Source organism: Nocardioides sp. NPDC054178, assembly GCF_055585005.1.
Genome location: NZ_JBVJKY010000004.1, coordinates 54697 through 109155, shown reverse-complemented (window position 1 = coordinate 109155; position 54459 = coordinate 54697). Strand labels below are relative to the sequence as shown.

The window sequence follows — 54459 nt, the reverse complement described above, 5'->3', positions numbered from 1 at the left end:
CCCAGGGATCTGATCGCCGAGCTTCGGCGGCCACGCCGCCGGATCGATCGACGCCGCTTCACCGGGACCGTCCGACGAACCCGACGAGTCAGACTGTTCATCAGTGGTTGCGCTCATCCCGTTCTCGGTGCAGGTCTTGAGCACCTGATCGAGGTAGGGGCGTCGCTCCGCTCCGACAGGGGCTTTCGACCGGAGCTCCTCTGCGGTCGCCTGGAGGTCGGCGTTCTCCGCGTAGTCGCTCATCATCAAGAACAGGACGTTCCACAGTCCGTCCTTGTCGTCCTCGAGGTCGGGCAGCTCCGTCGCCTTGGCACAGAAGGCCTGGTCGCGTTTGGAGAGCGTCAGTTCTGCCGGAGCCTTGGTCCCATCCTCGCTCTCGGTGGCCTCGCCGGCGTTGCCGCTCGCGGTTGAGCTCTGCCCGCAGCCGGCCAAGGCGATCGCGGCGGTGACCATGAAGGCCAGTGCTGTCTTACGCATCGTGGTATCTCCTCGGTCAGCTGAACTTGAAGGTGGGCATGACGTTGGTCAGGTAGTCCTGTACCTCGGCACCGGAGGCGTGGGAACTGAAGGTGAAGTTGATCCAGATGTGTCGGCCGTTGTGCCACGTGCCGAATGAGTGCTCCCGAGAACCAACCTCGCCGCCGTCGGGGTTGTACTCCACGAAGTGGTAGAGCTGCTTACCGCCCGCTTGGACGTTCGGCAGCCGGAACCCGCTGTCGGGATGAGTGAAGTGAACCCCGACTTCCTGGTCGAGGTACTCCCCGAACCGGGCGGGATCCTTGGGCGGCTTGCCGTCGTCGCCGCCGCCGAAAGACAGCGGTACTTGGGACTCCAACGTGAGGAATCCGGTCCACTGCACTGTGGAGGGTCCCCACGGCGGTGCCGAGACGACGACCTTGTCATCTCCACCGTCGCCCGGGACCTGGAGGTCGGGAGCCGAGGCCAACTCCTCGTCCTCTTTCCATTTCGGTGGCACCTTGAAGCTCACCTTCGCCTTGGAGTTGTTGAAGGTCTGCCAGTTGCCCGGCGCCGGCTTCGGCTTGAAGGTCTCCACCTTCCCCGGCTCGTACGCCGAGGGCACCTGGGTGCCGGCCGCAGCCGATGCGGACGGTGGTGGCGATGGGGCCGTCGTCGATGAGCGCAGGTGGTTGAAGTCTTCGGCGCCGGCGGGCAGTGGTGCAGTCACCGCTAGCACTGCGGCGAACGCGACACCGAGCCGAAATGGACGATGAGAACGCAACTGAATCCCCCGAGATCCCCCGCTTGGTGCGGGTTTGAGACGTCTTCGCTGGCATGAAGGCGTTTAGGTAAAGACAACCGTATTCGAACTCGCCTGCGGTTGAGGCGTCAACCGCAAATGGCGGGGATGGGGTGAGTGCCAGGCCCGCTGATGCGTTGGCGGGTCTCGTGCTGTTGGGGATGAGCATTTCGGCCAGCTCGCGGCAAGGCTGGTTGCGTCGGCCTCAACGGACGCGCAGCAGGTCGCGGTTGCCGTTGGGGGCGGTGAGGGCGATTCTGCCGTTGGGCATGCTTGAGGCCTCGGCGTACTTGACCGACCAGATGCGGGTCCGCGGGATCGTCAGGTCTATCTGTTTCGAGGTCCCGAGAGTGTGATCGCTCCTGCCCGCTCTTGGCCCGGATGGTCAGTTCTGGCCATCGTAGTCGACCTCCCTGCACGGTTCATGATCACGCGAATGGGTTTGGACCTCAACGCACCGACGCGACATAGCATCCTCGTAGCACTTTTTGATAGACGAAACCCCGCCTGATCGGTGAAGTACCAGATCAGACGGGGTTTCTCGGATGGTGCGTGATACTGGGTTCGAACCAGTGACCCCTTCGGTGTGAACGAAGTGCGCTACCACTGCGCCAATCACGCGTTGCGGGTGAAACATTAGCGCATGCGCTCGCCGGACCCACATTCGGGGATACGTGGGACGTAGGCTCCCAGGCATCGGCACGACACCCAGAGGCAACCGAAGGAGCGACGATGCTCGCGTACGAACGGACCGGCAGCGGGGAGCCGCTGCTCCTGCTCCATGGCATCGGGCACCGCCGACAGGCGTGGGCGGCGGTGGTGGAGCGGCTGGCCGAGGAGTTCGAGGTGATCACGGTCGATCTGCCGGGGCACGGTGAGTCGCCGGCGTTCGAGCTGGCGGGGCGTACGGTGCGGGAGGCGGTGACCGAGGAGCTGCATACGCTTCGCAGCGAGCTCGGGATCGAGCGGCCACATGTCGCCGGCAACAGCCTCGGCGGCCTGCTCGCGCTGGAGATGGGCGATGCCGGCCACGCGCGCTCGGTGACGGCACTCTCCCCCGCCGGGTTCTGGATGAACGGCATCGACTACCTCTACGTCCGCGGCGTGTTCACCGGGATCCAGGCGGTCGCGCGGCCGCTGGCACCGGTGTCGGGCACGCTGCTGCAGTCGCGGGTGGCACGTACGGTCACGATGGGCTGCTTCTTCGCTCACCCGGACCGGATCGACCCGGCCATGGCGGCCGCCGACACGGCCAACATGGTCGCCTCGCGCGCGGGGATCAAGACCTTCTTCAGCGGCGCCTACCGCTACCCCGGAGCGACGCGGACCGACGTCCCGACGACGATCGCCTGGGCCTCGCGCGACCTCACCCTCCTGCCCTACCAGGCGAAGGTGGCCGCTCGGCGGCTTCCGCACGCGACCCACCGGTGGCTGGCGGGCTGCGGCCACGTACCGATGAACGATGACCCCGACCTGGTGGCCGAGGTCATCCGCGAGACCGCCCGGACGCAACCGCGCGACCAGCAGGTCGCCTAGCAGATCATCTAGCCTCGCGCGGCGAGGATCCCGCGCGGGTCGAAGGCGACCCGGATCTCCGTGATCAGCCCGTCCTCGACGCGCATCCAGTTGGCGGTGGGGGCAGGCTCGGCGACAGTGGTGTGCAGGTCGAACCAGGTGATCACGCTCGGCCCGTCGGCGAGCCGCTCGTGCACCTCGATCTTGTCGAGCACCTGCGCCATCCCCGCCAGGCCGGCGACGCACTCCTCGGCGCCCTCGATCGTGGCCAGCGGGCCGGCGAAGCTCACGTCGTCGGCCAGCAGCGTGCGCAGGCGGGTGAAGTCGCGCTCCTGCCAGGCGGTGAAGTACGCCTCGGCGAGCTCGGCAGCGGATGCGGTCATCGGATCTCCTCAGGTCGGTTCGGCTTTCACCACCCAGCCTGACCCGGATCGGACCAACACTCAAACAGATAGTTCTGCTGATTGCTAGCATCAACGCTTATGGAGATCGGACAGCTTCGCTACTTCGTCGCCGTCGTCGACCACGGCTCGTTCACGGCCGCGGCGCAGCGCCTCCACGTGAGCCAGTCGGGCATCAGCGCCCAGCTGGCCAAGCTCGAGCGCGAGCTCGGCCACGAGCTGCTCGTGCGCGGCCCTCGCAACGTACGTCTCACGCATGCTGGCGAGACGCTCCTCCCCCGGGCCCGCGACGCGATCCGGGCGATCGAGGGCGTGCGGCAGAGCGCCGACGAGCTGAGCGACCTGATCCGTGGACAGGTACGCCTCGGGATGATCGCCGGCTGCACGATCCCCGGCTTCCTCGACGCCGTCGCCACCTTCCACCGGGAGCATCCCGGCGTCAGCGTCGAGCTCGTCGAGGACACCTCCGACCGTCTCCAGCGACGTACGCTCGCCGGCGAGCTCGACCTGGCGCTGATCTCCCACGCGGGTCCGGTCGTCGACGGCCTGGCCACGGAGTCGGTCAGCGACGAGCGGCTCGCGGTGATCACCCCTGCCGGCCATCGCCTTGCCGGCGCGCGGCCTCGGCTCGCCGACCTCCACGAGGAGACGGTGCTCTGCATCCCGCCGGGGACGGGCATACGGACGGCCCTGGAGCAGTCGTGCGCGCGGGCGGGCGTGGAGCCAAGGGTCGACCTGTCGGGGTCCAACCCGGAGACGCTGCTCGGTCTGACCGCCCGCGGGCTGGGCATCTGTGTGCTGGCCGAGTCGATGGCGGCCGGTACCGACCTGGTCGCGACGCCGCTCGAAGACGCGGAGGTCCGCGCAGGGCTCGCGCTCGTGATCCGAGAGGGCGACCAGCAGCGCGCCACCCGCCGCCTCTACGACCTGCTTCAGGCCGGGCTGACCTGAGGGTGGCGCAGCCCGGGGTGCTCCTCGGGCAGCGAGCGCCGCAGCACGAACCAACTCACCAGCAGGCACAGCGCGACCAGCGGCCAGCTGAGCGCGACCCGGGCGATCGCCAGGGCGACCACGTCGCCGGACCACCACAGCGGGCCGAAGACGGCGACCCGGATGACGTACTGACACACCCAGACCCAGCTCGCCAGCGAGTAGCCGCGCAGCAGAGCCGGGTCGCGCCGCCAGGCGCCGCGCTGACGCAGGATCAGGCCCACGACCACCCCCAGCAGCGGCCAGCGGAACGCGATGCTGACCACCCAGACCAGGGCGCTGGCCGCGTTGGCGGCGAGCTGGACCACGAAGAAGTCCTCCGCCCGGCCCGTACGCAGCGCGATCATCGCCGCGACCGCGACGCCTGCCACACCCAGCAGCACCGCGCGCGGCTTGCGGCCCTTGCGCCACTGCCAGACCGCCACGACCGCGGCCAGCCCGAGCGCCACCACGGTCGCGATCCACAGCTCCCCGCTGACCAGCCAGCCGGCCACGAACGCGACAGGCGGGACGGTGGCGTCGATCGCGCCCCGAGCGCCTCCGAGAAGGTCGGCGAGCGTCTCGGCGTCTTCGTTGCGGCGGTCGGTGGTCGTCACGCGAGTAAGGTTAGCCTTACTTGCAAAGATGGTGACGCCTCGGTCCGCGTACGTGACCAGTCGGCCGACCGGGGTGACGCCTCGGCAAAATTTCACCGAGTGGGCAACCGGGCGACGTACCCCGGCCATCGGGCGCCGATTGGCTGTGAGCCCCGCTGCTCGGGCACGCGGAGACCCCTTATCCCACGCGGAGGTTTCGACGTGTCACACGAGCACCACCCCCACTCGCACGGGCCCGACGGGCACCAGCACACCCACGCGCACGGCCACGCGCACAGCCACACTCACTCCCACGAGGTCGACGAGATCACCCTCGCCGCCTCCTCGGACGCGTCCGACGGCGACCTGCGTCCCGCCGAGGTCTCCCGGCGCAACCTGCTGCGCGCCGCCGGCATCGCCGGCGCCGTGACCGCCGGGATGGCCGGGATGACCGGCGTGACCCCGGCGATGGCCGAGACCGCCACCACCGCCACCGCGAAGAGCAGGCCCCGGGACACGATCCGGCACTGGCTCGCCGGCGACCACCACATCCACACCCAGCACAGCTCCGATGCGATGTACCGGGTCATCGACCAGGCACAGCACGGCGCCGCGTACGGCCTGGACTGGCTGGTCATCACCGACCACGGCGGCGCGACCCACGCGAAGCTCGGCGTCGACCTGGTCAACCCCGACATCGTGGCCGCGCGCAAGGTCCTCAAGGACACCCTGATCTTCCAGGGCCTGGAGTGGAACATCCCGGCCGCCGAGCACGGCACCGTCTTCGTCGCCCCCGGCGCCCACGAGGTCGCGGTGCTCAAACAGTTCGAGAACGACTACGACGGCTCGGTCAAGGGCGCGAGCGGCAACTCCCCGGAGAACGAGGCCCTCGCCGTCGCCGGCATCCAGTGGCTCGGCAAGCAGGTCGACAAGCGCCGCGTCGCGGACGCGCTCTTCCTGGCCAACCACCCCGCCCGCAACGGCATCGACAGCCCCCACGAGGTGCGTGCCTGGCGCGACGCCGACCCGCGGATCGCGATCGGCTGGGAGGGTGCGCCCGGCCACCAGGCCGCGGGACTGCCCGCCGGCTACGGCCCCGGCAGCGCCCGCGGCTACTACGGCAACTCAGCCGGCCCGAACTCCTTCCCCGGCTACCCCGCCGAGTCCTACCGCTCCTGGGGCGGGTTCGACTGGTTCACCTCGACCGTCGGCGGCCTGTGGGACTCGCTGCTGGCCGAGGGCAAGCCGTGGTCGATCAGCGCCAACTCCGACTCCCACGTCAACTGGGGCACCACCTCGCGCCGCCCCGACGGATCGGACTCCGCCTCCTTCAACGCCAACGGCCGCTACGGCGACCCGGTCTACGCCGGCTCCCTCAACACCACCGCCGGTGACTTCTGGCCGGGCTACTACAGCCGCACCCACGTCGGCGCCGCCGAGCGCAGCTACGGCGCGGTCATGAAGGGCCTTCGCAACGGCCGCGTCTGGGTCGACCACGGCGCCCTGGTGAAGTCCGTCGACGTCCGGGTCGTCTCCTCCGACGGCGGCTCGGAGAGCCTCGGCGGCACCCTGAAGGCGAAGCGGGGCAGCCGGATCTCGCTGGTCGTCACCATCGCCGCCCAGGACGTCCCGAACTGGTCGCAGTTCGTTCCGAGCCTCAACCGGGTCGACGTGATCCGCGGCGCGGTCGACCCGACGTACGTCTCCGACCGCGACACCTGGAAGGCGCCCGACACCAAGGTGATCGAGCAGACCGACACCTCGGGCCGCGCCGGCACCTTCCAGCTGCGCTACGACCTCGGCCGGGTCGAGGAGGCGTTCTACGTGCGCGTCCGCGGCACCGACGCCAACCGGTCCCAGCCCGGCTACCTCGGCGCGAGCGTCGACCCGGCCGGTCCCGCCATCGATGTCGTCGGCGACGCCGACCCGTGGGTCGACCTGTGGTTCTACACCAACCCGGTCTGGGTCGTCCCCACCCGATGAGCACAGCTCGATGACCACCCTGGCCGTCGACGCCGATGCCCGGGACCTCGCCGCCGCCGAGCACCTCGTCCACCGCCTGGACGAGGTGCTCGGCCCGGGCCGGCCCGAGGATGCGTACGTCATCAGCACCCACGTCGTGCGCGAGCCGACCGCCCGCTTCGTCGCCGTCCTGGACTGTCCCGGCGGGCCGGCCGTCGAGGAGCTGACCGCGCTCCTGTCCGACCGACTCCAGGCGTACGTCACCCCCGACTCCCCCGCGATCCACGAGGCCCTCGCGCGCAGCGCCGGGCGGCTGGCCCGCTACCCGGGACGCACCAGGATCGAGACCGTGACCACGGTGGCCGCGGTCGAGGCGGACAGTGTCGTCGACGTCGTCGAGGGGCTGGCGGGGATCACGCTCGACCCGGCCGACACCCTCGATCTCACCGGGTTCGCGCGGCCGGTGTGGCGCGAGGGGCGCTGCGTACTCCTGGTCCAGCGCTCGGCCGCCGGTCTGGTGCCGTTCGAGGTCCGCCACCAGATCCCCTGCTGCTCGGACCACTGACCCCGGCGTTCGGCAGCGACCTCAGACCGACGCGGAGCCGCGTGGGAGCGGGGCCTCCCAGTGGCGCCACATCGCCATCAGCCGCCAGCCGGCGCAGACGAGGAAGGCGGCGGTCATCACCAGCGACTGCGGCAGTGTGAGGAACAGGCCGAAGGCCACGATCGCCGCACCGGCGAAGGCGGGGATGGCGTAGAAGACGCTGCGGCGCAGGATGATCGGCACCTGACCGGCGAGCACGTCGCGGATCACCCCGCCGCCCACGCCGGTGGCCAGCCCCATGATCGCGGCCGCGAGCGGGGAGAGCCCGAAGTCGAGGGCCTTGACCGCCCCGGCGATGACGAACAGCCCCAGACCCAGCGCGTCGAAGACGTTGATCAGCGGCCCGAGACGGCCCAGCGCCGGATGGAAGTAGAAGGTCAGCAGACCGGCCGTCATCGGCACCACGAGGTAGCGCCAGTCGGAGAGCGCGGCGACGGGCGTCGCGCCGATGGCCATGTCACGCAGGAAGCCGCCGCCGAGGCCGGTGACGCAGGCGAGCACGATCACGCCGAAGATGTCGAGCTCCTTGCGGACCGCCATCAGACCGCCGGAGAGCGCGAAGACGAAGCACCCGACCAGGTCGAGCACGAGGAGGGTCAGCGTCTGTTCCACCGACAAATGGTCGCCTCGTTCGCCTCAAAAACCCCAAATGCCACGACCACGCCGCATGGCCACCCCATACGATGCAGGTCAGTGGCGTAGGGTCGTCACAACCGTATCTAGAATTGAGAAGAGGATGTCAGCCGAAGGATTGCCCCTGACTCCGGGCCAGCTCGAAGAGCAGGCACCGGATGAGGCTGGACCCGTCCTTCTGCGGCTCATCTCGGTCAGTGACGATGGTTTACGCATGCTTCTCGTCGATGACGAGGACCGTGAATACACCGCCGACATCGACGACCGTCTCCGTGCAGCACTCGAGGCTGTGTCGACCCGCCGATCGGAGCAAACCGTGAACAAGACCCCGAGCAGCAGCCTGCGGCCCCGTGACATTCAGACCCGTATTCGTTCGGGCGAGAGTGCCGAGGAGGTCGCCGCTGTCGCCGGCACCACGGTCGAGAAGATCTTGGCCTTCGCCGGTCCCGTCCTCGCCGAGCGCGAGCACATGGCACAGCGCGCCCAGCAGGCCTCCGTGCGCCGTCGGCCCGGTGAGGCCGCCAGCACCGCCCGCACCCTGGGCGAGGCGGTCAACGCCCACTTCCAGACGATGTACATCGACCCGGAGTCGGTCAACTGGGACTCCTACCGGCGTCCCGACGGGCGCTGGAAGCTCACCGGTGAGTACGAGACGCCCGAGCGCTCCGGCATCGCCGAGCTGACCTACGACGCCCCCGGCAACTTCGTCGAGCTCGACAACGACGACGCCCGCTGGCTGACCGGCGAGAAGCTCGAGGCCCCGTCGCCCGAGCCGGAGCCGATCACCGACGACATGCTCGCCGCCCGCAGGCGCCGCGCCCAGAGCTCGACCCCGGCCGCACAGGCCCCGGCGGCACCCGCTCCGGCCCCGGTGGCCGCCCCGGAACCGACTCCGGTCACTCCTCCCCCGGCCGCCAAGCCGGTCAAGGAGACCAAGCCGGCCAAGACCGCACAGGTCGATGTCGACACCCCGCTCGAGGCGTTCCTGGGCGATGAGGCCCCGACCGACAAGCAGGCGCCGGTCCCGGCCGAACCCGAGCTCGAGCCGGCGGTCGCCGAGCACGCGGCCGCCGAGGCTCCTGCCGATCCCGAGCAGCCCGAAGAGGCTCAGCCGAAGCCGGCCAAGAAGTCGTCCGCGCGGCGCAAGCGCGCCTCGGTCCCGAGCTGGGACGAGATCATGTTCGGCGGCGGCAAGTCGGAGTGAACCGACTGGTGTGAACCCGTTCACGGACCGGCCATCGGCCGGTCCGTGTTGCGTCGGCGACCCGACCCGACAGAGTCGGCAGCGGGTCGGGTGCAGTTCACGCGCCCCCGATGAAGTGAGTGGAGGCAAGCACTTCCACCCTTCTCGGAGGCCCCCCGATGCCCCTGCCCGACTCGCTGAGCCGACGCTCCCTCCTCTCCACGACCGCCACCACCGGCTTCGCCGCATCCGCAGCCATGCTGCTCGGCACCGGCGCGATCCCCGCCGACGCGGTCTCCGTCAAGGGCGCCACGTCGCTCTCCGGCTACCCGTTCACCCTGGGCGTCGCCTCCGGCGACCCGCTCCCCAACTCCGTCGTCCTGTGGACCCGGCTCGCCCCCGAGCCGCTCGCTCCTGACGGCCTCGGCGGCATGCCGCAGGAGCCGGTCAAGGTCCGCTGGCAGATCGCCGAGGACCCCCTCTTCCGCACGGTGGTGAAGTCCGGCACCGTCACGGCCACCCCGGACTTCGGCCACTCCGTCCACCCCGAGGTCTGGGGCCTGCGCCCCGGCCGCGACTACTGGTACCGCTTCCTGGCCGCCGGCGAGGTCAGCCAGACCGGCCACACCCGGACCGCCCCTGCGTACGGCTCCTCGCTCTCGCGGATGAGCTTCGCCTTCGCCTCCTGCGCGCTCTACAGCCACGGCTTCTACACCGCCTACCGGCACCTGGCGGAGGAGGACGTCGACGTCGTCTTCCACCTGGGCGACTATCTGTACGAGTCCGGCGTCACCCCCGAGAACAACTGGCGCGGCACCCAGGTCACCCCCGCCGTGGCCGGCGAGACGCTCGACCTGGCGCGCTACCGCCTGCAGTACGGCCTCTACAAGTCCGACCCGGACCTGATGGCCGCCCACCAGTCCCACGCCTTCGTGGTCGCACCCGACGACCACGAGGTCGAGAACAACTGGGCCGACGAGAACCCCGAGGAGCGCAGCCAGTCCCAGGGCGAGCTGTGGATGCCGCGGCGTACGGCTGCCTTCCAGGCCTACTACGAGCACCTGCCGTTCCGGGCCGGCGCGCTGCCCGACGGTCCGGACATGCAGATCTACCGCAGCCTGCGCTACGGCGACCTGGTCGACTTCAACGTGCTCGACACCCGACAGTTCCGCGACGACCAGGCCTACGGTGACGGCAGCGACCCGGCGAGCCCGGAGCTGACGCCGGACATCTACGACCCGTCGCGCTCGATGATGGGCTTCGAGCAGGAGAGGTGGCTCCAGCGCAGCTGGCGGCAGTCGACCGCCCGCTGGCAGGTGCTCGCCAACCAGGCGCCGATGGCCGAGGCCGACCTGGACGAGACCGAGGCCAAGACCCTCTACATGGACCCGTGGGACGGCTACGTCGCCAACCGCAACCGGCTCCTGGCGGGCGCTCGGACCAGCGGCATCGAGAACCTGGTCGTCATCACCGGCGACCGGCACCACAACTACGCCAGCAACCTGCTGGCCGACTACGACGACCCCGAGTCGGCCGTCGTCGGCAGCGAGTTCGTCGGCACCTCCATCGCCAGCGGCGGCGACGGCGCCGACATGACCACCGGCGGCGAGAGCCTGCTCCGGGCCAACGACCACCTGAAGTTCTTCAACAGCCAGCGCGGCTATGTCCGCGTGACGGTCACGCCCGAGGAGCTCTCCAGCGACTTCCGGGTCGTGCCGTACGTCCAGCGCCCGGGCGCCCCGGTCTCCACCCGCGCGACCTACGTCGTCGAGAACGGCCGCCCCGGCGTCCAGCTCGACACCCAGGGCACCCCCGTCGGGACGAGGTACGCCGACGTGCCCATGCCCACGCTCAACCGCTGACCCCGCTGCTCGAGCCGCAGAGCCGCCGCTGGTCGAGCCGCAAAGCCACCGCTGGTCGAGCCGCGAGGCCGCCTGCGGCCGAGCGTGTCGAGACCAACACGGTCCCGTCCGCGCTCGAGGGACTGTGTTGGTCTCGACACGCTCGCTGGCGCTCGCGGCTCGACCAGCGTGTGACGGCTCGACCAGCGTGGCGGTCAGCCGAACGGCAGCGGCTCGGGCACCAGGGAGACCGACTGGGCCCGGGCCGCGGTCAGGCGGCGCCGGTGGTGCTGGCGGCAGAGGACCTCGTAGGAGACCGCGCTGGGGGCCTCGTCGGTGTCGCCGACAAGGACCTGGTCGCCCTCGGTGACCATGACGCCGTCCTCGACCCGGGCGTTGTGGGTGGCGCGCTTGCCGCACCAGCACAGCGCCTCGACCTGCAGCACCTCCGTACGGTCTGCGAGCTCGACCAGACGGGCGGCGCCGGGGAAGAGCCGGGTGCGGAAGTCGGTGAGGATGCCGAAGCAGAAGACGTCGATCTGCAGCTCGTCGGTGATCTTGGCGAGCGCCTCGATCTGCTCGGGCGTGTAGAACTGCGCCTCGTCACAGATCAGGTAGTCGATCCGGGCGCCGTGGGTCAGCGCGTCGACGGCGTGGCGCCAGAAGTCGAAGTCATCGGTGACCTCGATCGCGTCGTGGGTCAGGCCCAGCCGCGAGGTGACCACCGCCTCGCCCGAGCGGTCGTGAGCGGTGAAGATCAGCCCCACTCTGCCGCGAGCCGCGTGATTGTGGTTGGTCTGCAGCGCGAGGGTCGACTTCCCCGCGTCCATCGTCCCGGTCCAGAAGGTCAGCTCAGCCACTCGCGGAAGCCTAGTGGGCCGAGCCGCGGCTCGTGGCAGGACCCTCGTCGCCGGTCTTGTTCCGTCGATAGTGGCGTGCGACCCGGGCCCGGTTGCCGCAGCCCTCGGAGCACCACTCCCGGCGTGGGTGGTCGCGGACGAAGTAGAGGACGCAGCCGGGGCCACCGCACGCCTTCAGCTCGTGGGGCGCCTCCTGGGCCAGCACCTCGGATGCTTCCAGCGCGACCAGGTTCAGCTCCCGCTGCAGACCGGAGCCGTCGCTGAGCCACTGGCGCGCGTAGCCGCCCTGCGGGTCATGGCGCAGGGCCGGTGCGCAGTGAGACGCGAACTCGTTGAGCACCGAGAGCGCCACGTCGGTGCTGACCCCTTCCGAGACGCTGTGTGCCCGGCCGTCGCCGGTCACCTCGGCGGCCAACCGGCGCAGGGCGTCCCGCAGCGCCCGGGCGCGACCCAGATCGTGCTCGTCCAGGTCCTGGTGGCGTCCGAGACCTGCCTCCTCGGCCCAGGCCTCGAGGTGCGCCATGCTCTCCAGGGAGTCGTGCAGCGCCGTGCGGTCGGCCCAGATCGTGTTCATGAGGCGTACGGCCCGGGGCTGGGTCGGATACAGCACCGGCACCTGCAGCTCCACGGCCGCCTCCTTCGTCATCGATCTGATGGTCACTCTAGGGCTCGGTCGTCACCTGGCCGCGGACGAGGGCAAGCTCGGCCTCGAGCTCGCTGATCCGCTCGGTCAGCTCCGCGACGGTGTTCCGGGCAACCGCCAGGGGCACCAGCTGCGGGATGTGCTGCTTGCAGTTCCAGTCGAAGGCCTCGACGTCGATCAGGATCCCGCGCTCGACCCGCGCCGGATGACCGACTGGAGCGAGCGAGTCGACCAGCTCGGCGTCGTCCTCGGGCTCGACGACCCGCGCGCGACCGAAGATCTTCATCCTGGCCTGCAGCTGGTAGTCGATCAGGAACAGCGAGACCCGGTCGTCGTGGTCGAGGTTCCCGCGGGTGATGTACTGGCGGTTGCCCCGGAAGTCGGCGAACCCCAGCGTGGTCTCGTCGATCACCTTCAAGAACCCGGCCGGCCCGCCGCGGTGCTGGATATAGGGCCACCCCGTCTCGCTGACCGTGGCCAGGAAGAAGCTGTCCCGCGAGGTGATGAACGCGGCCTCTCCCCTGCCGATCCGGTCCGGCACGCTCTCGCCGTCGATCATCCGGGCGTACGCGGCGGCGCTCCCGTGGACCGCCTGGTGCTCGGCCACCAGCGGCGTGAACGCGACCTCTCCGTAGTGGCCGGTCATCGCCGGCCCTCGATGCTGTGCTCACCCATGACAAAACCTTCCCGCCGGACACCACGTGTCACTAATGGATACATGGGTTGTAACCATTAGCGGCGGGGTTCATTCCCCCGGCTAGGAGATCAGCAGCGGAATGAGCATCTCGTCCGGGGTCAGCGACCCGTGCAGCCCGACCAGCGTGGTCTCGTAGTTGAACAGGCTCGTGGAGACCACCGCATGCACGCCGCGAGAGGCGACGATGACGTCGCCGAGCCGCGGCAGCACCGACGGGGTGACCGGACCGAACCAGCCCCGCCGGATCGCGGTCTCCCGGGTCATCACCTCGGCCTTGTCCCCCAGCGTCTCCGACCAGGTCGCGACCACGTCCTCGACCGCGCCGCGCGAGCAGTAGAGATGCCGGAAGCGGGCCTCCCCACCGACCAGGGCCACCCCGTGCCTGAGCTCGGGGAAGTCGTCGATGTCGGTGCGGGAGCCGGCCGGTGAGTCGACCATGCCGTGGTCGGCGAGCACCAGCAGGCGTACGGACGGGTCCAGGGCATCACGCAGCTGCTCGGCCTCGGCGTCGATCATCGAGAGCTGCTGCAGCCACGGCGAGGAGGCGACGCCGTACTTGTGGCCGGTCCAGTCGAGATCGCCGTCGTAGAGGTAGGTCAGCGAGCCCGGCACCCGGGAGAGCGCGACCGCCGAGGCGATCCGCTCACCGACCCGGTCGGCGCCGACGAACTCCGCGCCGCGGTGGGCGGCGATGGTCAGCCCCGAGCCGCCGAAGGCCCGCTTGTTGATCACGGTGACCGGCACCCCGGCCTCGCCCAGCCGCTGGAAGACGGTCTGGTTGGGCTGCCACTCGACCGGGTCGACGTCCTTGCGCCACTGCAGCGCGTTGAGCAGGTGCTCGGTGCCGGGGATCCGGGAGGTGTAGCCGACCAGGCCGTGCCCACCCGGCGTCAGCCCGGTCCCGAACGAGGTCAGGCTGGTCGCCGTCGTCGACGGCACCCCGGCCGTGCCGGGCGTCTGGTCCTCGCTCAGCGAGGCCAGGAACGGCGCCGCGTGCGCATAGCGGCGCAGCAGGTTGGTGCCCATCCCGTCGACCAGGAAGACGACGTACGCCGCCGCCGAGGGCAGCTCGAGACCCGCTCGCCCGTCGGGCGTGCCCAGCGGGACGTCCATGGCGGCGGCGACCGCCGGCAGGACATCACCCAGTGAGCGCTCCCCGTAGGCGGGGGCGAGAAACCCGGTCACCGATTCCTACCGGTTGTGGGTGCGAGCCGAGAGCGATTCCGCGAAGGAGAGCAGGCGGGCGACCGAGTCGTGACCGTCGGCGGCGGCCGAGACGCGCAGCGAGAAGTCGTCAGGGGTGAGCACGCCGGTGTAGCCGTGGTCGGCGTCGCAGTTGGGGTCGGAGCAGCCCGCAGGCTCCAGGTCGACCCGGTTGACGCCGCCCCAGCCGATGGTCATGACGACCTCGGCGGGCTTGCTCGACCCCTTGGTCGGGTTGGTGATCATCCGGGTCACCACCACGGAGTTGACCGAGTCGATGCGCACGGCCTCGGTCGACGTCGAGGTGTAGGGCTCGGGCAGCAGGTCGTCGCCGGCGTGCTCGTCGGTGTGCGCCAGGATCAGCCGGGTCGGGGTCAGCACCAGCACGGAGAGGTGGCGGCGCACCTCGTCACGGTCGAACGTCGGCTCGTGGTGCAGGAAGAAGGAGGACACCTTCTCCCCCGCCACGGCGGAGGCGACACAGTCGGCCACCACCTCGGGGTAGTAGCCGGTGCGGTCGATCTCGGCGCGCAGGTCGTCGGCGCGGTCGAGATCATCTGTGCGGGTGCTCATGACACCCATCCTTCCACGCGCCGCCACGGGCCGCCTAGCCAGGAAGGGTGTCGCCCACCGCCGGGTTGAGGCGACGTACGAACCAGTCCGACCGCGGGTCGGCGACCAGGTCGACCCTGGCACCGGCGGTGAGGACGGCGGATCCTTCGAGCCCGACGAGGACCAGGGAGAGGTCGAGGGAGGAGATCTGGGGCAGGTCGTTCTGCAGCTGGGCGACCCTGAGGACGAGCCGCTCGATCTCGTCGACATCGACCATGTCGCCGCCGCGGTAGCCGAAGAGCATCGGCGCCGCCTTGATCTCACGCACCATCGAGGCGGCGTCGCGCTCGGACAGCGGCGGGATCCGGTAGGCCTTGTCGGCCACCAGCTCGGTGATCGGGCCGGCGATGCCGAAGGAGACCACGGGGCCGAACAGCGGGTCCTCCATCGAGCGGATCGCGACCGGGACCCCCGGGGGCGCGGTGCGCTGCACCGTGAACCCGCCGGTCTCGGGCGGGATCCGGCTGGTGATCAGCTCCCAGGCCTCGGTCATCTCGTCGACGTCGTCGATGTTGCGTACGACATGGGCCTGGTCGGGCCGCTCCCGGACGCTCTCGACGGTCGCCTTGAGGACGACACCCCAGCCGAGGTCCTCCGCGGCGGCGATCGCCTCCTCGAGGGTGCTGACGCTGTGGGTGTTCCACAGCTTGATCCCGTAGGCGGCCAGCACCATGCTCAGGTCCTCGCGGCTCAGGTCGCCGCCCGCCGGGCGCGCGGCGAGCACGTCGGTGACGATCTTGCGTGCCGTGCGCGGGTCGCACTCATCGGTGCTGAGCCACGGGGTCTCGCCGTCGGCGGAGCGCAGCCACACGGCGTACTCCACGACCTTGGCCAGGGCACGTACGGCCGACTCCACCGAGGAGTAGGACGGCACCGAGCCGCGACCGGCGGTCGAGCCGGCCACGTCGGGGACACGCAGCAGCTCGGGGACACCCTCGGCACCCAGGAAGCTGGTGACCAGCGGCTTGTCGGACTGCTCCCCCACCGCGGCGAGCACGTTGGCGATCTCCTCGCCGGAGACGTTGAGCGGCGGGATGTAGACCGAGATCACCGCGTCGACCTCGGGGTCGTCGATGGCCGCGTCGAGCGCGTCCTCGAAGTCCTCGGCGCTCGGCTCGGTCGGCAGCGGGACCTGCTTGTTGACCTGGAGACCGGCCGAGACGGCGGCGTCGGCGGCGAGCAGCCCCAGGGCGTCGGAGTTGCCCACGATGGCCACCCGCCGACCGCGCGGGAGCGGCTGGTGGGCGAGGAGCTGGGCGACGTCGAACATCTCGTCGAGGGTGTCGACCTGGATGATGCCGGCCTGGCGGAACATCGCGTCGACGGCCGCCGGCGGGGCGCTGATCTTGCGGACCGCGTGACCCATCGGCACACCCTGGGTGGTGCGGCCAGAGCGGACCGCGACGATCGGCTTGCGCAGGGAGACGCGGCGGGCGATGCGGGAGAACTTGCGCGGGTTACCGATCGACTCCAGGTACATCATCACGACCTCAGTCGAGACGTCCTCCTCCCAGTACTGCAGGAGGTCGTTGCCGGAGACGTCCGCGCGGTTTCCGGCGCTGACGAAGGTCGACAGACCCAGGCCTCGGTTGTTGACCTTCTCCAGGATGGCCGAGCCGAGCGCACCGGACTGGCAGAAGAAGCCCGCGCGGCCGCGCGGCGGCATCGTCGGAGCGAGGCTGGCGTTGATCTTGACCTGCGGGTCGGTGTTGATGACGCCGAGCGCGTTGGGCCCGATCAGCCGCAGCCCGTAGGAGCGGGACAGGTTGACCAGCCGCCGCTGCCGCTGGCGGCCCTCCTCACCGGTCTCGGCGAAGCCGCTGGAGATGACCACGAGCCCGTGCACGCCCTTGGCGGCACAGTCGAGCACGACGTCCTGGACGGCGTCGGCGGGCACCGCGACGATGGCCACGTCGACGTCGTCGGGGATGTCCTGGACGCTCTTGTAGGCCGGCATCCCGCTGACCGCCGTGGAGCTGGGGTTGACCATGTAGACCCGGCCGGTGAAGTCACCGATCACCAGGTTGCGGACCAGCGCCTGGCCGACGGTCTCCTGCCGCCGGCTGGCGCCGATGACCGCGACCGAGCGCGGGTTGAAGAAGCGGTGGATCGAGGCGGACTCGGCCTCGTGCTCGCGCAGGGCGAGCCGGCCGACCGCGGTGTCGGTGACGTCGATCCCGAACTGCAGCGAGATGACCCCGTCCTCGTAGACGCTGGCGACCTTGTAGCCGGCGTCACGGAAGGTCTGGATCATCCGCGCGTTGTCGGGGAGCACGTCGGCGGTGAACTTGGTGACCCCGCGCTCACGCCCGGCCTGGGCGAGGTGCTCGAGCAGGATCTGCGCGATCCCCCGGCCCTGGTAGTCGTCCTCGACGAGGAAGGCGACCTCGGCCTCTCCGGGCTTGACCACGTCGTAGCGCCCGACCGCGATCATCCGGCCGCGGAGCGTGAGGATGAAGGCGACCCGGTCCTTGTGGTCGACCTCGGTGAAGCGCGCGACATCGCGCGCGGACAGGTGCGGCATCGGCGAGAAGAAGCGGTAGTACTTCGACTCGTCGCTGACCCGGTGGTCGTAGAAGTCGACCAGCAGGTCCTTGTCCGCCGACCGGATCGGCCGGATGTGGGCCGTCCGCCCGTCGCGCAGCAGCACGTCCGCCTCCCAGTGGGAGGGGTACGGCGGGGTCTGCTGCGCGGTCACGAGAGAAATCTAGCGGTTGGCCCCAGGTCGACGCTCATGGCGAGACCCGGGTGGGCTCGTCACGGGAGCTGGAGAGCGCTCGCAAGCCTGCGCCACTCGGGCAGCGGCAGATCGGAAAGGCCGCGCTCGGCGAGCACCTGGACCAGCACGTGGTCTGCTCCGGCGTCGCGGTGGGCGTGCAGACGAGCCCGCACGGCGTCCTCATCGCCCCAGGCGGCGCCCAGGTCCACCCAGCGGTCGCTGCCCTCGCCCTCGAAGTCCTCCGGCACCAGGCCGTAGTCCCGCAGTGCGCCGGTGTAGTTGGGCAGGCCGAGGTACATCGACAGGCGCCGGCGGGCGACGGCGCGAGCGCGTGCCGGGTCCGCCTCGAGGACCACCTTCTGCTCGGCAGCCAGCAGCGGCCCCGCTCCGAGCACGGCCCGTGCGTGCGCGGTGTGCTCGGGCGGCATCAGGTAGGGGTGCGCGCCGGCGGTGCGGGTGCCGGCCAGACCGAGCATGCGCGGACGGAGGGCGGCCAGGAGCCGGCCCTCCTCCGGGACCGTGCCCGCAGCGTCGAGCTCGTCGAGGTAGGCGACGGTTCGGCTGTACGGCTTGACGTACGTCTGCTCACCCACCTGCTGGGCATGGCTGTTGCCGAGGCCGAGCACGAACCGACCGCCGTACGTCGCGTCGAGCTCCGCGTAGCGAGCCGCCACCGCGGCCGCGGGGTTCTCCCAGATGCTCACGATCCCGGTGACGACGAGCAGGTCGGTGCTGCCGGCGAGCAGTGCCTCGTGCACCGCGAACGGCATGGAGGAGGACCCGACCCAGATCGCGCCGTACCCGAGGCTCTCCACCTCGGCCGCGACCTCGCGCGCCCGGCCGAGGTCTGACCACTGCTGCGCACCGGTCCACACCCCGTACGGCGTCAGCCGCCTCTTGAGCTCGTCCACCTTCTGCTGGTCGGGCATGCCGGAATCCCATCTGATCGACTATGTTCGACGGTGATCGAACATCTCAACCTTGTACGACGGAGATCGAACATGTCAACCGATTCCCGCTCCCCGGCAGCCGACGCAGAGCTCCAGCGCGCCCTCGATGCGGTCGGCGACCCCGTACGACGCTCGATCCTCCGGCAGCTGGCCTCGGCCGACCCCTGGACGATCGCGTGCGGTCAGCTCGACCTCCCCGTGGGGAAGTCGACGCTGACCCATCACTTCAGGTCCCTCGTCGAGGCCGGTCTCCTCGAGCAGCGCGACGAGGGCAACCGGCGGATGAACCGGCTCAGGCGCGAGGAGTTCGACCGCCGGTTCCCCGGGCTGCTCGACCTGGTGCTCCACGACCCGTCGGCCACCTGATGTCGACGCGTGTCCGAACGTCCTGACCGACTGGTCAGGCAGCTCGTACGAGCGGCGGGTCGAGGTCGCCGCTGATGTCGATGGTGCCGACCGGGCTGACGACGTACTCGTAACCGTGCGGGCTGCGCCATAGGTAGGTGCCGGTCCGGATGCGCTGGTAGCGCCACCCGTGGTGGGTCTTCATCCGGTGATGTCGTCGACACAGCGGAGTGAGGTTCTGACTGCTGGTCTTGCCGCCCTCAGCATGGGCGACACGATGGTCGAGGTCGCAGTATTCGGCGCGAGCCTGGCAATACGGGAAGCTGCACTTCTGGTGGATCAGCGCGGCTTGGCGTCGCTGTCGGGCGGTCGGGACATACCCGGCGGTTTCGATGTCCTCGGCCAGGTCGACCACGATGACCGGCTTGACCACGGTCCCGGGGACCGTGGCCCACTGCTCGAGGCGTTCGATGCTGACCAAGCCACGAGTGTTCTCTAGCCGTGCCAGGCCGGTGCCGGCGAGGTCGCGGGTCTCGGCGTGGATCACCAGCTCGACAACCCGCGCGACACCCGGGACACCGTCGAAAGTGCCGGAGTTGTAGGCCCGGCCCAGGATCCCGAGCGCCGCAGCCCGCCGCACGTCCAGGCTCGCATCGGCGTAGTCGTCCTGGTCGAGGAGCCCGTGCGCGACCGCGGCCACAGCCTGCTCCAGATCCAGGGCATCGGCAGCGTCGAGGACGCCATCGATGTACCCCAAAGCAAGGACGGCTTGGCCTTGTTCGGCACCCGCGCCGACAAACGGGACGGTCTCGTTGGCGGTGATGGTGACCGAACGATGCTCGACGGCATCGGATTCAGAGACTGCGGCGGCAACGTCGGGTTCGAACCGTGCTGCCGCCTGGGTGATGGCCCGCTCCAACTGGACCGGCCCCATCTGGTGGGCGTACGGCCCGACATGCTGATCCACCCACGCCGCCACGTCGGCATCGAGGTTCCGGGTCAGGTCCGCGATCCGACGGGCCCGCCAGGCCAGCAGCGACCCGTCCAAGATCCGCACCCACACATGCTTGAGCCGGTAACGCAGCTCGACCGCGTCCCCGAGGAACTTCTTCCCCGCCTGGGTGGAGCGCCCCCAGACGGCGGCGAACTCCACGGCTGCTGCCTCGGACACCAGCGGTGCCCCAGGCCCGGCCAACGGCAGCATTCGGTCCCCGAACGCATCCTCATCCAGCCGCGCCGCGTCCTCCACAGTGTCGACCGAATGCAACGCGGCGAACCGTGCCGCAGCGATCAACACATCCCGGTCAGCCTGCTCCGCGACCGCCCGAGACGTACGCACCACGGCCAGCAGACCGCTGGTGGTGTCGTCGGGGTCGAGGAGTGCTTCCATGCCAGATATTTTACCAGCACCCACCGGCAAGATCGCACGTATTTTGCCTGGTCAGACGACATATTTACGCCAGTTCCGGGTGGTGATTTGGCGTCGATACGCCACCCGAACCAAGCCGCGCCGACCCACCCTGGCAAGTGCCGGCACCCAACTGAAATCAAAGCCCGACAGGGCTGGCTGCCGACCCGACAGCCAGCCAATCTTTTTCGAGGTGGCGGCCAACGCGGCAGCGAAGAACCCCTCAGTGACGTACGGCGTTGGCGCGGTCGCGCTCGTTGAGCACCCGCCAGCCGTCATAGTCCCAGTTCCGCGCCAGCTTCTGGGCGTGCTTGGGAGCGTCGCCCTCATGGTTGCGGATGACGAGTTCGCGCACGGCGAACTCCACCGCCTCCTGGGGCGTGGTAGCGCCGGAGATCCGCTGGATCTCCGCGAGCAGCTCGTTGTCGAGCTCGATCTGGGTGACAGCCATCTTCAAGCACCTCCATGTGCGTTGAACCGGTGACTCCTGGACGGATTGGTCTCTACAGCCAATGTACGCGGATGTGCGGCGTACGGAAGGCCGACCTGCCTCGGATCTCCTCCAGAAATCGGCACAGTCGGCGAGCCCGATGTCGCACTCGCACAGGGATTCGAGACAATGCCCCTTATGGCACGCGGCAAGACCAAGCAGGACGTACCCGACGACTTCGAGGAGCACATCCTCGACACCGACATCGGGGACGAGATGCGGTCCTCATTCCTGGAGTACTCCTACTCCGTCATCTACTCGCGGGCGCTGCCCGACGCCCGCGACGGCCTCAAGCCCGTTCAGCGGCGGATCCTCTACACGATGAACGACATGGGCGTACGTCCCGACCGCGGCCACGTGAAGTGTGCCCGCATCGTCGGTGAGGTGATGGGCAAGCTGCACCCGCACGGCGACGGCGCGATCTACGACGCCCTGGTCCGGATGGCGCAGCCGTGGGCGATGCGGCTGCCGATGATCGACGGGCACGGCAACTTCGGCTCCCCCGGCGGCGACGACCCGGCGGCGGCCATGCGTTACACCGAGGCCCGGATGGGCCCGGCGGCGCAGGCGATGACCGATGACATCAAGGAAGACACGGTCGACTTCCGGCCCAACTACGACTCGCGGGAGATGGAGCCGAGCGTGCTCCCCGCGGCGATCCCCAACCTGCTGGTCAACGGCGCCACGGGCATCGCGGTCGGCATGGCCACCAACATGGCCCCGCACAACCTGGTCGAGGTCATCGCCGCCGCGCGCCACCTGATCAAGCACCCCGGCGCCGAGCTCGACACGCTGATGAAGTTCATCCCCGGCCCCGACCTGCCCACCGGCGGCACCATCGTCGGCCTCGACGGGATCCGGGATGCGTACGAGACCGGCCGCGGCTCCTTCAAGATCCGCGCCACCACGCGGATCGAGCCGTTCGGGCGACGCAAGGGCATCGTGATCACCGAGCTGCCGTTCAACATCGGCACCGAGAAGATCATCGAGCGGGTCAAGACGCTGGTGCAGTCCAAGAAGATCCAGGGCATCGCCGACCTCAAGGACCTCACCGACCGCGAGCACGGCACCCGCCTCGTCATCGAGGTCAAGAACGGGTTCGTGCCCGAGGCCGTGCTCGAGCAGCTCTACAAGATGACGCCGCTGGAGGACTCCTTCGGCATCAACAACGTCGCGCTCGTCGACGGGCAGCCGCGCACGCTCGGCCTCAAGGAGCTGCTCGAGGTCTTCCTGGGACACCGCTACGACGTCGTCCGTCGTCGTTCGCAGTTCCGTCGTGACAAGGCGGCCGACCGGCTCCACCTGGTCGACGGGCTGCTGATCGCGATCCTCGACATCGACGAGGTCATCCAGCTGATCCGCTCCTCCGACAACGCCGGCGAGGCCAAGGAGCGGCTGATCTCGGTCTTCGACCTGAGCCAGCCGCAGGCGGAGTACATCCTCGACATGGCGCTGCGCCGGCTGACGAAGTTCTCCAAGATCGAGCTGGAGAAGGAGCGCGACGACCTCCGCTCGACGATCGAGTACCTCGACTCGATCCTCGGCGACGACGAGATGCTGCGGAAGGTCGTCTCCGACGAGCTGGGCGAGGTCGCCAAGACGTTCGGCACCCCGCGGCGCACCGTGCTGCTCGCCTCCGCCGGCACCCCGGCGCTCGAGGCGATGAGCCTCGAGGTCGCCGACGACCCGTGCTTCGCGCTGCTGTCCTCGACCGGCCTCCTGGCCCGCTCCTCGGATGCCGAGCCCTTCTCGACGGGCTCGGCGCGCGCCAACCACGACGTGATCGTCTCGGTGGTCCCGGCCACCGCGCGCGGCCAGATCGGCGTCCTCACCTCCCGCGGCCGTCTCGTACGTCTCGGGGTGCTCGACCTGCCGGCGATGCCGCCGACACACGGTGACCCCAACCTGTCCGGCGGTCTACCGCTGTCCGCGCTGCTCTCCCTGGAGTCCGACGAGCGCGCGCTGGCGCTCACGACGCTGGCCACCGACGGTCCCGGCATCGCGCTCGGCACCAGGCTCGGCGTCGTCAAGCGGGTCAACCCCGAGGTGCTGCTCAACAAGGACGAGTGGGAGGTCATCAAGCTCGCCGACGGCGACGAGGTGGTCGGCGCGGCGCAGCTGCGCACCGGCACCGAGTCGCTGGTCTTCGTCACCTCCGACGCCCAGCTCCTGCACTTCCCGGCCGACGTGGTCCGTCCCCAGGGCCGCAGCGCCGGCGGCATGGCCGGCGTCCGGATGGCCCACGGGTCCAAGGTCGTCTTCTTCGGCGTCGTCTCCCCCGACGCGCCCGAGGGGGCCGCGGTCGTGACCGTCGCCGGGTCCTCGAGCGCTCTGCCCGGGACCGAGACCGGATCGGTGAAGACCACACCGTTCAGCGAGTACCCGGCCAAGGGCCGGGCCACCGGCGGCGTACGCGCGCACCGCTACCTCAAGGGCGAGGACTCGATCGTCTTCGCCTGGGTCGGCGCCGCACCTGCGATGGCAGCCGCAGCGTCGGGAGCACCGATCGACCTCCCCGAGATCGACCCGCGCCGTGACGGCTCCGGCATCCCGCTCGAGCAGCCCATCGACGCCGTCGCCGGCCCCGTCGCCAACCGATAGCCCCCGCCAACCGCTCCGCTGGTCGAGCCGGATTCGTGAGGAACGAACGAATCCGGCTCGACCAGCGGTGATCAGCGCAGGGCGATCGGGTTCACCGGGGCACCGACGGCGCCAGTGACGCGCAGCGGGGCCGCGGTCAGGAGGAAGTCGTAGCGACCGTCCTGCGCGCACGCGGAGGCGAGGCCGTCGAGGTCCCACATCTCGCCGAGGAAGAGCCCCAGGTGCGGGATCGCGACCTGGTGCAGCGGCTGGAACGCGTCGTCGAACTCGTTCGGACGCACCTCGAAGCCCCAGGTGTCGGTCGCGATCGCGGCGATCTCGGTGCGGTGCAGCCAGTCGGCGGTGGTGAAGGAGAGGCCGGGAGCCGGCCCGCCGGCGTAGCCACCCCAGCCCTCGCCGGCGGCGACACCCCGGCGGGCCCGGGTCAGCTGACCGGTGCGGACGACGACGATGTCGCCGCGGCCCACGGCCGCGCTCGCACCCTGCGCGGCGATCGTCTGCGCCAGGTGCTCCTCGGTGATCGCGAACCCGTCGGGCAGCTCTCCGTCGGTGCCGACCGCGCGGCCGACGTCGAGCAGCACCCCGCGACCGCAGACCACGTCGGCGACCGTCTCGATCCCGGTGACGCCGTCACCCAGCGAGGTCACGACCGACTCCGCCGGGCGGCCGTTCCAGGCGCGCCCGTGGTCGAATATGTGGCCGAGGCCGTCCCACTGGGTCGAGCACTGCAACGGCATCGCGATGACGTCGTCCGCGCCACCGATCCCGTGCGGGAAGCCCTGGACACCGGTCACCGCGTCGGTGCCGGTGTCGAGCATGGTGTGCACCGGGTTCGTACGCCGTCGCCAGCCGTTCTGCGGCCCGTCCATGTCGAAGGGCAGGGAGAGCGAGTACGACCGCCCGGTCCGCACCAGCCCCGCGGCCGAGACCCGTCGGGCGTCGGTCAGGAAGTTCATCGTCCCGCGGACGTCGTCCTCGCCCCAGCGTCCCCAGTTGGAGACCCGGGCGACCGTCTTCGCGATCTCACCCTCGGGGTCGCGTCGATCCAGGACGCTCACGAGGCGTCCAGCTCGGCGAAGGTGTCCGCGACCCAGTCGGCGACGAACCCCAGGACGTGTGGGAGGTGGTCCAGCCCGATGTGCTCGGTGGCGCCCTCCTCGGGGGTGAAGATCCGCAGTTCCCGCTGGGGGCTGTTGACCGCCTGGTCGTAGGAGCGACGGGCGTAGGACAGCGGGATCTGGCGGTCGTTCTCACCATGGGCGATCAGGAACGGCACCGTGATCTCCTCGACCACCCCGTCGAGGTTGATGTCCTCGGCGAACCGGATGAACGTGTCGACGTCGGGCTGCCCCCACACCCACAGCACGTGGTCCCAGTAGTGCGGCACCGGATTCTCGCCCTCACGCTCGAGGCGTCGCTTCTGCACCGCACCCCAGTCATGGTTCGCGCCCCAGGCGACACACAGCGCCAGCCGCTTCTCGTACGCCGCCGCGCGGGGCGCGTAGTAGCCACCCAGCGACCAGCCCACGAGCCCGAACCGGTCGGCGCGTACGTCCGAGCGGGTCTCGAGCCAGTCGACGCAGGCCGCGGCCCACGCCTCGGTGTCGACGCGGGCGGTGAGCCCGTCGAGACGCAGCGCCTCCCCGGCACCGCCGCAGTCGACCATCAGCGTCGAGATGCCACGAGCGGCCAGCTCGGTGTGGACGCCGGCGCCGACCATCATCTCCTTGGTCGAGTCGAGGCCGTTCCACACGATCATCACCGGCGCCGGCGTCCCGTCCCGATGAGCCGGGTGGAAGTAGGCGGGCAGCGTGGTCTCACGGCCGTTCTCGACGTACGGGATCGCGACCTTGACCGTCGGCTGGTCGAGCAGCTCGAAGGAGCGGACCAGTAGGTCGACGCTGCGCTGGTACTCGGCGTTGCGGCCCGGGTCCTTCGCGCTCTGCATCCGCTCGGCCTGGGAGACGTAGACCGAGGCGCGGAAGAGCTTCTGCCCTGCCGTACGCCGGTGGCCGGCCTTCTCGGCCTCGCCGGCCTGCTCCTCGAGCTGGTCGGCGACACGGCGCCAGGCAGCCATGAACTCGGCGGTGCCCACGTCGGAGCCCTGGGCGGCGAGCTCTCGCAGCGGCCGGCAGGCACGGTCGACCTCGTCGATCAGGCCGCCGGAGTTGAGCGTGGCGACCACGCCCAGGTTCCAGACGTAGTTGCCGGGGAAGTACTCGAACATCTCTTGTCCTCTTCGTTGTGATGAATCTCAGCGCAGGGCGTCGGAGACGGCCTTGGCGCCGGCGTGCGAGGCGACCCCGCCGTCGACGGGGATCTCGGCACCGGTGACGTACGCCGCTGCGTCGCCGAGCAGGAAGACCACGACCGACGCGACCTCCTCGGGCGTGCCGACGCGGCCGAGCGGGGTGGCCGCGACCGAGGCGTCGCGGAACGCGGGCGGCGCGGAGGCGGTCATGGCGGTCTCGATGAAGCCCGGGTGCACGGCGTTGACGCGGATCCCGCGCTCCCCGAGCTCCAGCGCCGCAGTGTGTGTGAGCCCGCGTACGGCCCACTTGCTGGTCGTGTAGGCCACCGGGTAGTGCCCCTGCAGGGCGGCGAGCGACCCGATGGTGACGATCGACCCGCCGGCCGGCATCAGCGGCGCCAGCGCCTGGATCCCGAGCAACGGCCCGAGCACGTTGACGTCGTGGGCGTCCCGCATGTCGGCGACGCTCGCCGCGCCCACGCGGGCACGGCGGGTCACGCCCGCGCAGCTCACCAGCCCATGGACCTGCCCGGCGAGCTCGCCGGCCAGCCCGGCCCAGGCGTCCTCATCACGGACGTCCAGCTTCCGTACGCCGGGCGCGCTCTCCCGGTCGACGCCCACCACCGTCCCGCCCGACGCGGTCACGGCGGCGGCGACCGCCGCCCCGATCCCCGAAGCGGCACCGGTGACCACGACCGTACGTCCGGCCAGCGAGCTCATCGCGATCCCCGAGCAGCCGCCCGGGCGGCACCGTCACGGCGGCGCACCGCTGGCAGCTCGGGCGCCGGCGGGGCGACCGCGACGGTGTTGGTGAGGGTGCCGATCCCCTCGACCTCGAGGGTGACCACGTCACCGGGCTGCAGCGGCTTCGGCTCCTGCGCACCATGACGGCCCCACAGCTCGGCCAGGCACCCGCCGTTGCCGACGGTGCCCGAGCCGAGGACGTCGCCGGCGACCACGCGGGAGTCGCGGGAGGCGTACGCGATCATCGTCTCGAAGGTCCAGCCGCTGTGGGCGAGAAGGTCGCGGCCCACCTCGATGCCGTTGACCGACACCGTGCACAGCAGGTCGAGGAAGCCGTCCTCGTCCCGGAACGGCGCCAGCTCGTCGGCGGTCACGATCCACGGCCCGAGCGTGGTCGCGAAGTCCTTGCCCTTCGCCGGCCCGAGGCCGACCTGCATCTCGCGGCCCTGCACGTCGCGGGCCGACCAGTCGTTGAGGATCGTGTAGCCGAAGACGTATGTCCAGGCCTCCTCCGGAGGGACCGACCGGCCCTCGGAGCCGACGACGACGGCGACCTCGAGCTCGAAGTCGCGCGCCTCGCAGGCCGCCGGGAACGGGACCGCCGCGTCCGGCCCGAGGATCGCGTGCGGGTTGGTGAAGTAGAAGGCCGGGGCGTCGTACCAGGCATCGGGGACGCCGACCGCGCCGTCGACCGAGCGGCGTACGCCCTCGACGTGCTCCTCGAAGGCGACGAAGTCACGGATCGAGGCCGGCTCGAGCGGCGCCAGCAGCTCGACCTCGGCAAGGTCGAGGGGATCCGCCGCCCGGGCATGGTCGGCGGCACGGTCGAGCGCGTCGCGTCCGGCGGCGATCAGCGAGCGCATGGAGTGCCGGACGGCGAACGGGTGCAGACCCTCGTCGGTGACCAGGCCGACGCGCGGCACCCGCAGGTCGTGGTCGAGGTAGGTGGCGAGCTTCATCGGTCCTCCTCAGACCGGCGGGGCGACGAAGACGCCCTTGTCCGGGTCGTTGAAGGACTTGCCGGCGATCAGCTCGTCCATCGGGTTGGCGGTGCCCCACTGGTCGGTGACCTCGGGGTCGCTGAAGTCGTAGAGGTGCGGGTGCCAGGTGTCCTCGGCGAGCTCCTCGAGCTCGGTGGTGTACTCGATCGTGTTGCCGTGCGGGTCCAGGAAGTAGCTGAAGGTGTTGTTGCCGGCCAGGTGCCGCCCCGGGCCCCAGATCTTCTCCACGCCGGCGCGCAGCAGCCGCCCGGTGCCGCGCATGTACTCGTCCAGGCCGCGCATCTCGAAGGAGGCGTGGTGCAGGGCGACGTGCGGCCCGCGGGCGATCGCCAGGCTGTGGTGGAACCGGTTCGTGCGCAGGAACCACATCATCGAGCCCATCCGCGGGTGCATCAGGGTGTCGGAGAGCGCGAAGCCGAGGTGGCGCTGGTAGAACGCCACGGTCTGCTCGGGGTTGGGCGAGTTGATGACGACGTGGGAGAGCTTGACCGGGACCGACTCGCCCTCCTCGATCTTCCGATGTTGACGCACGGCAACATCGCAGGAGACCTCGACCGTGCGTCCGTCGTTGTCGAAGAAGCGGAAGCCGTAGCCGCCGCCCGGCGTCAGGACCGGGCCCGGCTCGCTGACGAGCTTCACCCCGGCCCGGCCGAGCCGCTCGGCCATCGCGTCGACATCGGCCGGACTGGCCGCGCCGAAGGCGATCAGGTCCAGGCGCTTGTCGTCGGCGCGGCGCAGGCGCACGGAGTAGTGCTCCGGGGAGCCCTCCGCGGCCAGGAACGCCAGACCGGAGTCGGTGGTCTCGGCCGTGAGCTTCCAGGTGCTCGTGTAGAACTCCAGCTGCCGCTCGTAGTCGGGCACGGCCAGGTCGACGTGGCGCAGGTGGGTGATCAGCCGCTCGGCGGGCGGGGTCTCGATGACGGGGTCGGTCACGGTGTTCTCCTTGGTGGGATAGCGGAAGTCAGGCCGGGTCGCTGACGAGGTCGGCGACGCGGGCCATCAGCCCGGGGACGTCACCGCGCTCGTGCGCCTTCAGCCAGGTGCAGAGCTGGAGCGAGGCCTCGACGACGGCCTTCGCGCGCGGCAGCCGGCGCTCGGTGAACGCGGGCCAGACCGCGTCCAGGTCGTCGGTGCTGGTCAGCAGCTCGGCGAGCACGGCCGCGTCCTCGAGCGCCTGGGCAGCGCCCTGGGCGAGGGTCGGCGGGCAGCTGTGCGCGGCGTCGCCGATGATCGCGACCCGGCCGCGGTTCCAGGGGCCGTCGACGACATGGCTCTCGAAGTGGGTGTGGTTCACGCGCGCGGCGTCGGTCAGGGACGCGCGGATCTCGTCCCACGGCCCGTGGTACGCCTCGGCGAGCTCGCGCATCACCGCCAGCCCCTCCTGTGGCGAGAGGCCGCTCCGGTCCTGGGCCGGCTCGACGATGTAGGCGTACAGGGCGTCCTCCGACGTCGGGCAGTAGCCCGCGATGTAGGACGGTCCGCCGTAGAAGAGGTCGGTGCGCGTGACCTCGGCCGGACGCCGGGTGAAGGCCCGCCAGATCCCCATCCCGACCGGCTCGGGCTCGGCGTCGATGCCGATCGCCCGGCGGGTCCAGGACCGCACCCCGTCGGCACCGACGACGAGGTCGTAGCGTCCGTCCGACCCGTCGGCGAAGGCGACGTCGACGCCCGTCTCGTCCTGCTCGATGCCGGACGGGAAGGTCCCGAAGCGCACCTTGGCGCCGGCCGCGACGGCGCGGTCGAGGAGGATCCGAGCCAGCGTGGGGCGGTACATCCCCACCGTCGCGGGCAGGTCCGGCCCGCCCGTGCGGTGGTCCTCCAGCTCGACCAGCAGCGTGCCGGCCGGGTCGGGCGCGCGCAGCCCGAGGGTGTCGTACCCGTAGCCCTCCGCGTGCAGCTGCTCCCACACCCCCAGGTCGCGCAGCACCCGCAGTGCGTTGCCCTGCAGGGTGATCCCGGAGCCGAGGACCGAGATGTCCGGCTTCGCCTCGACGAGGTCGACCGAGATGCCTTGCTCGGCGAGCAGGATCGCGGTCGCCGTCCCGGCGGTTCCGGCACCGATGACGAGAACCGAGCTGATGGCGGGCATGAGATCTCCATGGTTGTGGGGCGGTGGAGTGACGAGCACCACTCTCACCCTCACGGAACTATTCAGGAAGAGCAGATCGCCGATCTTGCCTATACATGGCGTTTATAGTCTCGCCATGGCCACCGATCCCCTCCGCAACCTCGATCTCAACCTGCTGCTCTCCCTGGACGCACTGCTCGAGGAGCGCAACGTCACCCGCGCCGCGGAACGGCTCGGGCTGAGCCAGCCGGCGGTCTCGGCCGCGCTGCGGCGCCTGAGGCGTCACTTCGGCGACGAGCTCCTCGTCCGCACCGGCAACCGCTACGACCTCACCCCGCTGGCCACCCAGCTCCGCGGGGCCACCACGACAGCACTGGCCGGCGTACGCCGGGTCTTCGAGGCCGAGCCGGGCTTCGACCCGGCGACCTCGACCCGGGAGTTCACCGTGGTCGCCTCGGACTACTCCACGACCGTCCTCGGCGACCACCTCGCCACCGAGCTGGCCCGGGAGGCCCCCGGCGTACGCCTGCGGTTCCAGCTGCAGACCCACGCCGACGTCGACCAGGCACCGGAGTCGCTGCGGCACGTCGACGGGATGGTCCTCCCCCACGGCTTCCTCCACGACCTGCCCGCGGTCGAGCTCCACACCGACGGCTGGCTGCTGGTCGTCTCCGCCGACAACGACGCGGTCGGCGAGACGATCACCATGGGGCAGCTCGCCGAGATGCCGTGGGTCGTCACCCACCACGCCCCGACCGCCTTCACCCCGGCCGTACGCCAGCTCAGCATGATCGGCGTCGAGCCCGACGTCCATGTGGTGACCGAGAGCTTCCTCCCGGTCCCGTTCCTGGTCGCCGGCACCCCGCGCGTCGCCCTGTTGCAGCGTCAGCTCGCCACGCGGCTGACGGGGGCCGCCGGTGTCCGCGTCCTCGAGTGCCCCTGGGACGTGATCCCGCTCAAGGAGGCGTTCTGGTGGCATCCCGCCCATCGTGCGGACCCGGCGCACGGCTGGCTGCGCCGGATGATGGCCCGCGCCGCCGAGCGGATGGAGCAGCCGGACTGATGTCGGGCTATCGACGCGGCTGATACCCAGCAGAAGCAGGTTTGGCTTCCGCAATACCTGCCAGGTCTTCCACGATTCTGTGACTGCTGTCACACGTCTCGGCCTGATCCCTGGAGACCCCATGTCCGACCCCCTCACGCCCGTCCGGCGAGCCGGACGCCCGCAGGGCTTCCTGCTGATGTTCATGAGCTGCCTGCCGGTCCTCGGCGCCGTGCTGCTCGCTCCCGTCCTGCCGCGGATGCAGGACCACTTCGGCGACAGCGGCGCCGCGACCACGCTGGTACCGCTCTCGCTCACCGTCCCGGCGCTGATGATCGCGCTCCTGGCACCTTTCGCCGGGCGCATCGTGGACAGGTTCGGGCGCAAGCGGCTGCTGCTGACCGGCCTGGCGGTCTACGCCGTCTTCGGCACCGCCCCGCTGTGGCTGGACGGGCTCGCCGCGATCGTGGTGAGTCGGGCGGGGGTCGGTGTCGCCGAGGCGGCGATCATGACCTGCTGCACCACGCTCATCTCCGACTACTTCTCCGGCACCGAGCGTGACCGCTGGCTCGGCATGCAGACCGTGTTCGCGTCGCTGTCGGCGACCGTGTTCTTCGCCCTCGGCGGGGCGCTGGGCGCCCAGGACTGGCGCACCCCGTTCTGGCTCTACGCCTCCAGCCTGCTCTTCCTCGTCCTCACCGCGACGCTCATCTGGCAGCCGGCCGGCGAGACCGCCCGGGCCGGGGAGCGCGCTCCCCTGCCTCCGTTGCCCACCCGCGCCCTCGCCCTGCCGTGCGCGGTCACCCTCGTCGGCGGCGTCGTCTTCTACACCCCGATCGTGGAGCTGCCCTACGTGCTCGACGCGGCCGGCATCACCGCCGTCCCCGTCATCGGCGCCTTCACCGCGCTCGCCTCGCTCGCGACGGCCGGTGGTGCGTACGCCTTCGGCCGGGTCTCCGGCCGCGGCACCGCCACGCTGCTGCCGATCGCCTTCGGGCTGGCCGGGACCGGGCTGGTCGTGCTCGGCGCGACCTCGGTGGTGCCGGTCATCGTGCTCGGAGCGGTGATCGCCTCGGCCGGCACCGGCCTGATGCTGCCCACCCTGCTCGTCTGGGCCCAGTCCGGTCTCACCTTCGAGCAGCGCGGCCGCGGCACCGGCCTGTGGACCGCCGCCCTGTTCCTCGGCGAGTTCGTCTGCCCGCTCCTGGTCGTCGCCTTCACCGGTGCCCTCGGCGGCCTCGGTGCCGCCGTCGTCCTCGTCGGCGTCATCGCCGTCCTCCTCGCCCTCCTCACCCGCCGCGTCCTCACCCGCGACGTGGCCGTCACCGCCTGACCCGGGAGCCGACTCTCGGCCCTGCGGAGGCATGAACCGGCGTAGGCGGGTACCGGGTCACTCCGACGCAGAGGGAGGGAGCATGGCCGTACAGGCAGCCACGCCCGCCACGGATCGAGCGGCTCGCCTCCGCTCGCGGGCCCGCCGGCTTCCGTGGGGCCAGGCCCTGACGACGGCGGTCGCGGGAGCCATCGCGTTCTGGATCGGTGCCGTCTTCCCCGGCCCGGCTGGCGAGTTCCCCTACTACGCGCCCCTGGGGGCCGTGGTGGCGATGTCCTCGACCGTGCTGGGCTCGGTGCGCAAGTCCGTCCAGAGCATCGTCAGCATCTGGCTGGGCTCCGCCATCGCACTGGCCATCGGGGCGGTCCTCGAGCCAGGGCCCGCGACGGTGGCCCTGGTGATCGGGGTGGGCACGATCGCGGGGAGCTGGCACCGGCTCGACGACAAGGGCCACTGGGTCCCGACGGCGGCCTTGTTCGTGCTGATCATCGGGACCGGCGATCCCATGGCGTTCGTGAGTGCCTTCGGCGGCCTCACCCTGATCGGCGCCGCGATCGGGGTCGCGATGACGATGCTCTTCCCGCAGCTGCCTCTCGCGCCCGCGGAGCGGGCGATGGACGAGGTCCGGAAGGAGGTGCTCATCCAGCTCCGGCGGCTGGCGCATGCTCTGCACCGAGACAGCCCACCGACCGAGGACCAGTGGAGCGACCTCCTGGCCCAGCTGGAGCCGGCCCTGCAGGACATGCGCGCCGCGAGGCAGCTCGTCCTCGATGCCTCCCGTGCCAACATGCGGCGGGAGAACCACCGAGACCGCTTGGCGAGGCAGCTCGAGCAGGCAGCGAGCCTCGAGCGGGTGTGTCTCCTGGTCGAGGAGCTCGCCCAGCTCCTGGAGGAGGAGGAACGGGCGGGGAACGATCAGCTCGGTCTGGGCCCGGAGCTGCGCCCGCCGACGGCGCGAGCGCTGCTCGCTCTCGCGGACCTGGTGGAGTCGGGAGACGGGCGCACCGCCGACCCGGAGGCCAAGGCGGTCGCGCAGGATGCCCTGGCCGCGCTCGTCGACCAGATCCACGACGTACGTCGCGGCGAATCCTCGGACGAGGATCTCTTCACCGCCGGCAACATCGTCACCACCATCCGCCGGTGCCTGGAGACTCCGCGTCCGGCCCACCGATGAGGCCACCTGGACACCACGAGGGTTGCGGGGCGTGGCATTCTGAGCCGCATGCCACTGAGCCTGCCACGCTTCGCCTTCGCCCTCGTCGCCCTTCTGGCCGCGCTTCTCGTGATGACCTCCTGCGGCGACGAGGACCCGGCCAAGGGCCGTACGCCGAAGCAGGTGCTCGCCGCGGCGCAGAAGCACCTCGACGAGACGAGCGGGATCAACTTCTCGATCGCCTCCGACGACCTGCCCGAGGGCATCACGACGCTGAAGGCGGCGACCGGGACGCTGACCCGCCAGCCCGCGTTCCAGGGCAAGCTGACCGTGCCGGTGATGGGCGCCGAGGCACAGGTCGAGGTGGTCTCGGTCGACGGTGTCGTCTACGCGAAGCTGCCGTTCACGACGGCGTTCCAGGAGCTCGACCCGGCCGACTACGGCGTGCCCGACCCGGCCGCGCTGATCGCGCCGGAGACCGGCATCTCCTCGCTGCTCGCCGCGACCGAGGACGTGAAGATCGGCAAGTCGGTGCGCGGCGGCGCCGACAACGACGAGATCCTCTCGACCTACACCGGCACGCTCCCCGACTCCGCGGTCCAGAAGATCCTGGCCGGCGCGACCGGCGACTTCGACGTCACCTACATCATCAACGACTCCGACCACCTCACCGAGGCCACCATCACGGGCCACTTCAGCGGTGAGGGCGAGGCGGCCTACTCCTACACGATCGACATCAACGAGTACGACGTCGAGAAGGAGATCACCAAGCCGTGAGGGCCGTCCTGTGGTTGGCGGCCGTCGCGGTGGCGTTCGCCGCCGCGGACACCTACGTCGTCGTGCTGGCGCTGCCGGACATGATGGCGGGCGTCGGGCTCTCGATCGAGGAGCTGCAGCGGGCCGCGCCGTTGATCTCCGGGTTCCTGCTGGGCTATGTGGCGGTGCTGCCGCTGATCGGACGGCTCGCCGACCTTCTCGGGCACCTGCCGGTGCTCGTCGGCGGACTGGTCGTCTTCGCCTTCGGCTCGTTCCTCACGGCGCTGTCGTGGGACCTGGCCGCGATGGTGGTCGGCCGGTTCTTCCAGGGGCTGGGCGGCGGCGCGCTCGTGCCGGCGACCCTCGCGCTGGTGGCGGCGCTCTACCCCGCCGAGCGCCGCGGGGTGCCGCTCGGGCTGGTCTCGGCGGTCCAGGAGCTCGGCTCGGTGCTCGGGCCGCTCATCGGAGCGGCCGTGCTCGCCGTCGCGGACTGGCGGGCGATCTTCGTGCTCAACCTCGTCGTCGGCGTCGTGCTGGCGGTGGCGATCCGGCGGCTGGGCCGCTCGGACGCGGTCCGGGATCGCTCACGGCGACCGGACCTGGTCGCACTGCTGCTGTTGCTGCTCACCGGCGCCGCGTTCGTGCTGCTGGCGATCGAGCCGACCGCGCTGGTCCAGGACCTGACCTGGGGCGCGCTCTACGTGCCCCTGGCCGGGTCGACCCGCTGGCTGACCCCGCTGGGCCTGGTCACGATCCTCGGCGGTCTCGCCAGCCTGCTGAAGTACAGCTTGCTCAAGCGCGGCCTGCGGCCGGGCGTACGCCGCGTGCTCGGCCGGATCACCGCCGAGGTCGACCTCCTCGGTGCGCTGCTGCTCTCCTTCGCCCTGGCCGGGGTGATCCTGGCCTTCGCGACCGCCGACCCCGAGGTGGCGGTCTTCTCCGAGCAGGGCGTCTGGTATCTCATCGCCGGCGGGCTGGCGCTGCTCGGCTTCGTGGTCCACCTGCGCCGGGCGCAGGACCCGATCGTGCCGCGCGGCGCCTTCGCCCGGACCCCGGCGTGGGGCTCGGTGCTGATCTCGTTCTTCGTCGGCGCGGCGCTGGTCGCGGCGCTGATCGACGTGCCGCTCTTCGCCCGCACCACGATCTACGGCGACAGCCAGCTCAAGGCGGCCCTGGTGCTGCTCGAGTTCCTGGTCGCGCTGCCGGTGGGTGCCGTCGCGGGCGGCTTCCTCACCCGGCGACTGCCGGCGGGCGTGATCGCGGGGGGCGGGATGCTGCTGGCCGCGGTGGCCTTCGTCCTCATGGCCCGCTGGGACGCCGACGCGCTGCGCTCGCTGTCGGCGACCGTCGTGCTCGTCGCCGGCGGCCTCGGCTTCGGCCTCGCCCTGGCGCCGGTCAACGCGGCGATCCTGGCCACGACCGAGCAGTCGATGCACGGCCTGACCACCTCGTTCACCGTCGTGGCCCGCATGGTCGGCATGCTGGTGGGCATCTCGGCGCTCACCACGATCGGCCTGCGCAGCTACTATGCCGCCCAGGCCGACCTGCCGTCGCTGTCCTCGGTGTGCACCGGCGGCGGCATGTGCGAGGACTACCAGGACCTGCTCATCGGCGCCGCCATCGCCCAGGAGCACACCGTCTTCGCCGGCGCCGCCGTCTGCGCCGCGATCGCCGCCCTGCTCTCCGTCGTGCTGCTGCGCGGCGCGCCGACCCGGGCGCTCTCCCCCAGCGCGACCGTCACCGCGCTGTAGGGGTCACCTCTCGACGTACTCCGGGCGGGTGGAGCCCATCCGCTCGTGGGTCCTGTTCCGAGGCCCGGCGGACCGCTCGACGACGCCGAGTGCGGCACCGAGGCCGAAGGCCGGCATGTTGCCGTAGAGCGTCTCGACCTGGTCGGCCGGGACCCGGTAGGTCTCGTGCCAGATCCCGATGTCGCCGGTCGAGGCGGCGTGCCGGTTGAACGCGGCCCAGGCGGGAGCGTGCGAGAGGGACGGGTCCTTGGCGAACCGGCCGAGATCCTCGACGCTGCGCCAGTACTGCACCGTCAGCAGCACCCTTCCCGACCAGTAGCTGCGCGCGGCGAGCAGCCCCAGCTCCCTGTTCTGGGCGAGCTCCGCGAGCATTCTCGGCATCGCGACGAAGACGGGGAACCAGCTCCGCATCTTGTGCCAGCGGTGGACGCGCATCCCGATCAGGAACACGACGACCTCATCGGCGCCGACGTCCGCGACGCTGTGCCCGGGCGTGACGCCGTCCGGAACGTTCTCAGGAGCCTCTCGATAGCCCCGGGCGATCTTCGACATCCCCGTCCTCCTGACTGGATAGCGATAGTATCTAGTATAGGATAGTGCTCCTATCCAGCACCGCTGTCAACCAGTTCCCGGAGGAACCATGCGGATCTCCGAGCTCGCCGACTCGACCGGCGTGAGCGTCGCGACGATCAAGTACTACGTACGCGAGGGCCTCCTCTCCCCCGGCAGGAAGCTCTCCGAGCGCCTGGCCGACTACGACGAGCGGCACGTACGCCGCCTGCGCCTGCTCCGCGTGCTCCGCGATGTCGGCGCCGTCCCGGTCGGGGCGCTCAAGGCGCTGGTCGACGCGACCCAGGACCGCACCGCCTCGGTGCACGACATGTTCGGCAAGGCCTGCGACGCGCTCCGTGTCGAGACGACCGTGCCCGCGGCCGGGGGCGAGCACACCCGCGACCTCGCCGACGGGATCATCGCCCAGGCGGGATGGACCGAGGTCAGGGCCGATGCCCCCGAGCGCGAGCACCTCGCCGGCATCATCGGGGTCATCCTCGACAGCGGTCTGCCCACCGACCCCGAGGGCGCGGCGACCTATCTCCCCCTCGTCGATGCGATCGCAGCCTACGAGCTGGGCCAGATCGACGACATCCAGGACCGCGAGGCGATGATGGAGCAGATGGTTTTGGGGCAGGTCGTCCTCGGGGAGTATCTGCTCTGCCTGCGTCGGCTGGCCCACGAGCACCACAGCGCCCTGCGGTTCGCAGGGCGCTGAGGTTTTCGATCCGGACCCGATGCCTCAGGAGCCGCTGGTGACCCGGTCGCTCACGCCCGTCACGCCGAACGCGTTGGCACAGTGGGCGCAGCAGAACATGTGCTGCTCGTTCTGCACCCCGTGCCCGAGGATGCGGGTGCCGCAGTTGACGCACACGGGCGCGACCACCGCCACGGCACACTCGATCGAGTCGAAGACGTGGCGCTCGCCCGAGGCCGTCGTCACCTCGAAGCTCTCGTCATAGTCGTTGCCGCACGTGACGCACTTACCCATGGTCGTTCCTCTCGTCTTCGCTTCACGCTGGACGCCACCCGGCCCGGGGCCCCGAAGGGCACCGGGCCGCATGGTGTCTATGTGAAGATGCTGACCCCACCAGGGCCGACCAGCAGGCCGACGATGATGAGGACCGCGCCCCAAAGAATTTGGCCTCGGACCAGCGCCAAGATGCCGCCGATGACCAGGACTGCCGCGATCAGCCAGAGAAGTAGTGCCATGTCGTTCTCACCTCTGTGTGTAGTTGTTGCGGGGGATGCTCAGACCTTGTCGTCCGAGCGGCTACGGAGCAGGGACTTGCTTCGTCGGCTCCCTGCACTGAGTTGGCCTGCGGATCACTCCTCGTGAGTTCTCTCGTTCGTACACTCCACCCGGTACCCAGTTCGGGCGCCCGTAAACCTCCCCGGTTCGGCAAACCTTCAGGAGAGCGCGAACCGCTCCCAGGAGCGGTGCGCGGCGAGCAGGTCGGGAAGCTCGGCCGCGGCCATCGAGGCGGACTCCTCGCCCTTGACCCCCGGCGCGGTGACCGCGATCCCGGCCGTCGCGATGACCTCGACCCCGTTCCCCCAGGCCAGCAGCGCCTTGCCGTGGCGGAAGATCTCCTCGACCAGCAGGAGGACGTGCGCGTCCGAGGCGACGGTCGCGGCCCCGTCGGCGACCACGAGCGCGTCGTACTCGACGGAGCGAGCCGTCGAGAACGTACGCTGCACGGCCACCTCTCCGCCCAGCGGCGCGGCCGTCGGGGCGATGAGCATCGGCGTCATCCCCGAGCCGAGGAGCGCCGTCCGCAGCCCGTCGACCTCGTCGGCCGGGCTCTCGGGGCCGACGACGATCCCGACGACCCGTCCGTCCGGCGGATAGGAGCCGCCGAGCATCGACAGGGCCGGGCTCGGCTCCGGGTCGGCGAGCTCGCCCGTCGGCGAGGGGGCCTCCAGACCGAGGGCCGTGGCGACCCCGCCGCACAGGTCGGGGGCGATCTCGGCCAGGCACTGGAGCTGTCGCGCCCGGATCTCCTGCTCCTCGACCTTGCCCAGCTCGAAGGCGTACGCGGCGACGATGTGCTGCTTCTCGACCGGGGTCATCGACAGCCAGAAGAGCCGCGCCTGGCTGTAGTGGTCGTCGAACGAGGCCGGCTGCGTACGCTGCTTGGTCGTCTCGGGCACCGTCACCGGGTTGTCCAGGAAGGCTCCCTGCGGGTCGCCGGCCAGGAACGGACAGCCGCCGTCGAGCGAGTTGGGGTGGTAGGGCGCCACCCCACGGTGCACCTCGTCCTGGTGGAACCCGTCGCGCAGCATGTCGTTGACCGGCGCGTGCGGCCGGTTGATCGGGATCTGGTTGAAGTTCGGCCCGCCGAGCCTGGTCAGCTGGGTGTCGACGTAGGAGAAGAGCCGCGCCTGCATCAGGGAGTCGTCGGTGACGTCGATGCCGGGCACCAGGTTGCCGACGTGGAAGGCGACCTGCTCGGTCTCGGCGAAGTAGTTGGTGGGGTTCCGGTCGAGGACCAGGCGTCCGATCCTCTGGACCGGCGCGATCTCCTCGGGAACCAGCTTGGTCGGGTCGAGCAGGTCGATCCCCTCGTACGTCTGCTCCGGGGTGTCCGGGAAGACCTGGATGCCCAGCTCCCACTCGGGGTGGGCGCCGGCCTCGATCGCCTCGGCGAGGTCACGACGGTGGAAGTCCGGGTCGAACCCGCCGAGCATCTGGGCCTCCTCCCAGAGCAGACCGTGCACGCCGAGCTTCGGCTTCCAGTGGAACTTGACCAGGCTCGTCCTCCCCTCGGCGTTGACGAGCCGGAAGGTGTGGACGCCGAAGCCCTCCATCATCCGGTAGGAGCGCGGGATGCCGCGGTCGGACATGTTCCACAGCGTGTGGTGCTGGGCCTCGGTGTGCAGCGAGACGAAGTCCCAGAAGGTGTCGTGCGCCGACTGGGCCTGCGGGATCTCGCGGTCGGGGTGCGGCTTGCCGGCGTGGATGACGTCGGGGAACTTGATGCCGTCCTGGATGAAGAAGACCGGAATGTTGTTGCCGACGAGGTCGAAGGTGCCTTCCTCGGTGTAGAACTTCGTCGCGAACCCGCGGGTGTCGCGCACCGTGTCCGCGCTGCCGCGCGAGCCCAGCACCGTGGAGAACCGCACGAAGACCGGCGTCTCCCGGCCCTCGGCGAGGAAGCCGGCGCTGGTCACGGTCTCGGCCGTTCCGTACGCCGTGAACGTGCCGTGCGCACCGGCTCCGCGGGCATGGACGACGCGTTCGGGAATCCGCTCGTGGTCGAAGTGGGTGATCTTCTCGCGCAGGTGGTGGTCCTGGAGCAGGGTCGGGCCGCGCTCGCCCGCCTTGAGGGACTTGTCGGTCTCGCGCAGGCGCACACCGCCCGAGGTGGTCAGCCACTCGGTCTGCTCAGAGGCGCCGGGGCTCGGCGTGTCAGTCATAGCGGTCCTTCGGTCGGGGACAGAGCTCGTTCTCCCGTACCCCGCTCCGACGCCTCACATGCCCGGCGCCCGCCCTGATCGCACCCCGTCTCACGCGGTGCTGCCGGTGAGGACCCACCCGAGCACGTCGTCCCACTCGTCGAGGAACCTCTCCAGGCCGTAGCGCCTCCTCGCGTGCCGGCGCCCGATGAGCCCGGCCTCCTCGGCGACGTCGGGATCCTTCATCAGGTGGCGTACGGCCGGGACGATCTCGTCGCGGCGGGTGGTCACGAAGCCGGCCTCGTGCGGCACCGCGAGCGGGGTCTCGGTCGTGGCCAGGGCGACGACCGGCATGCCCAGATGCATCGCCTCGATCAGGGAGAGCCCCAGCGAGGTCCAGCGGTTGAGGTGGACGTACACGCGACGCCGCGGGAGGTGGTCGTGCAGGTCGAGCTGCGTCAGGTTCTCGAAGGTCCGCAGCCCGCGGTGCGCGGGCAGGTGCTCGACGCGCATGCCGAAGACATCGGCGCCGACGCCCTCGGCCAGCACCGGGATGAGGTCGGCGCCCACGGTGCGGCCGCGGCGCACCGGGTCGTTGACGACCACCCCGGGGCGCTCGATGTCACCGGTGTAGCGGCGGCCGGGGTCGACGATGCCGTGCTCGATCACGGTCGTCGGGGTGCCGTCGCAGTCCCACAGCAGGTCGTTGAAGCCGGTCACGTGCACGATCGGGACGCCCCCGCCCGCCATCGGGTGGCGGGTGTCGGGGACCGCCCCGGCCGGAGTGTTGTGCTCCAGGTAGACGGCCGGCAGGTCGCGGCCCGGACGCCGCCCGCCGAGCCACTTCTCGGCCAGCTCGACCTCGTGCGGACGCTGCAGGATGACGAGGTCGACCTCCTCCTCGGCGAGGGCCTCGCTGCTCACCTCCCGGGCCGCCGCGGGCCAGTCCCAGGTCCGGGCACGGCCGAGACCGTCGGGGCCACGGTCGGGGGTGGTCGGGAGGAGGTAGTCGTGGCAACCGTGCACGAACGCCGTCGTCCAGGAGCCGTGCACGTGCCAGATCAGGATTCTCATTTCCTGTCGGTGCCCGAAAGCACCTTCGGTGATGCGAGCAGGCAGGTGAAGTTCGCCGGGGAGGCGGTTCAAAGCGGCTCGCCCCGGGTACCCGGATCACTTCGCATCTCTCTCCGCCCCGGAAGGCAGCACCGATGAAGGTCCTTGGCGTCAACGCCCTCTTCCACGATCCCAGCGCAGCGCTCGTCGTCGACGGGGTCACGGTCGCCGCGACCGAGGAGGAGCGTTTCTCGCGCCGCAAGCACGGTCACCGGCCGGTGCCGTTCGCGGCCTGGGAGCTCCCGGACCACGCGATCCGCTGGTGCCTGGACGAGGCCGGGCTCGAACCCGGGGACCTGGACGCGGTGGCGTACTCCTACGACTCCTCCCTGGCACGGCCGGCCGAGGAGATGGGGCTGCACGACCCGTGGGACGGCCTCCGCCAGACGTACGCCTCCCACGCACCCGACTTCCTGGGCAACATCCTGCCCGGGCTGGACCCGGCCGCCGTACGCTTCGTGCCGCACCACGTCGCCCACGCCGCCTCCGCGGCGCTGGCCTCGCCGTACGTGGCCGACGGCGCCGACGTGCTCGTCCTCGACGGCCGCGGCGAGTGCCACAGCCACCTCGCCGGCCGCTACGACGAGCGCGGGTCGCTGACGACCCTGCGCACCCAGGAGCTTCCGCACTCGCTCGGGCTCGTCTTCGAGGAGCTCACCGAGCATCTGGGGTTCCTGCGCGCCAACGACGAGTACAAGGTGATGGCGCTCGCCTCCTACGGCAAGCCGCTCGCCTCCAGCGGGCACCGGATCGACGAGCTGACCGAGCGGATCCGGCTCACCGGCGACGGCGGCTTCGTCACCGAGCCCATCGACTGGTCCACCCTGGCGCCACGGCTGCGGCCGGGCGAGGAGTGGACCGCCGACCATGCCGATCTGGCCGCGAGCGTGCAGCTGCGCTTCGAGGAGGTCCTGGTCGAGCTGGCCCGCTGGCTGCGCGCACGGACCGGTGGCAGCCACCTGACGCTCGCCGGCGGGGTGGCGCTCAACTGCGTCGCCAACACCACCCTGGCCGAGCACAGCGGCTACGAGAACATCTGGGTCCAGCCGGCCGCAGGGGACGCCGGCACGGCGCTCGGCGCCGCCCTGCAGCTCGCCGCCGACAACGGCGACGTCCTCGACCCCATGCCCGGCGCCGCCCTCGGGCGTGACTGGCCGGAGGAGGAGATCGAGGCGACGCTGCGTACGGCCCGGGTGGCCTACGAGCGTCCCGACGACCTCGCCGCGACCGTGGCCGAGGCGCTCGCCGAGAACGGGATCGTCGCCTGGTTCCAGGGGCGCAGCGAGTTCGGTCCGCGCGCGCTCGGGCACCGCTCGCTGCTCGCCCACCCCGGACGCCAGGAGAACCTCGAGCGGATCAACGACGTCAAGGGTCGCGAGCAGTTCCGGCCGGTGGCGCCGATGGTGCTCGCCGAGCGTGCCGCGGACATCTTCGAGCGCGGGCCGCTGCCCTCGCCGTACATGCTCTTCGTCCACGACGTCGCTGCCGAGTGGCATGCGGTGATCCCGGCGGTGACCCACGTCGACGGCACCGCCCGGGTCCAGACCGTGGATCCCGAGGACGAGCCGCTGGTGGCGCGGATGCTGAAGCACTTCGAGGCCCGCTCCGGGCTTCCGGTCGTGATCAACACCAGCCTCAACACCGCCGGCCGGCCGATGGTCGACTCGCCGCAGGACGCCCTGGAGTGCTTCGGGTCGGCGCCGATCGACCTGCTCGCCATCGGCCCCTTCGTCGTTCGACGCGCAAGGACGTTCTCATGACCATCGAGACCACGATCGTCATCCCGACCCTGGGCCGGCCGAGCCTGGGAGTGCTCCTGGACGCGCTGGCGAACCAGACCGTCCCGCTGCACCACCCCGTGATCGTCGTCGACGACCGTCCCGACGGGGACGATCTGGTCCTCGAGGACAGGGCCGTCGACGTCGAGGTCGTCCGGACCGGAGGCGGCGGCCCGGCCCGCGCCCGCAACATCGGCTGGCGGCACACCCGCACGCCCTGGGTCTCGTTCCTCGACGACGACGTGGTGCCGGACGTGTCCTGGTATCGCGACCTCATCGCCGACCTGCGCCTGCTCGAGGACTATCCCGAGCAGCAGATCGCCGGGAGCCAGGGACGGCTCACCGTCCCGCTCCCCGAGGATCGTCCCCCCACCGACTGGGAGCGCGGCACGGCGGGCCTGGAGAGCTCGGCATGGATCACCGCCGACATGAGCTACCGCCGCGAGCGGATCGCGGCGGCGGGCGGGTTCGACGAGCGCTTCCGCCGGGCGTTCCGCGAGGACGCCGACCTGGCCCTGCGCCTCGACGCCGGCCGCGGCCGGATCGTCACCGGCAGCCGGCACGTGACCCATCCCGTGCGGCCCGCCGACGACTGGGCGAGCCTGCGGGCCCAGGCGGGCAACGCCGACGACATCTTGATGTGGGCGATCCACGGGCCCGGCTGGCACGAGCGCGCGAGGGCTCCCGAGGGGCGTCGGAAGGCGCACCTGGCCATCACCGCCTCCGCGGCTCTTGCCGTGGCCGGTCTGCTGTCGCGGCGGCGGCTGCCGGCTGCCGTGGGGGCCCTGGGCTGGCTCGCCGGCACCGCCGAGCTCGCCCGCCACCGCATCGCCGCCGGGCCGGGGACCGCCGACGAGATCCGGCGCATGCTGCTGACCAGCGCCGCGATCCCGGCGGCCGCGACGTGGCATCTGCTCCGAGGCGTACGTCTCCACCACGGGGCGAAGCCGTGGCGAGGGATCCCGGAGCTGGTCCTGCTCGACCGCGACGGCACCCTGATCGAGGACGTCCCCTACAACGGCCACCCCGCTCTGGTACGCCCGCTGCCCGGTGTCCGCGAGGCCCTCGACCGCCTCCGGGCAGAGGGTGTCCGGCTCATGATCGTGACCAACCAGTCCGGTATCGGCCGCGGCTTCATCAGCGAGCAGCAGGCCGACGCCGTCGACGAGCGGATCGCCGAGCTGCTCGGCCCGTTCGAGGCGGTGCTCCGTTGCCCGCACTCCCCCGACGACCGCTGCGAGTGCCGCAAACCCGGCCCTGACCTGATCAAACAGGCGCTGGCCGACACCGGTGTGCATCCCGACCGAGCGGTGATGGTCGGCGACATCGGCAGCGACATCGACGCCGCCAGGAGCGCCGGCGTGAGCGGCATCCTGGTCCCGACGATGCAGACCCGTCGCGAAGAGGTCGCCGCCGCGCCCCGCACGTCCGCCGGTCTCGTCCAGGCCGTGGACCAGATGCTGGGCGGCGCGTGGTGAGGACCCTCGTCGTACGCCTGGACTCGATGGGCGACGTGCTGCTCGCCGGCCCCGCCGTGCGCGCGCTGGCCGCGACCAGCGACCACGTGACGATGCTGTGCGGCCCGCGGGGCCGGGCGGCCGCGGAGCTGTTGCCGGGGGTCGACGAGGTGCTGTGCTGGGAGGCGCCGTGGATCGTGGCCGACCCGCCGCCGGTCGACCCCGCCGAGGTCGACCTGCTCCGCAAACGGATCGAGGCCGGCTCGTTCGACCGCGCGGCGATCCTCACCAGCTTCCACCAGTCGCCGCTGCCCACCGCGCTCGTCCTGAGACTGGCCGGGATCGGCCGCGTGGCCGCGGTGAGCACCGACTACCCCGGATCGCTGCTGGACCACCGGGTGCGGGTCGACGAGGAGATCCCCGAGCCCGAACGGGCGCTCGCCGTCGCCACCGCCTGCGGCGGCCGGCTTCCCGACGGTGACGAGGGTCGGTTGGCCGTTCGTGCCGGTCGGGCTCCCGCGGACCTTCCGGTGCCGTACGTCGTCCTTCACCCGGGCACCTCGGCACCCGCACGCGCCTGGCCGGCGCAGCACTTCCGCCGCCTGGGCGAGCAGCTGCGAGCGCTCGGGCTCGGTGTCGTCGTGACCGGCGACGCCGAGGAGCGGCAGCTGACGGCGTACGTCGCAGGCGGTGGCGGCACGGACCTCGGCACAGACCTCGGCACCGATCTCGGCGGGGCTCTCGGCCTCGGCGAGCTCGCCGGCGTTCTCGAGCGCGCCGAGGCGGTCGTGGTCGGCAACACCGGCCCCGCCCACCTGGCCGCCGCCGTCGGCACCCCCGTCGTCTCGCTCTACGCCCCCACGATCAGCGCCGAGCGCTGGGCACCCTACGGCGTCGACCGTGTGCTCCTCGGCGACCAGCACGCTCCCTGCCGCGACACCCGCGCCCGCGAGTGCCCCGTGCCCGGGCACCCGTGCCTGACCAGCGTCACGCCCGACGATGTCGTCACCGGCCTCGTCACCCTCGGCGTACGTCCGCCCGAACTCGTGGGAAGAAGCCGCTGATGCGCATCGCACTCGTCTCCGAACATGCCAACCCGCTCGCCGCCCTCGGGGGTGAGGACGCCGGCGGGCAGAACGTCCACGTCGCCGCCCTGGCCGCCGGTCTGGCCGAGGGCGGGCACGACGTGACCGTCTACACCCGGCGCGACGACCTCGGCACGCCGGCCCGCGTCAGCACCGACGGCTACGTGGTCGAGCACGTCCCGGCCGGCCCGCCGGCCGAGGTCGCCAAGGACGACCTCCTCCCCTACATCCCGGAGCTGTCCAGGCGGCTCCAGGAGTCGTGGCTCCTCGAGCCGCCCGATCTGGTCCACGCCCACTTCTGGATGAGCGGGCTGGCCTCCCTCGCCGGCGTCCGGGAGCAGGGCGTACCGCTGGTGCAGTCCTTCCATGCCCTCGGCTCCGTCAAGCGCCGCCAGCAGGGTGAGGCCGACACCAGCCCGCCCGAGCGGATCGACCACGAGCGCCGGCTGTGCCTCGAGGCCGACACCGTCATCGCCACCTGCACCGACGAGGTCCGCGAGCTCCGCCGCCTCGGCCTGCCCGACGGCCGCGCGACGGTCATCCCCTGCGGTGTCGACACCGATCTGTTCCGTCCCGGACCCGGCCGGCTCGCCGACCGGCTCCGGCTGCTCGTGCTGGGCAGGATGGTGCCTCGCAAGGGGATCGGCAACGCGATCGAGGCCCTCGCCCACCTCGTCCACGGTGAGGGGCTCGACGTCGAGCTGGTCATCGCCGGCGGCCCGTCGCGCAAGGACCTCGACTCCGATCCGGAGGCGCTGCGACTGCAGCAGAGCGCCGATCGACACCATGTCATCGGCCGCACGACCTTCCTCGGCAGTGTCGACCGGGACGACGTGCCCGGCCTGATCCGCAGCAGCGACGCCGTGGTCACCGTGCCCTGGTACGAGCCCTTCGGGATCGTTCCGGTCGAGGCGATGGCCTGTGGCCGCCCGGTGGTCGGCTCAGCCGTCGGCGGGCTCCTCGACACCGTGGTGCCCGGCGTCACCGGCGACCTGGTGAGACCGCGGGACCCCGTCGAGCTGGCCCGGGTCCTCGCCGCCCTGCTGCGCGACCCCGAGCGCCGACGGCGCTACGGCGACGCCGGTCGGCGGCGCGCGGTCGAGCTGTACGACCGGCACCACGTCCTGGCTGCCACCGAGGATCTCTACGAGCGGGTCACCCGACCCGCCAGGTCCACCCCCGTCACCGATGCGAAGGAGGCAGTCAGATGACACCGACCCCATGCGCCCACGAACACCTCGCCGAGCTGAGCCAGACTCTGCGGAGGTTCGACGGCTGCGTCGACATCGCCGACGACTGGGGCGTACGCCTCGCGCCGGTCCTCGAGTCCGGCGGCAGGCTCCTCGCCGCCGGCAACGGGGGAAGCGCCGCCCAGGCCCAGCATCTGACCGCCGAGCTGGTCGGTCGCTACCGTGAGGACCGCGCCCCCTTCTCGGCGATCTGTCTCTCCGCGGAGACGTCCAGCCTGACCGCCATCGGCAACGACTACCCGCCCGAGGAGCTCTTCGCCCGTCAGGTCGAGGCGCACGGCCGGCCCGGTGACGTACTCGTCCTGATGTCCACCAGCGGTCGCAGCGGCAACCTGCTCGCCGCCGCGCGTCGCGGGCGCCGGGCGGGGCTGCGGATCTGGTCGATGACCGGTCCGGTCCCCAACCCGCTGGCCGACCTCTCCGACGAGCACTGCTCCGTCGAGGCCCGCTTCACCGCCACCGTGCAGGAGATGCACCTCGTGGCGCTGCACATCATGTGTGCCGCCCTCGACCGCGAGCTCGGCATCGGCGCGCCGACGCAGACGTCCGTCGAGGACCTGGAGGTGCTGCGATGAGCGTGCGGATGGTCGTCGTCGGCGACGTCCTGCTCGACGTGGACGTCACCGGAGACGTACGCCGCAGCCTGCCCGAGGCGAACGCGCCGGTGATCGACGCTCCGAGAGAACGCATGCGCGCCGGCGGAGCCGGCCTGGCAGCGGCCCTGGCCGCCGCCGACGGTCACGACGTGGTCCTGGTGACCGCGCTCGCGGCCGACCCGGCGGGCTCGCGCATCCACGAGCTGTGCCGCGACGCCGGGGTCACGGTCCTCGCCGTCCCGCAGGACGGCAGCACCCCGGTCAAGCGCCGGATCATCGCCGAGCAGCGGCCGGTCGCGCGGCTCGACGAGGGCGCCTGCGGCGCCATCGAGCCCCTTCCTCCCGACGCGCTCGACGCGATCGACGGCGCCGACGCGATCCTCGTCTCCGACTACGGGCAGGGGCTCTCGAGCGCGAGCGACCTCCGTCGAGCCCTGAGCAGCATCGCCGCGACCACGTCCACCCCCGTCGTCTGGGACCCGCATCCGCGCGGGGAGGCACCGGTCCCCGGCGTACGCCTCGCCACCCCCAACCGGGCCGAGGCCGCCGCCTTCGCCGGCCAGGCCGCGGGCACCGGTGCGAGCGAGCACGCGATCGCGCTGATGCACGCCTGGCGGGCCCGGGCCGTCTGCGTCACCCTCGGCGCGGACGGAGCCGTCCTGGCCGAGGGCGAGAACGGGCCGCTGGCGATCCCCGCCCACCACGTCGGTCCGCAGGACACCTGCGGCGCCGGCGACCGGTTCGCGGCGACCGTGACGGCGAGCCTCGCCGACGCCCGGGCCACCGAGGCCGCCGTCAAGACCGCCATCGAGGCCGCCGGCGACTTCGTGGCCGCGGGTGGAGCAGGCTCGTTCAGTCCCGCCGAGCGACGCGGAGAGGGCCGCACGGTCGTCGCCACCGGCGGGTGCTTCGACCTCCTGCACGCGGGGCATGTCGCCACCCTCCAGGCGGCGCGGCGGCTCGGTGACCGCCTGGTCGTGTGCCTCAACTCCGACGACTCGGTGCGCCGGCTCAAGGGCGCGGACCGCCCCGTCGTCCCCGAGCGGGACCGCGCGCGGCTGCTGGCAGCGCTCGACTGCGTCGACGAGGTCATCGTCTTCGACGAGGACACCCCCACGCACGTCCTCTGCCGGATCCGCCCCGACATCTGGGTCAAGGGCGGTGACTACGCCGAGGACGACCTCCCCGAGAGCGACCTGCTGGCGACCTGGGGCGGACGAACGGTCGTGGTGCCCTTCCATGACGGCCACTCGACCACATCGCTGATCGAGACCGCGCGGGCCATCCCGGGCTGATGCGGACGGCGCTCGTCTATCGCGCGCTGGGCCTCGGCGACCTGCTCGCCGGGGTGCCGGCGCTGCGTGCCCTGCGCCGGGCGCTGCCGCGGCACCGCATCGTGCTCGCGGCGCCCGCGGCCCAGACCCGGCTGGTCGAGCTCGCCGCCGTCGTCGACGAGGTCGTCCCCACCGAGGAGCTCGAGCCGGTCGCCTGGACGGGGCCTCCCCCGGATCTCGCCATCGACCTGCACGGCAACGGCCCCGCCTCCCGCGACCTGCTCAGCGTCCTTCGCCCCGGCCGGCTGATCGGCTTCGGCGAGCCCGGAGGACCCTCCTGGGACCCGGACGAGCACGAGCGCCACCGCTGGTGCCGGCTGCTCGCCGCGACCCTCGGCGCCGAGGCCGACCCCGACGACGTCCGGCTCCCGCCTCCCGCTCTGGAGCCGCCTCCCGACCCCGATGCGATCCTCATCCACCCCGGCGCCGCCTACGCGAGCCGCCGCTGGCCGACGGACCGGTTCGCCGCCGTCGCCACCCGGATGACGCTCACCGGCGCCCCCGTCCTCGTCACGGGCTCTGCCGCCGAGCGCGAGCTGGCCGAGGACGTACGCTCCCGGGCCGGTCTCGCGGCCGAGGCGAACATCGCGGGCAGCACCGATCTGATGGCGCTCGCCTCGCTGGTCGGCGCGGCCCGGCTGCTCATCAGCGGCGACACCGGGATCGCCCACCTGGCCTCGGCCCTGGGGACGCCCTCCGTGGTCCTGTTCGGACCGACTCCGCCCTCCCGCTGGGGTCCCCCGCCGGGACCTCACCTGGCGCTCTGGCGTGGCGACGGTCTCGGGGACCCGCACGCCTCGGTCACCGACCCGGCGCTGCTGCGCCTGCGTGTCGACGAGGTCAACGACGCGGCGCTGCGCCTGCTTCCGGGGTGAGGGGAAGGTCCTCGCGCCAGCGCGCCGTCCGTTTGAGCCCCTCCTCGAGCGACATCTCCGGCTCCCAGCCGAGCAGCAGCCGGGCCCGGGTCAGGTCGGGGCGGCGTACGTGCGGGTCGTCGGCCGGCAGCGCCACATGATGGATCCGCGAGTCGGAGCCGGTCAGCTCGATGACCAACCGGGCGAGCTCGAGCATGGTGACCTCATGGTCGTTGCCGATGTTGACCGGTCCCGCCACATCGGCACAGGCGAGCCGGAGCAGACCCTCGACGGTGTCCTCGACCCAGCACAGCGACCGCGTCTGCGAGCCGTCACCGGCGACCGTCAGCGGGATCCCGGCCAGGGCCTGACCCAGAAAGGCCGGGACGACCCGGCCGTCATCGAGGCTCATCCGCGGTCCATAGGTGTTGAAGAGACGTGCCACGCCGACGTCGACGCCGCGCTCGCGCGCGTAGGCCATCGTGGTCGCCTCCGCGAACCGCTTGCCCTCGTCGTAGACGCTGCGTACGCCGATCGGGTTGACGTGACCCCAGTACTCCTCGCGCTGCGGGTGCTCCTCGGGCTCCCCGTAGACCTCGGAGGTCGAGGTGAGCACGAAGCGGGCGTTGTGGCGGGCGGCCAGCTCGAGCGCGTTGACCGTGCCCTCGCTCGCCACCCGGAGCGTCTCCAGGGGCAGCCGCTGGTAGTGCACCGGCGAGGCCGGGCAGGCCAGGTGCATCACCAGGTCGACGCCGCCGGGGTCGGGGATCGTGCGGCTGGCGTCGGCGATGGTGACCGCGAAGCCGGGGCGGCCCACGAGATGCGCGATCTTGTCGGCCGAGCCGGTGAGCATGTTGTCGACGACCCACACCTGTGCCCCGGCGTCCAGGAGTCGCTCGCTCACCCACGAGCCGACGAACCCGGCTCCGCCGGTGACCACGACCCGGGCGCCGGCGAGTGACTCTTCCCAGTCGTTCATCGCGGGTACCCCTCGTTGCGCAGCATCACCACGGCGCTCTGCAGGCACGCCTCCTCGGGGAGCGAGACCGCGAACCGGATCAGGTCCGCCACGATCGTCGGGTCCATCATCCGCTCCGGCGGCAGCCCCCACTGATCCATCATCGGGGTGGCCATCGCCGCGGGGTTGATCGCGCTCACCCGCACCGGCCACTCCCGCTCGCGTGCCTCGGTCTGCATCACCTCGGTGAGCTTGAGCAGCGCCGCCTTCGAGGAGTTGTACGCCGCAGCGCCCGCGCCCACCGTCAGCGCGCTGATCGAGGCGATGCTGACGATGTCGGCGACCGGCTGGGCCGGCCCGTCCTCGAGCCCGAGCCGGTGGCGTACGAAAGCACGCGAGAGTCGCATCGGACCGTCCACGTTGACGCCGAAGACCCCGTCCCACTGCTCGTCGTCGATGTCGACCAGGTCCGCGCCGCGGTCGGTGCCGGCATTGTTGATCAGCAGGTCGAACCGCGGCCCGAACCGTTCGGAGAGGTCGGCTACCGTGTCGTCGACGGCCGAGGGCGAGGTCACGTCCAGGTCGACGGCCTCCGTCTCCCCACGCCGCGGCTCACCACGGATCAGCGCGACGGTCTCTTTGGCGGCGTCGGGATCGCGGTCGCTGACCACGACATAGGCCCCGGAGACACTGAGCACGCGACTCGTCGCCCGTCCCAGCCCGCTCCCGGCTCCGGTCACCAGGGCGACCCTGCCGTCGAGGCCGTTCGTGCCGAACATCTCGTTCATGGTGTTCCTCCCAGGCCGTGTCCGTTCACTGCGTCACCAGCACCGGTACCCGCAGCCACCCGACACAGCCTGGGCATCCCGCTTCCCACCCCCAGGGGTGAGCACGGTCTTCAGGACGCACACCCGGCGGGGTGAAAGTCACGGCGAAGCCGTTTGGAGGCGGTCGATCCGGGCACTAACTACACATGACGACGACGACTTTCGAGACAGACCTACCCCGGGCCGAGCGACAGCGTCTGACTTCAGAGTTGCTGGCGAAGGCGCAGACCGCGGAGGGTGAGGAGCAGGACCGGATCCTCGAAGAGGTGATCCTGCTGAACGCTGCGGTCGCCCGCTCGATCGCTCACCGCTACACCGGCCGCGGCATCCCCCGTGCGGACTTGGAGCAGGTGGCGTACACCGCTTTGGTGCGTGCCGCCAAGAGCTTCCACCCCGAACGCGCGGACGACTTCCTGACCTACGCCGTGCCCACGATCCGGGGTGAGGTGAAGCGCTGGTTCCGTGACCACGGCTGGACCGTGCGCCCGCCGCGTCCCATCCAGGAGCTGCAGAGCACGCTGCTGCGGATCGGCTCGGAGCGGGGCAACCTGCCCACCTCCGAGCTGGCCGAGATCGCCCACGTGCCGGAGCAGAAGGTACGCGAGGCCCTCGACGCCCGCGGCTGCTTCACCCCCACGTCGCTGGACGCCCCGCTCCGCACCACCGACGCGCAGTCCTCGGGGGAGGCGACCATCGGCGACATGCTGCCCTCCGTGGACGGCGGACTCGCCGACTGCGAGACCCGGCTCGCGCTCGAGCAGGCGATCCGCGGTCTCTGCCCGCGTGACCAGCGCGTCGTCCGCCTGCGCTTCATCGAGGACCGCAGCCAGGCAGAGATCGGCGAGATCATCGGTGTCACCCAGACCCAGGTCTCCCGGATCCTGACCCGGATCATCGACGACCTGCGTGAACAGCTCGACGACGTAGGGATCGCCGCATGACCCGCACCCACCACGGGTACGGGATGACGAAAGCCGACCCCGACACAAGGAGACTGGCATGACGTACTCAACGATCACCGGCGAGCGCGCCAAGACCGCTCAGCGCTCGCTGTGGAACGGCACGACGCCCAAGACCAAGTGGCAGGAGTCGTCCTGGGGCAAGCGGATCATGGCGGTCGCCGCGTTCGTGACCCCGGTCGCGATCACCGTCGCCACCACCGTCATCCGCAAGAAGGGCACCGAGGCGCTCCTGCGAAAGTTCAAGGCAGGTGACAAGAAGTGAGGACGAAACGAAACCTCTTCACCTTCGCCCTCGGTGGGGTAGCCGGCTACGTCGTCGGCCGCTACCCCGCCGCCACCTACGAGAAGCTGCGCGACGGAGCCGGCATGACCGTAGGCATGGCCCGCGACCGGATCGGCATCATGTCGGAGACCTTCCCGATCGGGCGCCCCGGCTTCCACCGGGCTCCCACCGCGCAGTCCCCGGACGCCGACTCCTACGTCTCTCGGCCGCATCCCTAGCCTCTCGTAGGCTCGGCCGTCTTGGGGTTCGCCGCCGACCCTTGCTTCGATTGTTTCTCGATCACGCACCGCGTCAAGGACGGGCTGCGCCCGCCGCTTCGCGGTGGCCTGCGGCCATCCTTGACCCGGTACCCGATCGAGAAAGATTTCGCCTGTATCGGGTCGGCGGCGAGGGTGTGGCGCAGCAGATTCAGTTGGGTGCCGGCTTGGGGGTCCTGACTGGTGTCCACGGAAGCTCGAGGTCTCGATCGGGTGGACGCCACGGGCTGATGCCCCAGGCAACCGGACACTTCCCCACTCGCATGAAGGTTCCCCAGCCTCCGAAGCTGGGGAACCTCATTGCGGGTGGGGCAGTGTCCGCACGGGTGGGGAACACGTACGGATGCGGGCCGGCACGACGGTGACCCTGCCGGTTAGGGGCGGCGGGTGAACCGGATGGTCCCATCCGGTAGGCGCTCATGAACATACGCGGGGTTGTGCGCCAGCCGGTGATGATGCGGGCACAACAAGGCCCCGTCCTTCAGGTCGGTCTTCCCACCCGCGGCCCACGGATCGAGGTGGTGGGCATCGCACCACTCCGGGGGCATGTCACACCCCTCGGCCTGACAGCACTTCTGCCGCAACCGCAGCGCCTTGCGCTGGATCGGCTGGAAGAACCGACTTGCACGGCCGGCATCAAGGACCTCACCATCACCACCCAACACCCACGGGATGATGGTCGCGTTGCACGCCATCCGCCGGGCCTCGGCCGCGCTGATCGTGGCCCCGTTGGTCTCGTCATAGCCCAACGTCGCGACCCCGAGGTCCTTACGCAGCTCCTCCAGGCTGATCACTACGTTGACCACAGTGGCATCGCCACCGTGTCGGGGCAGCGCGGCCGGGTCGATGGTCTCCAACAGCCGCGAGAACCCTTGGCCCATCATCCGTTCCCATGGCGGCAACGGGCTGCCCTTGGCAACCAGCTGCTGTTTGCGGGGCTGGGCGTAGGCCTCGACCATCCGCTTGAACCGCATCCCCATCGAGGTCGGGAGTACACCTTCGAATCCGATGGTGCCGTCGTGGTTGTCCCAGACCCGCAACGCGGTCTTCTGCTGGGCCCGTTCCTCCTCAGCCAGCAGCGCCTTGGCTTCGGCGTCCTCGAACCGGACCGGGTCGATCTCGACCAGGATCCGTTTGCCCACGATCCGCAGCTGGTTCACGGTCAACGTGCGCGCGTACTCGACCAGCAGCTTCTCAGCCACGACCAGATCCTCGGCAGTAGCGACCGGGTCCGTCTTGATCTTGTCCAACGCCCTCGTGATCACCCGGGCCTTGTCCAACGACACCACGCCCCCGGCCAGGCCGGCAGCGACCAGGTCGTATTGGGCGAGCTTGGTGGCGAGTTTGATCTGGGAGCGCGCCGCACCCTTGTCGATGAGCAGCTCGGCCCGCATCCAGGCCGAGGCATCTTTCGCGCCGGTCTCTTCCGCGATGTCGCCGGCAGATGCGAGGACCCGCAGCTTCAATGCGGCCTGCATGGCCTGGAGTTTCTCCAGCCGTTCAAGCAGGTCCTTCTTCTGGCTGGTGCGCCAATAGGCGGGGTCACTGGCGAGGAGGTCGTGCAGGGCGATCTCGATGGCCTGCAGGGCAGCGTCGATCGCGTCACCGGGGTTGGTGCCCCAGTGGTCGATGTCGCGCCCGAGACTCATCGCCGTCACTCCGTCCAAAGTGTGTTGTGATGGCTCTGATTCTACGCCTCAACCGCTCTCTTTACTATCTATTTTCCCTGATCAAGCGAGGTTTTCGCGGTGAGCGAAAAGCGTCGTACCTGTGGATGGTAAGTGGCCCGAAGGGCCACCCCTCACACCCCACCAACACCAACCGTCGCAGGAATGAATCCGCTGCGCCACACCCCGGCCGCCGCCCCGATAGCCAGCCAAGTCTTTTCTCGATCTGGTCCGGAGTCCAGGACCGCGAAGCGGCCGGCGAAGCCGGCGCCCGCAGGGCGTCCTTGACGCCGGTCCAGATCGAGAAGACCCTCGTGATCGGGTCGGCGGCCCACGTAAGCCACGAAGAACGGTCACGAAACAGATGGTCTCGACAAGCTCGACCACCGAAAGCGAACGAATGCCGAGTCGGGGGGGGGTGGGCGGGGGGGGGGGGGGGGGGGGCGGCGCGGGGGGGGGGGGGGGGCGGGCGCGGGGGGGGAGCCCCCCGGGCCGACA

General features: G+C 70.9%; 52 protein-coding genes and 1 tRNA gene (1 of these 53 only partly in view). 24 read left to right on the top strand and 29 right to left on the bottom strand.

Annotated elements, in window-relative coordinates; translation table 11 throughout:
- From ACZ6WN_RS16470 to ACZ6WN_RS16460, 3 genes are all read right to left on the bottom strand, one after another.
- On the bottom strand, nucleotides 1-477 hold the 5' portion of the coding sequence (locus ACZ6WN_RS16470; RefSeq protein ID WP_465865988.1) for a hypothetical protein. Its footprint begins 303 nt before the window's first position; 477 of the gene's 780 nt are visible here — the first part of the coding sequence; its start codon is at nucleotides 475-477; its stop codon lies off the left edge, out of view.
- Between the two features lie 16 nt (nucleotides 478-493).
- Nucleotides 494-1054, bottom strand: a complete 561-nt coding sequence (locus ACZ6WN_RS16465; protein ID WP_465865987.1) for a hypothetical protein — start codon at nucleotides 1052-1054, stop codon at nucleotides 494-496.
- 750 nt (nucleotides 1055-1804) lie between these two features.
- Nucleotides 1805-1879: transfer RNA gene (locus ACZ6WN_RS16460), tRNA-Val, on the bottom strand.
- A 111-nt stretch (nucleotides 1880-1990) separates the two neighbouring features.
- Here ACZ6WN_RS16460 and ACZ6WN_RS16455 point away from each other — a divergent pair.
- Nucleotides 1991-2794 (top strand): alpha/beta fold hydrolase, encoded by an 804-nt coding sequence (locus ACZ6WN_RS16455; RefSeq protein WP_465865985.1) that lies wholly within the window; start codon nucleotides 1991-1993, stop codon nucleotides 2792-2794.
- A gap of 8 nt (nucleotides 2795-2802) precedes the next feature.
- Here the strand turns inward: ACZ6WN_RS16455 and ACZ6WN_RS16450 are convergent, their stop codons facing one another.
- Nucleotides 2803-3156, bottom strand: coding sequence for a nuclear transport factor 2 family protein (locus ACZ6WN_RS16450; RefSeq protein ID WP_465865984.1), 354 nt, complete (start codon nucleotides 3154-3156; stop codon nucleotides 2803-2805).
- 99 nt (nucleotides 3157-3255) lie between these two features.
- On the opposite strand from ACZ6WN_RS16450, the gene ACZ6WN_RS16445 reads away from it, so the two are divergent.
- The gene (locus tag ACZ6WN_RS16445) at nucleotides 3256-4125 is read left to right on the top strand and encodes a LysR family transcriptional regulator (protein ID WP_465865983.1); all 870 of its coding nucleotides are present in this window, start codon (nucleotides 3256-3258) and stop codon (nucleotides 4123-4125) included.
- Here ACZ6WN_RS16445 and ACZ6WN_RS16440 read toward each other — a convergent pair.
- Nucleotides 4107-4760 carry a DUF3159 domain-containing protein gene (locus ACZ6WN_RS16440; protein WP_465865981.1) on the bottom strand — a complete coding sequence of 218 codons (654 nt, stop codon included), beginning with the start codon at nucleotides 4758-4760 and terminating at the stop codon, nucleotides 4107-4109. The genes ACZ6WN_RS16445 and ACZ6WN_RS16440 overlap by 19 nt on opposite strands.
- 201 nt (nucleotides 4761-4961) lie before the next feature.
- Here ACZ6WN_RS16440 and ACZ6WN_RS16435 point away from each other — a divergent pair, with 201 nt between their 5' ends.
- The gene (locus tag ACZ6WN_RS16435) at nucleotides 4962-6722 is read left to right on the top strand and encodes a histidinol-phosphatase (protein WP_465865980.1); all 1761 of its coding nucleotides are present in this window, start codon (nucleotides 4962-4964) and stop codon (nucleotides 6720-6722) included.
- A 10-nt stretch (nucleotides 6723-6732) separates the two neighbouring features.
- Entirely contained in the window at nucleotides 6733-7266 is a 534-nt protein-coding gene (locus tag ACZ6WN_RS16430; protein WP_465865979.1) for a hypothetical protein, read from the top strand.
- A 21-nt stretch (nucleotides 7267-7287) separates the two neighbouring features.
- Here the strand turns inward: ACZ6WN_RS16430 and ACZ6WN_RS16425 are convergent, their stop codons facing one another.
- Nucleotides 7288-7917, bottom strand: coding sequence for a trimeric intracellular cation channel family protein (locus ACZ6WN_RS16425; RefSeq protein WP_465865978.1), 630 nt, complete (start codon nucleotides 7915-7917; stop codon nucleotides 7288-7290).
- Here ACZ6WN_RS16425 and sepH point away from each other — a divergent pair.
- Together sepH and ACZ6WN_RS16415 are read left to right on the top strand one after the other, a co-directional pair.
- Nucleotides 7820-9142 (top strand): septation protein SepH, encoded by a 1323-nt coding sequence (gene sepH, locus ACZ6WN_RS16420; RefSeq protein ID WP_465865977.1) that lies wholly within the window; start codon nucleotides 7820-7822, stop codon nucleotides 9140-9142. The two genes, ACZ6WN_RS16425 and sepH, sit on opposite strands and share 98 nt — an antisense overlap.
- A gap of 158 nt (nucleotides 9143-9300) precedes the next feature.
- On the top strand, nucleotides 9301-10983 hold the full coding sequence (locus ACZ6WN_RS16415) for an alkaline phosphatase D family protein (RefSeq protein WP_465865976.1): 1683 nt from the start codon (nucleotides 9301-9303) through the stop codon (nucleotides 10981-10983).
- 194 nt (nucleotides 10984-11177) lie between these two features.
- On the opposite strand, the gene ACZ6WN_RS16410 is transcribed toward ACZ6WN_RS16415, so the two are convergent.
- The 7 genes from ACZ6WN_RS16410 to ACZ6WN_RS16380 form a co-directional block, all read right to left on the bottom strand.
- Entirely contained in the window at nucleotides 11178-11822 is a 645-nt protein-coding gene (locus ACZ6WN_RS16410; protein ID WP_357339292.1) for a thymidine kinase, read from the bottom strand.
- Between the two features lie 10 nt (nucleotides 11823-11832).
- On the bottom strand, nucleotides 11833-12468 hold the full coding sequence (locus ACZ6WN_RS16405) for a CGNR zinc finger domain-containing protein (RefSeq protein WP_465865975.1): 636 nt from the start codon (nucleotides 12466-12468) through the stop codon (nucleotides 11833-11835).
- Between the two features lie 16 nt (nucleotides 12469-12484).
- Complete coding sequence (locus ACZ6WN_RS16400; protein WP_465865973.1) at nucleotides 12485-13111, bottom strand: pyridoxamine 5'-phosphate oxidase family protein; 627 nt, start codon at nucleotides 13109-13111, stop codon at nucleotides 12485-12487.
- A gap of 111 nt (nucleotides 13112-13222) precedes the next feature.
- Nucleotides 13223-14347: an alkaline phosphatase family protein gene (locus ACZ6WN_RS16395; RefSeq protein ID WP_465865972.1), complete on the bottom strand. Its 1125-nt coding sequence runs from the start codon at nucleotides 14345-14347 to the stop codon at nucleotides 13223-13225.
- Nucleotides 14348-14353: 6 nt separating this feature from the next.
- On the bottom strand, nucleotides 14354-14938 hold the full coding sequence (locus tag ACZ6WN_RS16390; RefSeq protein WP_008361736.1) for a DUF5998 family protein: 585 nt from the start codon (nucleotides 14936-14938) through the stop codon (nucleotides 14354-14356).
- Nucleotides 14939-14972: 34 nt separating this feature from the next.
- Nucleotides 14973-17675, bottom strand: coding sequence for a bifunctional acetate--CoA ligase family protein/GNAT family N-acetyltransferase (locus ACZ6WN_RS16385; protein WP_465865971.1), 2703 nt, complete (start codon nucleotides 17673-17675; stop codon nucleotides 14973-14975).
- Nucleotides 17676-17734: 59 nt separating this feature from the next.
- Complete coding sequence (locus ACZ6WN_RS16380; RefSeq protein WP_465865970.1) at nucleotides 17735-18625, bottom strand: TIGR03620 family F420-dependent LLM class oxidoreductase; 891 nt, start codon at nucleotides 18623-18625, stop codon at nucleotides 17735-17737.
- A 72-nt stretch (nucleotides 18626-18697) separates the two neighbouring features.
- Here ACZ6WN_RS16380 and ACZ6WN_RS16375 point away from each other — a divergent pair, with 72 nt between their 5' ends.
- The gene (locus ACZ6WN_RS16375; protein ID WP_465865969.1) at nucleotides 18698-19012 is read left to right on the top strand and encodes an ArsR/SmtB family transcription factor; all 315 of its coding nucleotides are present in this window, start codon (nucleotides 18698-18700) and stop codon (nucleotides 19010-19012) included.
- A gap of 34 nt (nucleotides 19013-19046) precedes the next feature.
- Here ACZ6WN_RS16375 and ACZ6WN_RS16370 read toward each other — a convergent pair whose 3' ends face one another.
- The gene (locus ACZ6WN_RS16370; RefSeq protein ID WP_465866604.1) at nucleotides 19047-20405 is read right to left on the bottom strand and encodes an HNH endonuclease signature motif containing protein; all 1359 of its coding nucleotides are present in this window, start codon (nucleotides 20403-20405) and stop codon (nucleotides 19047-19049) included.
- Between the two features lie 217 nt (nucleotides 20406-20622).
- Entirely contained in the window at nucleotides 20623-20850 is a 228-nt protein-coding gene (locus tag ACZ6WN_RS16365) for a type II toxin-antitoxin system VapB family antitoxin (protein WP_465865967.1), read from the bottom strand.
- Between the two features lie 177 nt (nucleotides 20851-21027).
- Here ACZ6WN_RS16365 and ACZ6WN_RS16360 point away from each other — a divergent pair, with 177 nt between their 5' ends.
- Entirely contained in the window at nucleotides 21028-23490 is a 2463-nt protein-coding gene (locus ACZ6WN_RS16360; protein WP_465865966.1) for a DNA gyrase/topoisomerase IV subunit A, read from the top strand.
- A 71-nt stretch (nucleotides 23491-23561) separates the two neighbouring features.
- Here ACZ6WN_RS16360 and ACZ6WN_RS16355 read toward each other — a convergent pair whose 3' ends face one another.
- Genes ACZ6WN_RS16355 through ACZ6WN_RS16330 form a run of 6 tightly spaced genes read right to left on the bottom strand, consistent with a single transcriptional unit; the run spans nucleotide 23562 to nucleotide 29575 of the window.
- A complete protein-coding gene (locus ACZ6WN_RS16355) occupies nucleotides 23562-24548 on the bottom strand; it encodes a cyclase family protein (RefSeq protein ID WP_465865965.1) in 987 nt (328 codons plus the stop codon).
- Nucleotides 24545-25717, bottom strand: a complete 1173-nt coding sequence (locus ACZ6WN_RS16350) for an alpha/beta hydrolase family protein (RefSeq protein WP_465865963.1) — start codon at nucleotides 25715-25717, stop codon at nucleotides 24545-24547. Before ACZ6WN_RS16350 ends, ACZ6WN_RS16355 begins: the two co-directional genes overlap by 4 nt.
- A gap of 27 nt (nucleotides 25718-25744) precedes the next feature.
- Complete coding sequence (locus tag ACZ6WN_RS16345; protein ID WP_465865961.1) at nucleotides 25745-26461, bottom strand: SDR family oxidoreductase; 717 nt, start codon at nucleotides 26459-26461, stop codon at nucleotides 25745-25747.
- Nucleotides 26458-27444: a fumarylacetoacetate hydrolase family protein gene (locus ACZ6WN_RS16340; protein ID WP_465865960.1), complete on the bottom strand. Its 987-nt coding sequence runs from the start codon at nucleotides 27442-27444 to the stop codon at nucleotides 26458-26460. Before ACZ6WN_RS16340 ends, ACZ6WN_RS16345 begins: the two co-directional genes overlap by 4 nt.
- A gap of 9 nt (nucleotides 27445-27453) precedes the next feature.
- On the bottom strand, nucleotides 27454-28419 hold the full coding sequence (locus ACZ6WN_RS16335) for a VOC family protein (RefSeq protein ID WP_465865958.1): 966 nt from the start codon (nucleotides 28417-28419) through the stop codon (nucleotides 27454-27456).
- A 28-nt stretch (nucleotides 28420-28447) separates the two neighbouring features.
- The gene (locus ACZ6WN_RS16330) at nucleotides 28448-29575 is read right to left on the bottom strand and encodes an FAD-dependent monooxygenase (RefSeq protein ID WP_465865957.1); all 1128 of its coding nucleotides are present in this window, start codon (nucleotides 29573-29575) and stop codon (nucleotides 28448-28450) included.
- A gap of 115 nt (nucleotides 29576-29690) precedes the next feature.
- Between ACZ6WN_RS16330 and ACZ6WN_RS16325 the strand changes: the two genes are divergently transcribed.
- The 5 genes from ACZ6WN_RS16325 (at nucleotide 29691) to ACZ6WN_RS16305 (ending at nucleotide 35589) form a co-directional block, all read left to right on the top strand.
- Entirely contained in the window at nucleotides 29691-30617 is a 927-nt protein-coding gene (locus tag ACZ6WN_RS16325; RefSeq protein ID WP_465865955.1) for a LysR family transcriptional regulator, read from the top strand.
- 121 nt (nucleotides 30618-30738) lie between these two features.
- Nucleotides 30739-31929 (top strand): MFS transporter, encoded by a 1191-nt coding sequence (locus ACZ6WN_RS16320; protein ID WP_465865954.1) that lies wholly within the window; start codon nucleotides 30739-30741, stop codon nucleotides 31927-31929.
- 82 nt (nucleotides 31930-32011) lie between these two features.
- Nucleotides 32012-33103, top strand: coding sequence for an FUSC family protein (locus tag ACZ6WN_RS16315; protein ID WP_465865952.1), 1092 nt, complete (start codon nucleotides 32012-32014; stop codon nucleotides 33101-33103).
- A gap of 48 nt (nucleotides 33104-33151) precedes the next feature.
- Nucleotides 33152-33859 carry an LppX_LprAFG lipoprotein gene (locus ACZ6WN_RS16310; RefSeq protein WP_465865950.1) on the top strand — a complete coding sequence of 236 codons (708 nt, stop codon included), beginning with the start codon at nucleotides 33152-33154 and terminating at the stop codon, nucleotides 33857-33859.
- Nucleotides 33856-35589, top strand: a complete 1734-nt coding sequence (locus ACZ6WN_RS16305) for an MFS transporter (protein ID WP_465865949.1) — start codon at nucleotides 33856-33858, stop codon at nucleotides 35587-35589. The genes ACZ6WN_RS16310 and ACZ6WN_RS16305 overlap by 4 nt, the downstream gene beginning before the upstream one ends.
- Nucleotides 35590-35592: 3 nt before the next feature.
- Here ACZ6WN_RS16305 and ACZ6WN_RS16300 read toward each other — a convergent pair whose 3' ends face one another.
- On the bottom strand, nucleotides 35593-36141 hold the full coding sequence (locus tag ACZ6WN_RS16300; protein WP_465865947.1) for a DUF4188 domain-containing protein: 549 nt from the start codon (nucleotides 36139-36141) through the stop codon (nucleotides 35593-35595).
- A gap of 88 nt (nucleotides 36142-36229) precedes the next feature.
- Here ACZ6WN_RS16300 and ACZ6WN_RS16295 point away from each other — a divergent pair, with 88 nt between their 5' ends.
- Nucleotides 36230-36859 carry a MerR family transcriptional regulator gene (locus ACZ6WN_RS16295; RefSeq protein ID WP_465865946.1) on the top strand — a complete coding sequence of 210 codons (630 nt, stop codon included), beginning with the start codon at nucleotides 36230-36232 and terminating at the stop codon, nucleotides 36857-36859.
- 24 nt (nucleotides 36860-36883) lie between these two features.
- On the opposite strand, the gene ACZ6WN_RS16290 is transcribed toward ACZ6WN_RS16295, so the two are convergent.
- The 4 genes from ACZ6WN_RS16290 to ACZ6WN_RS16275 all read right to left on the bottom strand — a co-directional run bounded on the left by ACZ6WN_RS16290 (nucleotide 36884) and on the right by ACZ6WN_RS16275 (nucleotide 40614).
- Nucleotides 36884-37132 carry a hypothetical protein gene (locus tag ACZ6WN_RS16290; RefSeq protein WP_465865944.1) on the bottom strand — a complete coding sequence of 83 codons (249 nt, stop codon included), beginning with the start codon at nucleotides 37130-37132 and terminating at the stop codon, nucleotides 36884-36886.
- Nucleotides 37133-37209: 77 nt separating this feature from the next.
- A complete protein-coding gene (locus ACZ6WN_RS16285) occupies nucleotides 37210-37353 on the bottom strand; it encodes a GPGG-motif small membrane protein (RefSeq protein ID WP_357339321.1) in 144 nt (47 codons plus the stop codon).
- A 198-nt stretch (nucleotides 37354-37551) separates the two neighbouring features.
- Entirely contained in the window at nucleotides 37552-39561 is a 2010-nt protein-coding gene (locus tag ACZ6WN_RS16280; RefSeq protein WP_465865942.1) for a catalase, read from the bottom strand.
- Between the two features lie 90 nt (nucleotides 39562-39651).
- A complete protein-coding gene (locus tag ACZ6WN_RS16275; RefSeq protein WP_465865940.1) occupies nucleotides 39652-40614 on the bottom strand; it encodes a glycosyltransferase in 963 nt (320 codons plus the stop codon).
- 134 nt (nucleotides 40615-40748) lie between these two features.
- Here ACZ6WN_RS16275 and ACZ6WN_RS16270 point away from each other — a divergent pair, with 134 nt between their 5' ends.
- The 7 genes from ACZ6WN_RS16270 to ACZ6WN_RS16240 are packed head-to-tail and all read left to right on the top strand — an operon-like array spanning nucleotide 40749 to nucleotide 49028.
- On the top strand, nucleotides 40749-42413 hold the full coding sequence (locus ACZ6WN_RS16270) for a carbamoyltransferase family protein (protein ID WP_465865939.1): 1665 nt from the start codon (nucleotides 40749-40751) through the stop codon (nucleotides 42411-42413).
- Entirely contained in the window at nucleotides 42410-43909 is a 1500-nt protein-coding gene (locus ACZ6WN_RS16265; RefSeq protein WP_465865937.1) for an HAD-IIIA family hydrolase, read from the top strand. Before ACZ6WN_RS16270 ends, ACZ6WN_RS16265 begins: the two co-directional genes overlap by 4 nt.
- Entirely contained in the window at nucleotides 43906-44952 is a 1047-nt protein-coding gene (locus ACZ6WN_RS16260; protein WP_465865935.1) for a glycosyltransferase family 9 protein, read from the top strand. The genes ACZ6WN_RS16265 and ACZ6WN_RS16260 overlap by 4 nt, the downstream gene beginning before the upstream one ends.
- On the top strand, nucleotides 44952-46184 hold the full coding sequence (locus ACZ6WN_RS16255; protein WP_465865934.1) for a glycosyltransferase: 1233 nt from the start codon (nucleotides 44952-44954) through the stop codon (nucleotides 46182-46184). The genes ACZ6WN_RS16260 and ACZ6WN_RS16255 overlap by 1 nt, the downstream gene beginning before the upstream one ends.
- Nucleotides 46181-46798, top strand: coding sequence for a D-sedoheptulose-7-phosphate isomerase (locus tag ACZ6WN_RS16250; RefSeq protein ID WP_465865932.1), 618 nt, complete (start codon nucleotides 46181-46183; stop codon nucleotides 46796-46798). The genes ACZ6WN_RS16255 and ACZ6WN_RS16250 overlap by 4 nt, the downstream gene beginning before the upstream one ends.
- Complete coding sequence (rfaE2, locus tag ACZ6WN_RS16245) at nucleotides 46795-48114, top strand: D-glycero-beta-D-manno-heptose 1-phosphate adenylyltransferase (RefSeq protein ID WP_465865931.1); 1320 nt, start codon at nucleotides 46795-46797, stop codon at nucleotides 48112-48114. Before ACZ6WN_RS16250 ends, rfaE2 begins: the two co-directional genes overlap by 4 nt.
- Nucleotides 48114-49028: a glycosyltransferase family 9 protein gene (locus tag ACZ6WN_RS16240; protein WP_465865929.1), complete on the top strand. Its 915-nt coding sequence runs from the start codon at nucleotides 48114-48116 to the stop codon at nucleotides 49026-49028. The genes rfaE2 and ACZ6WN_RS16240 overlap by 1 nt, the downstream gene beginning before the upstream one ends.
- On the opposite strand, the gene ACZ6WN_RS16235 is transcribed toward ACZ6WN_RS16240, so the two are convergent.
- Both ACZ6WN_RS16235 and ACZ6WN_RS16230 read right to left on the bottom strand, forming a co-directional pair.
- Entirely contained in the window at nucleotides 48994-49986 is a 993-nt protein-coding gene (locus ACZ6WN_RS16235) for a UDP-glucuronic acid decarboxylase family protein (RefSeq protein WP_465865928.1), read from the bottom strand. The genes ACZ6WN_RS16240 and ACZ6WN_RS16235 overlap by 35 nt on opposite strands.
- On the bottom strand, nucleotides 49983-50753 hold the full coding sequence (locus ACZ6WN_RS16230) for an SDR family oxidoreductase (protein ID WP_465865926.1): 771 nt from the start codon (nucleotides 50751-50753) through the stop codon (nucleotides 49983-49985). Before ACZ6WN_RS16230 ends, ACZ6WN_RS16235 begins: the two co-directional genes overlap by 4 nt.
- A gap of 185 nt (nucleotides 50754-50938) precedes the next feature.
- Between ACZ6WN_RS16230 and ACZ6WN_RS16225 the strand changes: the two genes are divergently transcribed.
- The 3 genes from ACZ6WN_RS16225 to ACZ6WN_RS16215 are packed head-to-tail and all read left to right on the top strand — an operon-like array spanning nucleotide 50939 to nucleotide 52255.
- Entirely contained in the window at nucleotides 50939-51733 is a 795-nt protein-coding gene (locus ACZ6WN_RS16225) for a sigma-70 family RNA polymerase sigma factor (protein ID WP_465865924.1), read from the top strand.
- 58 nt (nucleotides 51734-51791) lie between these two features.
- Nucleotides 51792-52016 (top strand): hypothetical protein, encoded by a 225-nt coding sequence (locus tag ACZ6WN_RS16220; RefSeq protein ID WP_465865923.1) that lies wholly within the window; start codon nucleotides 51792-51794, stop codon nucleotides 52014-52016.
- Entirely contained in the window at nucleotides 52013-52255 is a 243-nt protein-coding gene (locus tag ACZ6WN_RS16215; protein WP_465865922.1) for a hypothetical protein, read from the top strand. Before ACZ6WN_RS16220 ends, ACZ6WN_RS16215 begins: the two co-directional genes overlap by 4 nt.
- 413 nt (nucleotides 52256-52668) lie before the next feature.
- Here the strand turns inward: ACZ6WN_RS16215 and ACZ6WN_RS16210 are convergent, their stop codons facing one another.
- Nucleotides 52669-53943, bottom strand: coding sequence for an HNH endonuclease signature motif containing protein (locus tag ACZ6WN_RS16210; RefSeq protein WP_465865920.1), 1275 nt, complete (start codon nucleotides 53941-53943; stop codon nucleotides 52669-52671).
- Nucleotides 53944-54459 lie beyond the last annotated feature (516 nt).

What these genes read in the sequence shown, in the direction of transcription:
- ACZ6WN_RS16300 (WP_465865947.1), bottom strand. Translation starts at nt 36,141, where the DNA reads ATGTCGAAGATCGCCCGGGGCTATCGAGAGGCTCCTGAGAACGTTCCG.
- ACZ6WN_RS16415 (WP_465865976.1), top strand. Translation starts at nt 9,301, where the DNA reads ATGCCCCTGCCCGACTCGCTGAGCCGACGCTCCCTCCTCTCCACGACC.
- ACZ6WN_RS16270 (WP_465865939.1), top strand. Translation starts at nt 40,749, where the DNA reads ATGAAGGTCCTTGGCGTCAACGCCCTCTTCCACGATCCCAGCGCAGCG.
- ACZ6WN_RS16450 (WP_465865984.1), bottom strand. Translation starts at nt 3,156, where the DNA reads ATGACCGCATCCGCTGCCGAGCTCGCCGAGGCGTACTTCACCGCCTGG.
- ACZ6WN_RS16235 (WP_465865928.1), bottom strand. Translation starts at nt 49,986, where the DNA reads ATGAACGACTGGGAAGAGTCACTCGCCGGCGCCCGGGTCGTGGTCACC.
- sepH (WP_465865977.1), top strand. Translation starts at nt 7,820, where the DNA reads ATGTCGAGCTCCTTGCGGACCGCCATCAGACCGCCGGAGAGCGCGAAG.
- ACZ6WN_RS16240 (WP_465865929.1), top strand. Translation starts at nt 48,114, where the DNA reads ATGCGGACGGCGCTCGTCTATCGCGCGCTGGGCCTCGGCGACCTGCTC.
- ACZ6WN_RS16320 (WP_465865954.1), top strand. Translation starts at nt 30,739, where the DNA reads ATGTCCGACCCCCTCACGCCCGTCCGGCGAGCCGGACGCCCGCAGGGC.
- ACZ6WN_RS16275 (WP_465865940.1), bottom strand. Translation starts at nt 40,614, where the DNA reads ATGAGAATCCTGATCTGGCACGTGCACGGCTCCTGGACGACGGCGTTC.
- ACZ6WN_RS16375 (WP_465865969.1), top strand. Translation starts at nt 18,698, where the DNA reads ATGTCAACCGATTCCCGCTCCCCGGCAGCCGACGCAGAGCTCCAGCGC.
- ACZ6WN_RS16325 (WP_465865955.1), top strand. Translation starts at nt 29,691, where the DNA reads ATGGCCACCGATCCCCTCCGCAACCTCGATCTCAACCTGCTGCTCTCC.
- ACZ6WN_RS16445 (WP_465865983.1), top strand. Translation starts at nt 3,256, where the DNA reads ATGGAGATCGGACAGCTTCGCTACTTCGTCGCCGTCGTCGACCACGGC.
- ACZ6WN_RS16295 (WP_465865946.1), top strand. Translation starts at nt 36,230, where the DNA reads ATGCGGATCTCCGAGCTCGCCGACTCGACCGGCGTGAGCGTCGCGACG.
- ACZ6WN_RS16380 (WP_465865970.1), bottom strand. Translation starts at nt 18,625, where the DNA reads ATGCCCGACCAGCAGAAGGTGGACGAGCTCAAGAGGCGGCTGACGCCG.
- ACZ6WN_RS16400 (WP_465865973.1), bottom strand. Translation starts at nt 13,111, where the DNA reads ATGACCGGCCACTACGGAGAGGTCGCGTTCACGCCGCTGGTGGCCGAG.
- ACZ6WN_RS16350 (WP_465865963.1), bottom strand. Translation starts at nt 25,717, where the DNA reads ATGTTCGAGTACTTCCCCGGCAACTACGTCTGGAACCTGGGCGTGGTC.
- ACZ6WN_RS16210 (WP_465865920.1), bottom strand. Translation starts at nt 53,943, where the DNA reads ATGAGTCTCGGGCGCGACATCGACCACTGGGGCACCAACCCCGGTGAC.
- ACZ6WN_RS16360 (WP_465865966.1), top strand. Translation starts at nt 21,028, where the DNA reads ATGGCACGCGGCAAGACCAAGCAGGACGTACCCGACGACTTCGAGGAG.
- ACZ6WN_RS16330 (WP_465865957.1), bottom strand. Translation starts at nt 29,575, where the DNA reads ATGCCCGCCATCAGCTCGGTTCTCGTCATCGGTGCCGGAACCGCCGGG.
- ACZ6WN_RS16345 (WP_465865961.1), bottom strand. Translation starts at nt 26,461, where the DNA reads ATGAGCTCGCTGGCCGGACGTACGGTCGTGGTCACCGGTGCCGCTTCG.
- ACZ6WN_RS16430 (WP_465865979.1), top strand. Translation starts at nt 6,733, where the DNA reads ATGACCACCCTGGCCGTCGACGCCGATGCCCGGGACCTCGCCGCCGCC.
- ACZ6WN_RS16390 (WP_008361736.1), bottom strand. Translation starts at nt 14,938, where the DNA reads ATGAGCACCCGCACAGATGATCTCGACCGCGCCGACGACCTGCGCGCC.
- ACZ6WN_RS16365 (WP_465865967.1), bottom strand. Translation starts at nt 20,850, where the DNA reads ATGGCTGTCACCCAGATCGAGCTCGACAACGAGCTGCTCGCGGAGATC.
- ACZ6WN_RS16405 (WP_465865975.1), bottom strand. Translation starts at nt 12,468, where the DNA reads ATGACGAAGGAGGCGGCCGTGGAGCTGCAGGTGCCGGTGCTGTATCCG.
- ACZ6WN_RS16340 (WP_465865960.1), bottom strand. Translation starts at nt 27,444, where the DNA reads ATGAAGCTCGCCACCTACCTCGACCACGACCTGCGGGTGCCGCGCGTC.
- ACZ6WN_RS16230 (WP_465865926.1), bottom strand. Translation starts at nt 50,753, where the DNA reads ATGAACGAGATGTTCGGCACGAACGGCCTCGACGGCAGGGTCGCCCTG.
- rfaE2 (WP_465865931.1), top strand. Translation starts at nt 46,795, where the DNA reads ATGAGCGTGCGGATGGTCGTCGTCGGCGACGTCCTGCTCGACGTGGAC.
- ACZ6WN_RS16255 (WP_465865934.1), top strand. Translation starts at nt 44,952, where the DNA reads ATGCGCATCGCACTCGTCTCCGAACATGCCAACCCGCTCGCCGCCCTC.
- ACZ6WN_RS16285 (WP_357339321.1), bottom strand. Translation starts at nt 37,353, where the DNA reads ATGGCACTACTTCTCTGGCTGATCGCGGCAGTCCTGGTCATCGGCGGC.
- ACZ6WN_RS16290 (WP_465865944.1), bottom strand. Translation starts at nt 37,132, where the DNA reads ATGGGTAAGTGCGTCACGTGCGGCAACGACTATGACGAGAGCTTCGAG.
- ACZ6WN_RS16250 (WP_465865932.1), top strand. Translation starts at nt 46,181, where the DNA reads ATGACACCGACCCCATGCGCCCACGAACACCTCGCCGAGCTGAGCCAG.
- ACZ6WN_RS16225 (WP_465865924.1), top strand. Translation starts at nt 50,939, where the DNA reads ATGACGACGACGACTTTCGAGACAGACCTACCCCGGGCCGAGCGACAG.
- ACZ6WN_RS16280 (WP_465865942.1), bottom strand. Translation starts at nt 39,561, where the DNA reads ATGACTGACACGCCGAGCCCCGGCGCCTCTGAGCAGACCGAGTGGCTG.
- ACZ6WN_RS16315 (WP_465865952.1), top strand. Translation starts at nt 32,012, where the DNA reads ATGGCCGTACAGGCAGCCACGCCCGCCACGGATCGAGCGGCTCGCCTC.
- ACZ6WN_RS16455 (WP_465865985.1), top strand. Translation starts at nt 1,991, where the DNA reads ATGCTCGCGTACGAACGGACCGGCAGCGGGGAGCCGCTGCTCCTGCTC.
- ACZ6WN_RS16310 (WP_465865950.1), top strand. Translation starts at nt 33,152, where the DNA reads ATGCCACTGAGCCTGCCACGCTTCGCCTTCGCCCTCGTCGCCCTTCTG.
- ACZ6WN_RS16265 (WP_465865937.1), top strand. Translation starts at nt 42,410, where the DNA reads ATGACCATCGAGACCACGATCGTCATCCCGACCCTGGGCCGGCCGAGC.
- ACZ6WN_RS16220 (WP_465865923.1), top strand. Translation starts at nt 51,792, where the DNA reads ATGACGTACTCAACGATCACCGGCGAGCGCGCCAAGACCGCTCAGCGC.